Raw genomic sequence first — 44697 nt, forward strand, 5'->3', positions numbered from 1 at the left:
GGGCCTTCACCTCTTCGCGAACGGAAGGTCCGGGGCGATGCCGGCCCGGAATCTCGTGGAGAAGCCCCGACATCGCGTAACTGAGCGCCAGCACCAGCAGGACAGGTTCCGAATAAAACAGGATGGCCAGAATGACCAGCCCGATAAAAATAGTCGTTACGTAAGTACGCCGGCGGCGCAGGTCAAGCGACTTGAAGCTGTAGTAGCGGACCCGGCTGACCATCAGGAAGGCCAGGCCAAGCGCCACCAGCAGCCAGACCACAGCGAATGGCCAGTAAGTGACAGGATCTTTCTGCCAATGCACTACGGCGGCGACTACGCCGGCAGCCGCCGGAATGGGAAGGCCGACAAAGTAGCGGCGGTCAACGCCGGGCTTACCGGACTCGATGTTAAACCTCGCCAGGCGGGCCGCACCGCAAATGAGGAAAGCGAACCCAATAATCCATCCCACAGCGCGCAGGTGGTGCGTCAATGGAAGCTGCGAAGCATCGATGGCCGGGCGCACTCCCCAGGAGTAAGCAAGCACGCCGGGAGCCAGGCCAAAGGCGATCACGTCAGCCAGCGAATCGAATTCACGCCCGAAGTTTGAGGTTGAGTTGGTGAGGCGCGCGATACGGCCGTCCAGCCCGTCGAACACAATCGCCCATCCGATCGCCTTGGCAGCATTGTCAAAAGCGGCGCTGGCCATCGCGCCGGCTGCGCCGGCTACTATCAATTGCGAGCCCTGCAGAGTGCTCAGAATAGCGTAATAACCACAGATCAGGGTTCCGACAGTAAACAGGCTCGGCAGAACGTACATGCCCCGCCGCACCCGGTGGTTGTTCGCCGCCGCTTCCATTGCTTCGTTTGCTCCGGGGTCCATTTCACCTGCTGGCGCCAATGATCGTGCTCCCAGCTTTCACATGATCGCCGATTTTCACGGATAAGGCCACCTCGGGAGAAAGCAGCACATCCACCCGCGATCCAAACTTGATCATACCGATGCGGTCTCCGCGCTTCACGCAGTCGCCAATTTTTTTCCAGAAGACAATCCGCCGCGCCAGCACGCCCGCAATCTGGCGGACAACGATTTCGCCGTTTTCGCCGGCCACCGTGAACGTGTTGCATTCATTATCAACCGATGCGCGAGGCCCGGAGGCCATTCGGAAGGACCCTTTCCGATAAACCACGCTCTCGATGTTCCCCGCAGCGGGTGAGCGGTTTACGTGAACGTTGAGTGGCGACATGAAAATGCTGATTCGCTGGCGGGAACGGCCGGCGTAGTCTTCTGGGCGAATCTCCACCACGCGTCCGTCTGCAGGGGAAACAATCACCCCGGGCCCCGATGGAACCAGCCGTTCGGGGTCGCGAAAGAAATTCAGTACGAATAGCGCGAGGATAAAAAAGAATGCGGCGGCAATAAAGAAAAACCTGCCCGGCCAGTAAAACCCAAAGCCTAACAGCCCGCCCGCAATTAACACCAGCGGCAGGCCGTACCAATACCCCTCTTTCACCATATCTGCTGGGTGCGCAGGCCCCCCCGGTTCAGGAAGCAAAGCCCGACATGGCCCAGCCACCCGCCACGATTGAGTACAGATATCCGCACCCTCACTCAGCCCTTCACTGGCGAGGGAAGGAATCGGTCGCTCTGCCGGCTCTCCCCGCTACGCAGCCGATTTCCCGGTTTTTAGCAACACGGTCATCTGGTCCTTGAGGCGCAGTTTCAGCTTTTTCAGCCTGACTTCCTCAAGTTTTTCATCTTCCGTCAGGAAGGATTTAGCCTCCAGCCGATCCAGTTCGGCTGCGTACCTGCCGTGCTCCTCGCAAAGGCGCTGATACTCGTTGCTGTTGGCCATCGATTTATCCCGGACGGCCTCGGTAGGGGTGCTCACGGGTGTGCCACCTCCCTCTGGAATTATTTTACTCCGTCAGGCTAGCACACACGCACAGCGGGTTCAAGCCGGAAAGATGAACTTGTCTGGGTGGATAGGTATGCAGGGAGCCAGCACTTCAGACGGTAGGCCCTGGGCGGCTTCAGGGCCCACCGGAAAAGGAAAACCCGGCCAGACGGCCGGGTTTTCGATCAAGAACGATATGATCAGGAATACAGCTTTTAATGAAGAAAGCGGCTGAAAAGCAGCTGCCGCTGGAGTAGCGCCTTACTGCCCCGTTTTCTGACCTTCTTTCGCACCCTTCTTCTTGGCATGCTTCACGTGCTTCTTGCCTTGAGTCTGGGTCGTGGCAGCGGTCTTCTTGTGCTTCTTCGCAGCGAAAGCTGGCATCGACAAGGTGGTGGTCATAGCGATCGCGGCGATGAGTGTAAAGAACTTCTTCATAGGTTGTACAACCTCCTAATTAGGGATTACTTCGTGAGCAAATCGAGCACGAGACGTTCCAAAGCCTGGGTACAACGCGGGCCGTACCGGACAACTGCAGCTGCTCCAATTCATTAGATTCTCGGGCCGGGCGTCGGCAGTCCGCGTTCCACCGGCAGGCTTCCAGCTCTTTACACCATATGGTGCGTCGCTTACACGATATCGGTTGACGCCTCTCGACTGGGGCGGTTGAATTGCGAGGTGAGACTCTGCGTCCGGGCCCGGCGTCTTCGCAACGACCAACGACCGCGAATTTCGGCGTCAAGCCTAAGATCACGGCTGAACGAGCTTATAAACAAGAACCAGAGCATCCTCTTTCGGATTCAGGTAATACTCCTTCCGGCGGCCCAGCAACTCAAAGCCCAGGGAATAATAGAGTTCCACCGCTGGCAAGTTCGATTCCCTCACCTCTAGCAAGACCCTGTGCGCGCCCGATTCGGCCAATCTCCTGCACCCTTCTCTCAGGAGCGCGCGGGCAATACCCTGGCGCCGATGAGACGGGCGGACGGCGACATTCCAGAGTTCTGATTCTCTCTCGATTCGATAGAAGGCCGAAAATCCCACGATTTCGGGCAACGTCCGGGCCTCCGACTCAGCCACCAGGATCATTCCTTGGGGATCAGCGGCCAGCCGCTCATAATCACGCCCTCGCCAGCCTGCAGTTGTTCTGATTGTATTCTGAATCTCAAGGACAGCCTCCAGATCATCCCGCCGGAACAGCCTCACTTGCATTTTGCCCGCGGCATCAAATACGGAGCTTTTCCGGAGCTTCTCAGGGGAGGAGACAGCGTTCGATTTGCTCAATCAGCTTCCTGCCTTGGCCACAGAGGGCCGCCAGTTCATTTCCGCGTCAGAACGGCGGATGTAGCAGGCGTCCAGCTCATCTGGCGTGGATTTTTCGCTCCGCTCGAAGGCGCCAAGCGCTATCCTCGCAATGGCATCAAGCAACGTTCCCGGCAGTTCAACCCTGGAGACATCCTGCCCCAGGCTTTCGCCGAGAGACCGCGCTTTCAGGTCATGGGAGCGCGTCAGAAATGCAATCGTACCGCCCCAGAAGGTGCTGCACTGGCCGCCTTGGTTGAGAGCTTCCAGCATGGCGTCAAGGCGTTTGGGATGCACAAGCTCACCCTGCGCAAGCGCTTTAAAGCCGCGGTGATCACCGGCAGCATCGGCAACTCTTCGGTAAATGCAGGCAAAGAACTCGCCGCGGCGCGCGTCAAGAATCGGAACGGCCCAGTCCGTTTCTGGATGCGCCTGCTCAACCATGGCTTCCAGCAGGTTTACTCCCTTGATGGGCCGCCCGAAGGCCTTTGCCCAGCCCTGTGCCGCCGCAAGCCCTACGCGGATTCCGGTGAATGATCCCGGCCCGTTTGACACCGCGTAAAGCTCGATATCGGGGTATCCCAAGCCGGACTGCGTCAGCGCCCGATGCACGAGGTCAAACAACGTGACCGCATAGCGCGAAGCAGGTCCCTCGTTTTGAACAAGAGCCAGGCATGTGCCCCGGTCGTAAACCGCGGCCCCTCCATGCTCACTGGTGGTGTCGATTGCCAACACTCTCATTTGAAACATTATAACTGCCTCAACCGCTCCACATTTGCAATTCCTTTGCGGGGTGGTGAATTTGGCAATCAGGAAGCTTGTTCAAACGTCGCGGAGTTCTTCTTCATTGAGTCCAAAATAGTGTCCGATTTCGTGTAGAAGGGTGTCACGAATCTGCCGCCGGACTTGTGCTTCGGTCGAGCAGACGGCCTCAATGTTCTTCTGGTAGAGAAAAATATGATTGGGGGGATCAGCGGAAAAGACGCTTTTCAGCGTCCTCGGGACCCCGGAGAAAAGTCCCAGCAGCAGACCACCACGATAGGGCTCCAGCGGCGGAGAATCTTCAACAATGATCGCGAGATTGGAAAGCCTGCTGCGAAAGGGATCGGGGAGGCTTTCCAGGACCTCATTGGCAAGTTGCTCGAAACGCTCGCGCTCCACAGAACCATTGTACATCCCTCTGGTTTTCAATTGGTCCTGGCTGAAATGCCACGGCTTCCGGCCGAAGTCGCGGGCCGGGGTAATCCGGCCGATTATGTTAGAATGGCGGATAATGCTGGCGGCCTCATTTCTCAATCCTATTCCATTCCGCTGCGCCACGCTGGGGGCGGGACATGTTCGGCTGATGCGCGGGACTGTTTGGAGATCGATGGGCGTGGAAACAGCCGGCGGTACCCGGTCGCTCGCCGATGACCTGAAGATGCTGGAGGCCGGCGCGGACCGGCTAGGAAGCACTACCTCGGCTCGAATTCTGGCGGCAGCCGCCTGTCTTACAGGATGACTGATGTCGCAAATCGTCAAATCACAAGTGCGACCCCTTGGAGCAACCGAACTGCTGGCGCTGCTGATGGAAGTTGGCGAGCAGATCACCTCCACGCTCGACCTGGAAGTGTTGATGGTGCGCATTGCGGAGCTTGTCAAGCGCGTCATCGACTACAATGTGTTCGCCATCCTTCTCCTGGATGAAAAGAGCCAGGAATTAAGAATCCGTTCGAACGTCGGCCATCCCGAAGAGCGGATCAGAAGCCTTCGGATCAAAGTAGGGGAAGGAATCGTGGGGCGGGCCGCCCTCGAACGCAAGTCAATCCTTGTGAACGATGTCCAGGCCGAGCCGTCTTACATTCAGTCCATGCCCGGCATCAGGTCCGAACTCGCTGTTCCGCTAACCCTGAAGAACCGCGTGATTGGCGTCATCGACCTGGAAGCGGATACTCCCGATTTCTTTACCGATCAGCACGTCAATCTGCTGGAACTCCTGGCTGGCCGCATGGCCATGGCCATCGAGAACGCCCGGCTCTACCGCCGCAGCGTCCGCCAGGCCCGAACACTGCAATTGCTGAATGAAATCAGCCGCGAACTGAGTTCGGTACTCGTCCTCAACGAGTTGCTTCGCAAAATCGGGACGCTGACCAAGCGCCTGGTGAACTATCACCGATTCAGCATCATGCTGGCCGACGAGCAGGCGAAGACCTTCAACGCCGTGCTGACGCTGCGCCACGACGAAAGCCTCCCGGACAAGACCACGGTCCGTTTTGGCCAGGGCATCGTGGGCGTTGCCGCCAGCTCGCTCGAGCCCGTCGTGGCCAACAACGTGAGCAAGGACCCGCGCTACATTTGCATCTATCCCGACACCCGGGCTGAAATGGCGGTCCCGCTGATCTACCGTGGCCAAGTTATCGGGGTTGTGGACCTCGAAAGCCGTACAGTGAATTCTTTTACCGATGAGCATGTCCGGATTTTTTCCACCCTCGCTCCGCAGATCGCCATTGCGATTGAAAACGCCCGGCTCTATGAGCGCGTGCTGCGAAGCGAGTCGCGGCTCGAGCGCGACCTGAAGCGCGCCCAGGAAATCCAGATGCTCTTGATGCCCGGGACTTCGCCAAACATTGCCGGGCTGGAAATCGATCTGCGGTTCCAGCCGGCGCGGCAACTGGGCGGCGACCTATATGATTTTCTGAATTACGGCAAAGACCGCCACCTGTTGGCTGTGGGCGACGTCAGCGGCAAAGGGGCCCCCGCCGCCCTGTACGGCGCGCTCGCAGGAGGAATTTTGCGAAGCCTGGCGCCGCTGCGGCTTCCCATTCCGGAACTGCTTCGCAAGCTGAATGCCACGCTGCTGGAACGCAGAGTGGAAGGCCACTTCATCACACTCGTCTGCTCGATCTGGGAACCGAAGACAATGACTTTGCGCCTTGCCAACGCCGGCATGCCCCTGCCGCTTTTGATACGCGACGGGCGCTCGCGCCCCATCCATGCCGAAGGAGTTCCGCTGGGTTTGCTGGAGCACACGGAGTATCAGGAAACTTCGCTCCAACTGAAAAAAGATGACCTGCTGGCGTTCTTCTCCGACGGCCTGGTTGAAGCCATGGATCCTGAACTCCAGGAGTTCGGCGGGCGAAGTGTGGCGCGCCTGTTGCGCGAAAACGCCAGGCGGCCGCTGCGGGAAAACATCGAGCTGCTGTTCAACGAGATTGCGCGCTTCGAAGAGGGGCGGCCTCCGCGCGATGACCAGACGCTGGTGGTGGCGCGCGTCCGGTGACGTGACGCGGCGCTTCAATCTTCCCTGCTGGAAATGCAATCTCCGCCGGGGCGTGAATGAAATCCGATAAACCACGATGGAAAACTTCCACTACTTCCAGAACCAATTGCAGTGCGAGGGCGCATCGCTGGCCGAAGTTGCCGAGCGGTTCGGCACGCCCGCTTACGTCTACAGCCGCTCGACCATCGAAGAGAACTTCCGCCAGATCGAGGGCCGGCTGGCCGGAATTCCGAACCTGGTCTGCTACTCGGTGAAGGCCAATTCCAGTCTCAAAATTCTTAACCTGCTTCGGCAGGCCGGCGCGGGTTTTGACATCGTTTCCCGGGGCGAGCTGGCCCGCGTGCTCAAAGTAGAAGCCAACCCGGACACGATTGTGTTCTCCGGAGTGGGTAAAGACGAAACGGAAATTGACGAGGCGCTTGCAGCCGGCATCCTGATGTTCAATGTAGAATCGCCGGGAGAGCTGGAGGCCATAGGGCGTCGCGCACGCCACCTGAAGAAGCAGGCCAACGTTTCGATTCGCGTCAATCCCGATGTCGAGGCGGACACGCATCCTTACATTTCCACCGGACAGTTCATCCACAAGTTCGGCGTACCCAAGGACCAGGCTGTAGACCTCTTCCGGCGCGCCGCCGCCATGCCTGAGCTGCGGCTGCGGGGCATCGCTTGCCACATCGGGTCCCAGATCCTGGATGTCGATCCTTTCGTCAAGGCGCTGGATGAAATCCTGGAGCTTGCGCAGGCGCTCGAACGCGACGGTATCCGGCTGGAGTATCTTGACCTCGGCGGCGGATACGGGATTCGTTACGTGGATGAAAATCCGCTGGAAATCGATCTCCTGACCGCGGAACTCAAGAAAAGAATAAGCGCCACGCCCTATCGGCTCATCCTTGAGCCGGGGCGCGCGCTGGTAGGCAATGCAGGGGCGCTCTTAACGCGCGTTCTTTACATCAAGAACACAGGGAAAAAACATTTTGTGGTGGTTGACGCCGGCATGAATGATCTGATGCGGCCGACGCTCTATGGTTCATTACACCAAATTCTTCCCGTCGAGCGCCGCACGGACAGAACCTTCACGGCGGACGTGGTGGGACCGCTCTGCGAGACGGGAGACTTTCTGGCGCGCGACCGCGAAATACCCTGCCTCGAACCCGGTGATCTGGTCGCTGTGATGACCGCCGGCGCCTACGGTTATGTCCTCTCTTCAAATTACAATTCGCGGCCCCGCCCGCCTGAGGTCATGGTCTCCGGCAGCGAAGTCGAATTGATTCGTCCCCGTGAAAAGCTGGAAGACTTGATGGCCGGAGAAGTTCTCTGATAATGATATTGGAGAATCCAACCACCCTTGAGAATTCATTCCGACTGAGACAGTCTAGTCCGTGGGTCTATCGGTCGGGGCAGACGCGGCGCAATGGTCGGAAAGGGAATGGAAGCGAGGAGAATTAGTCGATGTCTACCGATGCATACGACGGTCTGAAGGCCGTGCAGGTCCAGCTTTCCAGGCTTTTCGGATCGGTATCAAAGGAGGCAAGCATTCGAAAGCGAACGACCGCTCAATGGCGGAGGAGCTTCAAGGCTGTATTGCGCGAGATCGATCGCTATGTCGCTGCAAATGTCGATACTGACGAAATCCACCGACTCATGCTCTCGTCGGGGCTTGCTGCGGCCGCCGAGTCTCTGAAGCAGGAAGATTTTTGGCCCGGCTACGTCGAGGGCATCACACGTCTTGCGTTGACATTATTAGGAGACTACCCAGACCACAGGAGACGGAAGCCAGGCCGCAAACCTGAAGGCTACTACAGGCTCAACCTCGCCCGCTCAGTACTGTGGGTCCAGACGCCAGAGCAGCGATTTCGCACCCTTATTGATGCAGGAAGTTTCGGATATCCGGAGTTGTCGGCCCGCCCGCTCGATCTTCTGCGCGAGTTTAGAAGGCGGTTTGGCGCGAAGCCGGATCACAAGGACTTTCTTGAGTGGTACCGGGCGAACTTTCCGCAGGATTATGTTGCCATTTTTCGCTAGCTCGTAAACTCGTGAACTTCCGCTCGAAATATTAATTTTTATAGGTACCCGTCTCACCGCTCTCCCCACTTGAGCTTCTGGCGAAGGACATCATAGTAGTTTCGATGGGGCGGCTGGATCAGCTCGACGAAGGAATCGGACTTTCGGACCCGGATGATGTCCTCGCTGTGCGTGGCGATGCCCACCTGGCCGTCCACCGTGAGATAAGCTGCTTCGCGCTCGCTCTTCACCACGATCTCGATGGTGGCGGAATCGCGGAGCACAAGCGGGCGATTGGTAAGGGTATGCGCGCAGATGGGAGTGATCATAAAGGCTTCCACGAAAGGTGATACAACAGGCCCGCCGGCCGCCAGCGAGTAGGCCGTCGAGCCCGTCGGCGTGGCAACGATCAGTCCATCGGATTTATAGTTCGAAATGAACTCGCCGTCGGCATAAACCTCAAAGTCCTGAATGCGCGCAATGGCTCCTTTGTTGAGGACCACGTCGTTCAGCGCCCGGAAACTGGAGAGGACTTCATCGGCGCGGACCAACTCACCCTCAATCTGAACGCGCCGCTCAGATCGATAATTCCCGGACAGCACACCCTCCAGCGCCGGGTAAAGCTCATCGCGCGTGATCACAGTCAGAAAACCCAGGTCGCCCAGGTTGACGGCAAAAATGGGAACTTCGCGCCGGTAGAGAGCGCGGGCCGCTGCCAGCAGCGTTCCGTCGCCTCCCAGCACAACCAGCAGATCAACCTTCCCTGGAAGCTCATTCCGCGTGAGGCACTTTTCCGAACTCTCCAGGATAGCGCCTGTCTCCTTATCGATGGAAACTTCAATATCGCGCTCGCGAAGCCACTCCACCAGTTGAGGAACGATCTCACGTATCTCCGCCTTCCTGGGTTTTGAAACAATTCCGATCTTCTTGATCGTCATAAGAGCACTGGATTCATTGCGGATTGATCGACGGCCGCTGCCGCGGGCCATCGTTGATAAACTATTCTAGACATTTTTCGGCCAAATAGCATGCAGGAAAAATTCCCGGTTTCCGGCAGCGCCCGGCAAGACGCTTTCAACGCGGCCCATTTCCTTGAATCCCAAATCAGCGGTTTTCTGCGCGACCTTTAGAACGGCTTCCTCGTGCAGCTCGGGATCGCGCACCACGCCGCCCTTGCCCACCTGGTCCGGGCCCACTTCAAATTGCGGTTTGACCAACACCAGCAGCTCGGCACCCTGCTCAAGCAGGGGAGCAAGGACAGGAAGAATCAGCGTAGAGGAAATGAATGAAACATCCATGGTAACCAGCGCCACGAGCGCGCCGATCTGGTCGAAGTCCAGATAACGGGCGTTGGTTTTCTCCATCACCGTTACACGCAGATCGTGCCGCAATTTCCAGTCTAGCTGATGGGTCCCTGCGTCCACAGCGAAGACCCTGGCAGCCCCACGCTGAAGCAGGCAGTCAGTAAAGCCGCCGGTGGACGCGCCAATGTCCAGACAGGTCTTGCCCGTAGGATTGATGCCGAAGTGGTCGAGAGCAGCTTCAAGCTTCACTCCCGCCCGGCTGACGTAACGGAGCGTTTCACCCAGCAGGCGCAGCCCGGCTTCCAGGCTGACCATTGTTCCGCATTTCTCAATCTTCTGTTCATCCACCATCACCTGGCCGGCAAGGACCATCGCCTGGGCCTTCTGGCGGGACTCGGCAAGCCCACGCTCCACCAGAAGCCGGTCAAGCCGGATTTTTCGTGGCGAATGATGATTCATTGTTCAAAAGCTTAACGTCTGTTGCCTCGGAATGAAAGGCCGAGGGCGATTCCGGTAAATTGGGGAAGTAAAAACTCTCGCGAGATGATCCTATGCACTTTCCGGGTACCTTGCAGGAAAGTTTTGCGGTAAGATCGCTAGCGCAAAATATCGATCAGGACTTTTGGGCTTTTCGTCCCCGACGGGGACGTAACGGGCACGTCAATTTATCAACCGGCGGGGAAAGAGAGGGAGGAAGTCTATGCGTGAAGCTTGGATGACGAGACGCGATTATCTGAAGCTCATGGGAGCCGGAAGTGCAGCGGTGGCCGCGGGGGCAGCGGCTGCGTGTAATTCAGGAGTGAGGCCTGCGTCCGAAAACGGACAGGCCGAAGGCGCAGGCGAGCCTGCCTCGGTAGTCGCAGATCGAGAGCGCCGCATGAAGTGGTGGCACGAGGCCAGGTTCGGCATGTTTATTCACTGGGGTCTTTACAGCGTGATCGGCCAGCACGAATGGGCCATGGAAAAGGAAGGCATTCCGATCCCTCAGTATCAGTTGCTGGCACAACACTTCACCCCCAGGCCCAACGCCGCTCGCGACTGGGCGAAGCTGGCCCGCCGGGCCGGGCAGAAATACATGGTGATGACCACCAAGCATCACGAAGGGTTCTGTCTGTTCGATACCAAGCTTACTGACTACTGTGCTCCCAAACAGGCATGCGGGCGTGACCTGGTGAAGGAATACGTCGAGGCCGCCCGCGCCGAGGGATTGCGCGTGGGCTTCTATTATTCGCTGATGGACTGGCACCATCCAGACGGCGCTCGCTGCGCAAACAATGAGGCCGCGCGCCAGCGCTTTGTGACTTACACTCACGGCCTCATTCGCGAACTGATGACGAACTACGGCAAGATTGACATTCTCTGGTACGACGTTGACTGGCCGCTGACGCCTGCTCAATGGGAATCCAAAAAGATGAATGACATGGTGTTCAAGCTGCAACCGGACATCATCGTAAACAATCGCAATGGACTCCACGGAGATTTTTCCACCCCCGAGCAGCACATCCAGGCGTCAGAAAAAGGCCGGGCCTGGGAAACCTGCATGACCATGAACGACAGTTGGGGCTACCAGAAGGCTGACGATGATTTCAAATCCGCCAGGACCATCGTGCGCAACCTCGTCACCTGCGCCAATGGCGGAGGGAATTACCTGCTGAACATCGGCCCCAAGCCGGACGGCTCAGTGCCAGAGGAAGAAATCTCCACGCTCGAGGCAGTGGGCAAATGGATGGATAAGAACGGCCCCACCATCTATCAAGCTGAGCGCTGCGAAGCGCGCGCGACAACCAACGCGAATTTTACGCGAAAGGGAAACACACTGTACATCCACGTCCATTTCTGGCCGGGTGATACGCCGGCGGGGAACTGGCTCTCGTTCTTTCAGCCGCAGTCGGCGGTGGCCGTTGGAGGATTGCGGGCCAAGGTAAAATCGGCCCGGCTGTTCGCCTCAGGCAAAAAGGTAAACTTCCGGCAGGATGATATTTCGGTCCAGTTCACGGGGCTGCCGGTTAAAGCTCCTGACGACCCCGTAACCGTGATTGAGGCGGAGTGCGAGTCGGAACCGACAGTGGATGGCCTCTACGTACGTGAAAATCGAAAGCGCTACAACGTCGGAGTCTGACCCGTTGTAACTTCACCGTTAGGCCAGGATTCGATGAAGCGAGCTTGGCCGCCAGGAGCGCAGTTCCTGGACCAGGCTCTTCCGGACAGGTCTGAACGTCGATCACAGGTTGAACAGAATTTTGAGGCTGCTGTCGGGGTCGTGCATCTTGCGGAGGCCTTCTTCAATCTCTCTGAGAGGCAGGCGGTCCGTAACCACGCTCTTGACGTCGATGGCGCAGCGTTCGAGCAGCGAGATGGCCACCAGAAAATCCTTCGGGGTGTAAACACGCGCGCCGGAGGTGCGAATCTCCTTGAAAACCAGGCTGAGCACATCCAATTCCGGCGGCAGCTTGGGAAGTCCGACGAAGGTGATGTGGCCGCGCACCTTGCAGGACTGAATGGCGTCGTGGTAAGCAGCTTTTGCGCCCGTCGCTTCGAACACATGGTCGGCAAAGCTTTCGCCGGTCAGCCGCCGAACCGCCTCAAGGGGCTTTGTCTCTAGCGGATTGACGACGGCAAATCCCATTCGTTCCGCCAGGTTCCGCCGGAACGGTTTCGCCTCTGACACCAGCACCCTCCGCGCGCCGACAGCCCTTAGCACCTGGGCAATCAGGTTTCCAATGGGGCCTGCGCCTGTAACGAGTGCGGTGTCACCCGCGGTGAACCCGGAGGTCCGCACCACGTGGACCGCCACGGAAAGCGGCTCGACCAACGCTGCCTGTTCATCGTCAACGCCAGGTGGCACAGGGATCAACTGCTCTGGGGCCGCTTTCACGTATTCCGCAAATCCGCCGTCGGTGTCGATCCCGATCAGGCCAAGCTTCTCGCAGACGTGGGCATTGCCTTCGCGGCAGGGAGCGCAGCGGCCGCAGGAAATCAGGGGAAACACTGCCACACGGTCCCCTTCTTTGACTTTGGAATCGTCAGCGGCGCGTGTCTCGGCTACCGTGCCAAAAATTTCGTGGCCCAGCACCCGCGGAGGCGCCACCCTCGGGTGCTTACCGGCGTGGATCATCATGTCCGTACCGCAAATGCCTGCATAGCGCACCTTTACGAGCACTTCACCAGCGCCCGGTTCAGGTTTTGGCCATTCCTGCAACTTCAGTTTTTCGACTCCGCTGTAAACACCTGCTTGCATCAGAACTGTCCTTCCATCAAGAACCCGCCGTCGGACTCAATACCTCGGAGCGGCCGGAGCCCGCCTCTCGTCTATCCGCAACAAAACGGTCATGAAATATGTTATTTCCAGTCGCGCGCAAACACAACTCGATTAAGGCGCGCACTGCGGCCCGGGTGACTGACGAAAAAGGTGTGCCCCGCTAAAAATTCAGCCGGACGCTCCAGTGTAATAGAATCTTTTATAGAGCGTTTTCCTGGCGGGGCGCTTCAAATGCTATGAGGAGGAAATTATGGCCACACAGACAAAGCATGAAAGCAGCTCGCCGCGGACGGTTTCAACCGAGCCACTCTCCTCCGAAGAGCTCCGCAAGATGAACGCCTATTGGCGTGCTGCCAATTACCTTTCGGTCGGGCAAATCTATCTTTACGATAATCCCTTGCTGCGCGAGCCGCTCAAGCCGGAACACGTGAAGCCGCGCCTGCTGGGGCACTGGGGCACCACGCCCGGATTGAATTTTATTTACGTCCACTTCAATCGAATCATCAAGAAGTTCGGCCTGAACGTCATCTACATCACCGGGCCCGGGCATGGCGGACCGGGGCTGGTGGCAAACACCTATCTGGAAGGGACCTACAGCGAAATCTATACCAACATCCCGCAGAACGCCCAGGGTATGAAGCGGCTTTTTAAGCAGTTTTCGTTTCCAGGAGGCATTCCCAGCCACGTGGCTCCTGAAACGCCGGGTTCGATCCACGAAGGCGGTGAACTCGGCTATTCAATAGCCCATGCCTATGGCGCCGCATTCGACAACCCGGATTTACTGGTTTGCTGCGTGGTCGGCGACGGCGAGGCGGAGACAGGGCCGCTGGCCGCAAGCTGGCATTCCAACAAGTTTCTGAACCCGGCGCGGGACGGCGCCGTCCTCCCCATACTTCATTTGAACGGCTACAAGATCAACAATCCTACCGTCCTTGGCCGCATGAGCGATGAGGAATTGGTGGCCCTGTTCAGGGGGTACGGTCACAAGCCCTACTTTGTTGAGGGTGACCAGCCTGAAGCCATGCACCAGCAAATGGCCGGAACCTTGGACGCAATCGTGAACGAGATCCAGCAAATCCAGCAAACCGCGCGAGGCGAGGCAGGAAAGCTCCTGCCATTCTGGCCGATGATCATCCTGCGATCGCCCAAAGGCTGGACGGGTCCCAAGGTTGTGGATGGGCAACAGGTGGAGGGCACTTGGCGGGCGCACCAGGTCCCACTGGCCGAGATAGCCACTAATCCCGAGCACCTGGCAATGCTCGAACAATGGATGAAAAACTACAAGCCTGACGAACTTTTCGACGAGGATGGACGGTTCATCCCCGAGCTGGCAGAGCTGGCGCCAAAGGGCGACCGGCGAATGGGCGCCAACCCACACGCCAATGGCGGTTTGCTGCTCAAGGACCTTGCGATACCGGATTTCCGCGACTACGCAATTCCCGTACCCTCGCCTGGAAAGTCGGTGGCGGAAGCCACCCGGGAGATGGGCAAGTTCCTTCGCGACGTAATGAGGCTCAACGAGGAATCAAGGAATTTCCGCGTGATGGGCCCCGACGAAACAAATTCCAATCGACTGACCGCGCTGTTCGAGGCGACGGGCAAGACCTTCATGCAGGAGATATTGCCCACCGACGATCATCTCTCACCGAGGGGGCGCGTGATGGAAGTCCTGAGCGAACACATGTGCCAGGGGTGGCTGGAGGGCTATTTGCTCACCGGCCGTCACGGGTTCTTCTCCTGCTACGAAGCCTTTATCCACATTGTGGATTCCATGTTCAACCAGCACGCAAAGTGGCTGAAGGTGACGCGGATACTCCCCTGGCGGCGGCGCATCGCCTCGCTCAACTATCTGCTGACCTCGCACGTGTGGCGGCAGGACCACAACGGTTTCTCTCACCAGGACCCGGGTTTCATCGACCATGTGGTCAACAAGAAAGCGGACATCGTCCGGGTCTACCTGCCGCCCGATGCCAACTCCCTGCTTTCCGTAACCGACCACTGCCTGCGCAGCCGCCATTACGTGAATGTAATTGTGGTCGGCAAGCAGCCCGCATTGCAGTGGCTCGACATGGATGCAGCCGTGAAGCACTGCACGGCGGGCATCGGCATCTGGAGCTGGGCCAGCAATGACCAGGGCGATGAGCCCGATGTCGTGATGGCGTGCTGCGGCGACGTGCCGACCCTGGAGACGCTCGCGGCAGTGGACATTCTGCGGCACGCCTTTGAAGACATCAAGATTCGGCTGATCAACGTCGTGGATCTGATGACGCTTCAGCCCTCGAGCGAGCATCCCCACGGCCTGAGCGATCGCGACTTCGACATTCTCTTCACCACCGACAAGCCCATCATCTTTAATTTCCACGGCTACCCCTCGCTGATTCACCGCCTGACCTACCGCCGTACCAATCACAGCAACCTTCATGTGCGCGGCTACAAGGAGGAAGGCACCACAACCACGCACTTTGACATGGCGGTGCTGAATGACATCGATCGCTTCCACCTGGCGGGCGATGTAGTGGACCGCGTGCCCCGCCTGGCCCGAATCGGGGCCCATTTCAAGCAGGCGTTGCGGGATAAGCTGATCGAACACAAGAACTACATCGGGATTTACGGCCAGGATATGCCTGAGATCAGAAACTGGAAGTGGCCTTATTGAGCTTCCGCTGCCCTCGATCGAGATCATGGAGGAACCGCTCCCTTGGGGAGCAGCTCTCCTCCCAAGGCTTGTTGTAGCGCCGGGCTTCAGCCCGGCATTTCGGGAGCCGCAAAGGTTCGCAAAAAAATCGATAAGTTCCGCCCCTGTTGCTTTGCGCCTGGCGGCTTTACGGGAGGCCGCCGTTCTTGAGGCGCCGATAGCTCTCGCTTCTGCATCCATATTAGACTGGTGAATTACCCATGTCCGGGTATTCAAACTCATATGAGCGACCACCGCGGGCAACTGATCCTCTTCATCCTCTTTCGCATGTCGCGCAGCGTCGCGGCCGGAATGATTACGATTGCCTTTCCCTACCTGGTGCTGACCAACCGGCATTACAGTCCCCTGCAACTCGGGCTTCTTTATACTTCGGCCGCACTTGCGACAGCGGCGCTGGGCCTGCTCTTCGGATTTCTGACGGACATCTGGGGGAGAGTGAAAACACTTTTTCTGGTGGGCTTGCTGCTTCCGGTTAGCTCTACCATCGTGTTCCTTTCACACGGCCTGCTCCCTCTATTCGTCGCCACCACTCTGGGAGGCTATTCGGCTACGGGATCGCTGATGGAGGGCGGCGTTGGGGGGGCCGCCCAGCCCATCCAGACCGCCGTCATCACCGGCCTGACGACTTCCGATAACCGGACCCTCTGGTTTTCGATTCTGACTTTTCTGAGCGGCATGTTCGGGTCGCTCGGAGCCCTGCTGGCCAGGCATGGCCATGTCCGAAATGTGTTTCTCTACGCCACGCTGATCTCTGGCTCGGGGCTGGTGTTCATTGCCTTCATTAAGCCCGTCGAAGTGCGGGGCAACCTGAGGCGGCTTCACAGCAAGGTCGTGATTGGCAAGTTCACCATCACTGGTATTCTGAATGGATTCACACAGGGTCTGGTGGTCCCGTTCCTCATCCCTTTCTTCGTGATTGTTTATCGCGTTCCGAAATCGGAGATGGCAGTTTACGCGTTTGCCAGTGGGACGCTGGCGTCGTTCGCGCTCCTGGCAGCGCCGCGCCTCGAGCGGACGCTGGGCTTCGTCAAGAGTATTGCCGTCACGCGCGGCATGGGATCGGCATTGCTGCTGTTCCTGCCCTTCTGGCACGTTTATGTTTTCGCGATGGCCGTTTATCTGGTGACTCCTGCGCTGCGCGTGATGGCCCTGCCGGTGCAGCGCACCGCTTTCACCGAGATGGTCAAGTACGACGAACTGGGCCGCGCCCTGGGGATCAACCAGGTAGCGCGGCTGGGGGCTTCTTCGGGAGGAATCTCGCTCACTGGTTATCTTTTCAACGTTTCTGAGATTGCGGCCCCTTTTTGCCTCTACGCTGTGATCATGGCTGCGAACATCTATCTCTATTTCCGGTTCTTCCATAACGGCCAGCCAGCAGCTCCTGAAAGCCCGTGAGTAGAAGCTGACGCCGCTTATTCGGAATCACCCGAATGGCGCCATCTGTCGCGCTCCCAACCTCCCAGGCGCCGCGTTACTCACGCTCCACAATCCAGCGCCGTGGGTCTCGCTCAATGTTAAGCTATGCATAACATGCGAAAAGGCCCGAGTCAGCACGAGGTGTTGGAAATTTTCCGCAAGCAGCCGGCGAGAACTTTCCGCATTCGCGAGCTGGTGCGCGAACTCGGCCTGCGCTCGAGCCAGGCCCATGAACTGAGGCAAGTGCTGAACGATCTTTCCAAGCGCCAGAAAATCCGTGAATCAAAGAAAAGCCATTTCATGCTGTCGCCAAACCCTCACCCCGGCAAGGCATCTGATCGGCGCGCGTGGCGCAAAGGCGAGGAATTGAATTCACCTATGGCCGCCAGGCACAAAGGCCCCCGCGAGCAACCGGCGGCTCCGCCAGCCGCGAAACCGGCCGCCAGCAATATTGTTTCGGGGCGCCTGGTGGGGCACCGCGACGGCTACGGATTCGTAGTGCCGGACAAGCCGCTTGAAGGCACCGATCAGGACATCTTCATTCCGCCGGGCGCCATGGGAACGGCGCTGCACGGCGACCGGGTAGAAGTCCAGGTGGTGCGGTCGAGGCCGGATGGACGCACTCTTTTTTCACGCGGCGCGCCGTCCAGCAATCGGGTTGAAGGGCGCATCCTGCGGGTGGCCGAGCGTGCCCAGAGGACTGTGGTGGGCGAATTCCGCATCAGAGAACGGTCCAACTTTGTGGTTCCGTTCGAGCGCCGCATCCCCCATGAAATCCTTATTCCGCCGGGCTACCAGTGGCCGCCGGACGGACCGGCCCGCCATCGGCAATTCGGCGGCGAATCCGAAGGCAAGCGAGGGCGGGGAGCGAAACAAAAATCCTCCAGCCGCGAGTTGGACGGCCTGATTGTGGATGTGGAACTCACTGAGTTTCCCCGGCCCGGCGTCCAGCCGCAGGGCCGCGTCATCGAAATCCTCGGCAGGCGGGACGAGTTCGGAGTGGACGTGGAAGTCATGGTCCGCAAGCACCACCTCCCGCATCGGTTTCCGGAGGAAGTGCTGGCGGAAGCGGAAAATGCGCCTCAATTCATTTCGGAGAGCGAACATATCGACCGGCGCGATTTCCGCTCGCTGCCCATCGTGACCATTGACGGCGAAACCGCGAAAGATTTCGACGACGCCGTTTACGTCGAGCGGCTCAGGAACGGGCATTATCTGCTTCAGGTTCACATTGCTGACGTCGCGCATTATGTCCAGCCGGCGACGGCCCTCGACCGCGAGGCGCGCCTGCGGGGCAACTCAGTCTATTTCCCGGATCGCGCCGTGCCCATGCTGCCACTCGAGCTTTCAAATGGCATCTGCAGTCTGAACCCTTACGTTGACCGGCTTGTGATGTCCGCGCTGATGGAAATCGACCATCGGGGCAATACGGTTCGATACGAAATCACGCCGGGAACCGTCCACAGCGCGGAGCGCATGACCTACACTGCGGTGCGAGACATCCTGGCCGGCGAGCCGGGCGCCTGCCAAAAGTATCAGGCGCTGGTCCCCAATTTCAAGCTGATGGAGGAGCTTGCCCAAGTCCTCATCCAGCACCGCCACGAGCGCGGCTCCATCGATTTTGATCTCCCGGAACCGGAAATTATGTTTGACGAGGCAGGGCACATGGTGGGCGTCACGCGCTCGGAGCGCAACATCGCGCACCGCCTAATCGAAGAATTCATGCTGGCGGCCAACGAAACCGTAGCGGGCTATCTGGAGCGCAAAGGCGCGCCTTCGCTCTATCGCGTGCACGAAAAGCCCGACCCGAAAAAGGTCCTGGAATTCGAGGAAATTGCCTCGACTTTCGGATATTCGCTCGGCATCAAATTGCCGGCGCGGCAAAGCCTGCGCATCCACGGCAGAGTTGAGCGCGACCAGGACCGGAGGCTGCATGAACAACTTGAAAAAATTGACCTCGAAATCTCTCCGCGGCATTACCAGCGATTAACCGGGCGCATCGAAGGCAAGCCCGAGGAGCGCATTCTTTCCTACCTCATGCTGCGCTCGCTCAAACAGGCCCGCTATTCGGAGGAAAATCTCGGCCACTTCGCCCTGGCGGCGGCAACTTATACTCACTTCACCTCACCCATCCGGCGTTATCCGGACCTGATGGTACACCGTGTCCTGAAACAGGTCCTTCACCAGGAGAAGCAGGGTTACGCCCGGGGAAAACTTGCTCCTGGCGGACCGGATCCCAACGACGCCGTGGGTAATCAGCCGGCCTCGAAGTCGAGCACGGCGGGACATCCGGCGCCCGTCAGCCCCGGTGAACTGCGGGCTGCGGCCATTGAAAGCTCCGAGGCTGAGCGCCGCGCGCAGGATGCTGAACGCGAACTAATTAACCTGAAGAAGGTCGCATTCATGGCCCAGCATGTTGGCGACGAATTCGACGCTCTGCTCATCTCGCTTACCAAGCACGGGTTCTTCGTGGAACTCGTTGACCTGTTCGTGGAAGGCTTCGTTTCGCTCGAAAGCCTGGAGGATGATCGTTACGTTTATCGCGAGAGCTTGCGCGCCGCTGTGGGACGCCACAGCAACAAGACCTACCGGCTGGGTGACAGAATTCGCGTACGCCTGGACCGTGTGGACGCCATCGAGAACCGAATGGATTTTTCGGTGGTGGCTGAGTAGCGGGAGTCGTTTGGCTCTCAGCGCGGCCTGGCGGATGCGCCGCTTGTGCCGAACGTAAATCACTGACTTCTGACTTCTGGCTCCTGCCTTCCAGCCTCTGCCGCCCGAATATGCTTGACAAACACTGGCCTAGTATGATAGCCTTCCTTCTTTGAGTGTTTGCAAGCCACGAGTTTTCCGCGACTAAAAGAGGCAAAATGGGACAAAAAACACGTTTTTTGAAAAACAAACCGGAGAAGTCACTGAAAACAAACAGGAATTTCCAAAAAACAAACCGGAACAAAGCTAAAAACAAAGCGGAGAAGTTGTTGAAGACACGTGCCTGTGGGAAAAACGAACCGGAACAAACCGGAAAACGAAGCTACCGATCTTGTTGAAAATAAAGAAGAGCTAAAAAACGGTTCGAAAACGAACCGAAGCAAACCTTGATAGTCCGTGTAGCCAGGTCTAACCTTCCCATGCGACCGTTGGATGCGCCCGCAGGCCCCCTTCTGCAACTGGTGGCGCGCCCCGTGGTTTGACTTCAGACGCGGCACGGCATAGCATTCTTCCATGGCTTCCAACCGGAGTGAACATGACGAGATGGAGCTGGAATGTCCGTGCTGTGGAGCGCGTCTGAAGATTGATGTTTCGCTCGGCAAAGTGATCTGGCACGGGCAGCCGCCCAGGAAGTCCGAGGCCCCCGACATCGACCACTCCGCGCAGTTGCTTGAAAAGGAACGGGAACGGCGCGAAGCCCTGTTCAGGAAGGGTACTGAAGACGAGAAGTCCAAGGCGCAGTTGCTGGAGAAGAAATTTGATGAAGCACTCAAACGGTCCAAGGATGAGCCGATCGTCCGGCCTGTCCGCGATTTTGACCTTGATTAGATATTAGATAGAGGAGACAACCAAGTGAATTTGTTTTGCGCCAGCCAGGCCGTGCGTCGCGCGGACCCGGGCCCTCTCCATGCGCGTTGAACCCTGCCGAAAAGCTGTGTTAGGATGCGACGTTGCTCTGAAAACCGAATAGACCAAGACGTAACGCCTTACACCTTGAGGAGTCTCGCGTGAAAATCTACGACGGTGAGAACATCCGCAACGTTGCGCTGCTGGGCCATGCCGACACAGGGAAAACGCAGCTTGCTTCCGCGATGCTTTATACCTCGGGAGTCACCACGCGGCTGGGCAAAGTGGACGACGGAACTTCAGTGACGGATTTCGACGAAGAGGAAATTGAACGCGGCTTCTCAATCAGCGCGGCCGTGGCCAACGCCGAATGGAATGGCGCCAAAGTCAATCTGATTGACACTCCCGGCTTCAACATTTTCCTTTACGAAGCTGAGGCCGCCCTGAAAGCTGCTGACGCGGCATTGATTGTTGTCCACGCGGTGAGCGGCGTGGAGGTGCAGACAGAGAAAACGTGGGGTTTCTGCCAGAAATACGATCTGCCCCGCGCCCTGGTGATGAACCAGATGGACCGCGAGCGCGCAAGCTTCAGGCGCACCCTGGACGCCCTCACCAACGCCTTTGGGCGGACGGTCGTTCCCGTGCAGCTCCCCATCGGCGAGGAAAAGGATTTTCGCGGAGTCGTCGATCTCGTCCGAATGCGCGCCGCCCTCTATGAGAGCAACGGCTCGGGCAAGGCCAAAGACAGCGAAGTTCCGGCGGAGATGCAGGAGGAAGCCACCGCGGCCCACGAAGCTCTGGTGGAGATGGTCGCGGAAGGAAACGATCAGCTTCTGGAAGAATTCTTTGAAAAGGGAACCATCCCGATTGAAGACCTGGTGCCGGGGCTTCGCCAGGCAGTGGCAGAAAAGCGGTTGACCCCCGTCGTGGTCACTTCGGCCCTTCACAATGTGGGGACCCAGAGCCTGCTGGAGTTTGTGGCTGATTATCTGCCGGCGCCTGTGGCCAGCGGGACGGCTGAGGGCATCGACCGTGAAGGCGGAGAGAAAGTCGCCCGAAAAATCTCCAACGATGGACCCGCATCGGCCTACGTTTTCAAGACCGTGGCCGATCCCTTTGCCGGGCGGCTCAGCCTGTTCAAAGTGATGTCGGGAGTCATCAAGAGCGAGGCGACATTGCAGAATTTCAACCGTGGCACGGCGGAGCGACTGGCCCACATCGCCGTGCCCCAGGGCAAGTCCCAAACTCCCGTCGCGGAACTTCGCGCCGGCGACATCGGGGTGGTGGCCAAACTCAAGGAAACTTTGACGGGCGATACGCTGGGTGACAAAAACGCGCCGATTATCTATCCGCAGGTGAAACTTGCGGAGCCCGCCATCTCATTCGCCATCGAGCCAAAATCCCGCGGCGATGAAGATAAGCTTTCCACGGCAATCCATCGCATGCTGGAAGAAGACCTGCTTCTCCGGTTTTCGCGCGATGGCCAAACCAAGGAATTTCTGCTTTCCGGCTCTGGACAGCAGCACGTGGAAGTCGCCGTCGCAAAGTTGAAGCGCCGCTACAACGTCGAGGTGACGCTGAAAGCGCCGAAAATCCCTTACCGCGAAACGGTCCGCGGCAAGGCTGATGCACAGGGGAAGTACAAGAAACAGACGGGCGGCCATGGCCAGTACGGCGACTGCAAGATCAAAATGGAACCGCTGGGGCGCGGCGACGGTTTCGATTTCGTCAACGACATTTTTGGCGGCGCAATCCCCAGAAATTACATCCCCGCCGTCGAAAAAGGGATCATCGAATCGGCCGGGCGCGGTTTTCTGGCTGGCTATCCGGTGGTGGATTTCCGGGTGATTCTTTATGACGGTTCCTACCACGATGTGGATTCTTCCGAACTGGCCTTCAAAATCGCCGGATCGATGGCCTTCAAGAAATGCATGGAGCAGGCCAAGCCCTGCCTGTTGGAGCCCATCATGGACGTTGAGGTCACCGTCCCTGAAAACTTTTCGGGAGACATCATGGGCAACATGACTAGCCGCCGCGGAAGGATCCAGGGGATGGAACCCAGGGGCCAGTCCACCATCATCAAGGCCCAGGTCCCGCTGGCAGAAATGCTGACATACGCGTCAGACCTGACGTCGATGACCCAGGGGCGCGGAACCTATTCCATGGATTTCTCCCGCTATGACGTCGTGCCACAACAGATTTCTGACAAGATTGTCGCCGAGGCCAGGGCCGCCGGCCACGGCAAGGAAGAAGAAGAATAAGCGGGATTTCGGGCACGGTCCATCGGCCGCCGGCCAGCACGGCACAGAGCTTATGAGGAAAGCGATCTGGTTGCTGTTCTGCTTCATGCTGCCAGTCGTTTTGCGCGCGGCCGCCATGAGCAAAACTCCCATTCTGCTGGACACGGATATTGGCACTGACATCGACGATGCGTTTGCCCTGGCCCTGATTGTACGCAGTCCTGAACTGGAATTGCTGGGCGTGACAACGGTCAGTGGAGATACCGAGGCGCGGGCGCGGTTGGCTGCAAAGTTCCTCTGGGAGTCAGGATTTCGCCGCGTGCCGGTTGTGGCGGGCGAACCGGGTAAGCCGCTCCCGATAGACCAGGCGCGCTGGGCCAAAGGCTTCAGAAGTCCGCAACTGCAGCCCGGGAGCGCCGTCGATTTTCTGGATGCAACTCTTCGGCGACAGGCCGGAAAAATCACGATCGTAGCCATCGGGCCGCTCAGCAACATTGCTGTCCTGCTGCAAAAAGATCCCGCGATTTCAAAAAAGATTAACCAGATCGTCCTGATGGGCGGCTCGATCCATCACGGCTACGGCGAAAGCACAACTCCTGTTGCGGAATACAATATCGCCTCTGATCCTGTAGCCGCACAGGCGGTTTTCCGCTCCGGCGTTCATATCGTGATGGCTCCGCTCGACGTGACCGCGATGCTGCAACTCCATGCGGCGGCACGCCACCGCGTTTTCACTAATGCCACGCCGATAGCGGATGCCCTGGCAATCCTCTACAAACTGTGGAATCACCGAACACCAATTCTATTTGATCCCATGGCCGTGGCAATGCTCATCGATCCCGCCCTTTGCCAGACCAAACCTTTAAATGTTGGAGTCGATTCGAACGGTTTCACCCGCGTTGTGGACAGCCAGCCGCCCAACGCAACTGTCGCGCTCGAAACCGATCCGGCAAAATTCTTCGAGTTTTACCTCGGCCGCATCGCGCCCGAGGCTGAAACATCGGTCAATCGAGAATTGAGGTTAGATGTGGCGCTCCAGGGTGCAGGTATCGCCGGCTATCGGTAAGGCCCAAGCTTTGCAGTTATCCGATCGTGGATCCAATGCGGGTCCCACCACTCAAGAGGATCTACAAAGGCTCCGTCCAGCAGAACGGAAAAGTGGAGATGGTCGCCTCCGGCAAGCCCCGTCTCTCCGCTGTGGCCGATGATCTGCCCGCGAGTTACGTGGTCGCCCGGCTTGACGGCGAACGAACTCAGATGCCCATAGAGGCTTTGCAGCCCGCACCCATGGTCGATGAGGATCGCGTTGCCGTAAATGCCGAAATAATGGGCGAAGACCACCACGCCATCATTGGCAGCGGGAACTGGCGAATGCGCGGTCGCGGCAAGATCGTATCCAAGGTGGGTCTCCTGATCCACCTCCTGGCCATCATAGTGATAGGTCCGGAAGTCGGCAAAGTGGGCCTCCACCTTCGAGTGTGGAAAGCGCAAAAAGGCCTGCGTCCACAGAAATTGGGGAGCCGTATTCTGTGAGTATGCCACCAGCAACTGTGAGTCAATCACGCGAAGGCGGCGGTTGAGCATCACGTAGTTTTTCAGCAGGCTTCCTTCGTCCTGAAGTTCGGGGGTATGGCTGAGAATCGCGGGAACAACGCGATTCATGAAGTCGTCCGACAACTTGATGGTGCCTTTGTGGAATTTTTGCGGAGTGACCTGGCAGGAGAATCCAGAGGTTGTCTCGTTTCCGACAATGTCGCGGGCGACAACCCGGGTGGGGGTTTTTGGATCAACGTCATAAGGGATGGCAAACAGACACATCCGGGTGTCAGGGAGGGACTTTTTCACCGGCCAGCTCCGGAAGAAATACTGCCCCACCTGGACGCCTGATTTCGTCGTGCCCTGAGAAACCTTAAATAGCAGCAGGTCGCAGCCTCCCTGGTTCACGTAGACCTGCCGGGTGAGAATTTCGATCGTGGGTGGATGGAAGCGGACCGGCAAGTCAAGACTCATCTGGTTCCTGCCGCCACGAAAAAACCTTCCCCAGGAATCGTTGGTGGCCACGATTTCCAGCGTCGCGCGGCCCTCCTTCAGGTCAGGAATGTGCTGGTGGCCGACCTGCGCCTTGAAAACGCCGCTGCTGGCAGGCTGCCTGGCCCAGAATTTCCACCACGGCGTGGAGGGAGCATTGTGAATTTCACTCGACAGAGGAACTGAGAAGCTGCGGTTCTCCTGGTGGAGGTCCGCAACCACGGTTCTCAGCGCGTGCTCGCTGTCGCGCACGGTGAACTCAATGGTGGTTTGATTTCCGATTCCATTAACAGGTTCGCTGACTTTGATCACCGGAGCCTCGCGGCTGAAAGCTTTCCATCCGAGAATAACCAGCCCGGCTATGAGGACGAGAAGTAATAGGACCCAGCCCTTGCCTGAGCTTGCTCGCGGTCTGTGATAAGGCGTCTTCAATATGTTTCCTCCCAATGCGTGTTCATCATTGCAACTTAAGAACTATATCATCCTCGCAAAAGATGACGTCGTACCGGAAGGGCGGAAGACGTGTCTCTGAACCTCACGAAGTAAGAGAGCTTATCAATCCTGCGGTTTCATTCCTTGAGATGCATGCAGGACAAAGGTGTCAAGTTCGTCGGGGAACCCCAATACTCGCAGTTTGTCGCCTTGATTCAGAATCGTATCCGGATCGGGATTCAGCAGCGTCTCTCCCGTTGGCCGCGTTACGGAAACTACAGCCACGTGAAAGCCTTCCCAGATTTCGGAATTACGAATCGAACGGCCTGCCAGGTCGGAGTTTGTCAGGCTGGCCTCTCGCACCTCGGCGAAGCTCCGAGATGGTCCAGCATTCTTCTCTTGCAACGAATCCATCGCCTTGCGGAATCCCCTGAGATAAGCCCTGATCTGCTTGTCAGGCACTTTGAGGTAGCTGAAGGCGTGCCGAATCAGAGTCGATGACGCTTCGAGTTCGGGTTGAATAATCTCCGTGGCCCCGGCCCTGGCCAGCACTTCGTGGTAGGCGGTTCGGTGTGCCCTGGCCAGGATAGGCGCGTCGGGGTTGAGGCGGCGGGCATTCATTACGGCCAGCCGGGCACGGTCCGGGTCGGGAATGGTCACGATGACGATGGAAGCCTTGTCCGCGCCAGCGCGCTGGAGAATGTCTCGATGGCCGGCATCTCCGAAATGCGCAGGAATTCCGCGCGTGCGAAGCGTTGCGGCCAAATCCGGATCGACCTCGACCACGAGATACGGAACTCCGAAAGTCGAAAGCGCCGTGCCGATCGCGCTGCCGATGCGGCCAAATCCGCAGAGCACGGTGTGGTTTTGCAGCCCTTCGCCGGCCGGGCTTGCCTGTGAATCTGTCACGGCATAACGTTTTCGGCGCATGCGCGCCAATACGCCTGGGGCCTGCCGGACCAGCACAGCGTTCAAAAGGATCGTCACGAGCGAGGCAGCCAGGGTGGCGTTATAAATGTCATCGCCGACGATTCCCGAACTGCGCGCCACCTGCACAAGCACATAGGAGATTTCTCCAATCTGAGTCAGCCCAATTGAGACTGTGAGGGCGGTCCAGATGGGATAACCGAAAAGGCGGACGATGCCCGTCCACACTACGAATTTGCCGAAGATGATCAGGGCGACCATGATCAGAACAACGGGCAGGTTTGAAAAAAGCATACGAGGATCAATGAGGAGCCCGATGCTTACGAAGAACAGGGCCACAAAGGCGTCCCGGAACGCGGATAACTGCGCCAGGGCCTCATGAGCATACTCCGATCCGCTGATGATCAGGCCGGCTACGAACGCGCCCAGCGCCAGCGATAACCCGACAGCGTGTGTGAGGGCCGCAGTTCCCAGGCAGATGGCTAAGACAACAATGAAAAAGATCTCGCGGTTCTGGGTCCGCGCCACGCGTTTGAGCGCCGGAGGCACCACCTTCCACGCCACCACGAAAGCGGGTGCGAGAATTGCAACCGCGCGACCGACTCCTCCAATCACCGGCCAGATTCGGCCCGGCCCAAAGCTGGCAAAGCTGGGGATCAGGATTATCAGGACGATGCCGGCCAGGTCTTCCACCAGCGTAATCGCCACCGCGATCCGGCCGGCAGTTGTGTGCATCTGGCCCCGGTCTGCCAGCAGACGCGTAAGGACCATCGTGCTGGACACGCATATAATCGCGCCGATCACGAGTCCCTGCCTGGTGGTCCAGCCAACCAGGCGCCCCGCGCCAATTCCCATGCCGATCAGAAGCAGAATTCCGATGAACCCGCCAGCAAGAGTGACCCATTTTGCCCGAAGGAGATCTTTTAATGAGTATTCCAGCCCGACGGAAAACATCAGCAGAATCACGCCGATCTCAGCCAACGACTCCAATGAGTGGACATCGCTCACGGACGGCCCGGGGGTGAGGGGGCTGATGAGAACGCCGGCAAAGACGTAGCCGAGGATCAGAGGTTGACGCAACCGCCAGGCCACGAGGCCCCCCGCGACCGCCGCCAGAAAAACGAGGGCCAGATCTCGAAGGATGCCGGGATCAGGTGTCATAGGCGCTCTACGAACTTGCCCTTCTGCCAGAGGAACGGCGAGTCTGCGGGTTTCGCCTCCGCTTCAGGTGATCCGCAAATGATTGCTGCCGAACTGATGCGCAGCGACGGAAGAGAAAAACAGATGAGATGACCCAAAGGTCGAGAGAGGGCGGAACAATCGGCCCATGAGCCTCGATCTCCAGGCAATAAGGTCTCGACATGTTTCCGCCACTTTCGTCGTCGACCGCTGCTAAGCCTCAAGGTATTTCCGGTGTAGTTCCGCGAGATAGTTGTCCGTCATCCCTGCAATGTAATCGCAAACCACGCGGTGAACCGGTCCTTCCTTCGTCTTGCCAAAATAAAAGGGAGGCAGGCTTCGAGGATGTTCCATATAGAACTTGAACATCTGCGCCACGCACCGCACGATTTTCCTGCGCTCGTCGTGGATTTCCCGGTGGGTATAAAGATTGTCGCGGAGGAACACTTTCAGCGCCTGGGCCTCACGAGACCTTCGCGGGCTGAATCCAACCACGCGCGAGGGCCCAGCCCGCACATCCTCGACCGTCCGCACCCTCATTCGTTCCAGGCGCTCGCGTGTGGCTTCGATCAGGTTCGTCACCAGGGAATCCATAAGCCCCTTGAGTGCCTCATTAAATTTCAGTTTTTCCAGGGCGTTCGGATGCTTCCGCTCAATTGGCCGCAGCAGGCGTCCAAACCGCGGCACCCCTTCCCGAATCTGGTCCAGCGTCAGCAGCTTTGCCTCATAGCCGTCGTCAAGGTCGGCGCAGTTGTAGGCGATTTCGTCGGCCACGTCGATCAACTGGGCCTCAATTGGCGGCCGCTCGTCCAGCCGGTACTCCTTCAAATCTGGATATTGGTCAGCATCGTAGTCCCGCGAATGCTTCACAATCCCTTCGCGGACTTCAAAGGTCAGATTCAAACCGGGAAAGTCAATGTACTTCTGCTCAAACTGCTCGACAATCCGCAGCGCGTGGAGATTGTGATCGAACCGGTCCCCGTGCTGCGCCATCAGACGGTCCAGTTCGGCCTCACCCGCGTGGCCGAAGGGAGGATGCCCGACGTCATGGACCAGCGCCAGCGCCTCCACCAGGTCGGAGTTCAATCGAAGCGCCTTGGCCACCGTGCGGCTGGTCTGGGTTACTTCAAGAGTGTGAGTCAGGCGGTTCCGAAAATGGTCGGAATATCGCCGCGTGAAAACCTGGGTCTTGTTTTCCAGCCGTCGGAACGCGCGGGAGTGGACGATCCGGTCGCGGTCACGCTCGTACTCGTTCCGATACGGGTGCGGTGCTTCCGGAAAGCGCCGGCCAAGACTGTTTGAGACCGACATGGCATAACTGGCCAGCACGGTTTCCTTTTCTGTGCGCATCGCGCCTGCTCCAGAACTCATGAGAATTAAATCGAGTCTACCATATCGAATTCAAGGGCAATTCTCTGGAAGGCTTGAGATGTGCGCCACCGGTGGTTCACACGCGCCGCTCGATTCGATGTGAACAGGTTCCTTTGATATAATCCAGTTTTTAAAAAGAGTACTGCAACGGCATCAAGCTTCGGGATGGCTTGCGTCAAGGCCGCCCAGGTTCCCATTCCCTCTGAGAGGAGACCCGCTCTCATGGTCAGAGACACCATCATTTGCCTGCTGGCAGGAGGCGCCGGAGAACGGCTTTACCCCCTGACCCGCGACCGCGCCAAACCCGCAGTGACCTTCGGAGGCATCTATCGCATCATCGACATTACTCTGTCTAACTGCATCAACTCTGACCTGCGCCGGATTTTTGTTCTTACCCAGTACAAAGCTCTGTCGCTCAACCGCCACATTCGAGAGGGCTGGAGCATGCTGGCCGGCGAACTGGGCGAGTTCATCCAAATCCTTCCTCCCATGATGCGCGTGGGTGACTCCTGGTACCGGGGCACCGCGGACGCGATTTTCCAGAACATCTATTCCATTGGCAGCGAACCGTGCAAATACGTTCTGATCCTTTCCGGCGACCACGTTTACAAGATGAATTATCAGTTGATGATCCAGCGGCACATCGACGCCGGGGCGGAAGCGACAGTGGGAGTAATTGAGGTGGATGTCGCGGATGCTTCGCGCTTCGGCGTGGTTGAGCTCGACTCGCAGCACCGCATTGTCGGCTGGCAGGAGAAGCCCCCGAACCCCAGGCCCTCGCCGCAAAACCCCAACAAGTGTTATGCCTCGATGGGCATTTACTGCTTCAACCGTGACGTGCTGCTCCAGTGCACCATGGACGATGCTGAAGATGCCGACTCCAACCACGATTTTGGCAAGGACATCATCCCCAAGCTGCTTGAACGGGCCAGCGTCTACGCCTACGACTTCGTGGATGAGAACAAGAAAGAGGCCAAATACTGGCGGGACATCGGAACGCTGGGAGCTTACTACGACGCCAACATGGACCTGGTAGACATTTCCCCTGTCTTCAACCTTTACGATTCCAGTTGGCCCGTCCGAACCTACCAGCGGCAGTATCCGCCCCCTAAGTTTGTGTTTGCCCAGGAAGGGCGGCGGATGGGGATTGCGGTGGACTCACTGGTTTCCTCCGGCTCCATCATCTCCGGCGGCCGCGTCACGCATTCCATTATTTCTCCAAACGTCCGCGTGAACAGCTACACAGACATTGAAGGCTCCATCCTTTTCTCGCACGTCAATGTGGGAAGATACTCCCGCATCCGCCGGGCCATTATTGACCGGCACATCAGCCTGCCGGAACGCACCGAAATCGGCTATAACCTGGAAGAAGACCGCAAGAAGTACCATGTGACGGATGAGGGCATCGTCGTGGTGGTCCCGGAACGGCGTATGTTCGAAGAACCGGAGTAGCCACTGCGGCCCTGCCGGGCCCAGGGGTCCGCTGAATTCTGCGCTCGGGTCTGGATTGCCGGACAACAATTCCTTCCGTCTGGTAATCTAAGAGAAAAGGTGCCGTTGCCCATGGGCGGCTAAAGGAGGCGATATGAGTCAGTCAAGAAACAGGATGGCGGGTCTGGTCCTGGCTTTCTTTGCGGCGGCAGCGCTCCTTTGCGGGTCCGAATTGCCAACTCCTGAGCTTCCGGTCGGGACGCAGGTCAGCGTGACGTTGATTTCAACGCTGAGTTCTTCCGCCGACCACGCTGGAGACCTGTTCACGGCGCAGGTCCAGGACCCGATCTTCGCCAGGGGCATGGAAGTGGTCCCGGTGGGCAGCACGCTGCGCGGGCACGTCACGTTCGTCAAGCCGCCCGGCCGCGTGAAGGGCAAGGCAGAAATGCGGCTTGTGGCTGACGCCATTGTGCTGAAAAACGGGCATGAATATACCTTCGCCGGCCAGTTGTCCGACGGCAACGACCCTTCAGTCAAGGTGAACGGCAACGAAGGAACCATCCAGGGAAAGGGCAAGAGCAAGACCCAGGCGGCTAAAGAGACCGGCATTGGCGCCGCCGCTGGAGCAGGTGTGGGTGGTTTGTCCGCCGGAGGCACCGGGGCGCTTTACGGTGCGGGCATCGGCGCGGTTGCGGGCCTCATCCACACGCTTGCCAAGCATCACAAAGACGTGGTGCTCCAACCCGGCACGCCGTTGACGTTTGTGCTCACTTCAGCCGGGAAGATGGCCAGTGCCAGCCAGACGAAGGGCACGCCGGTACCCTTCGTCTGCCAGAACTGCGATTGATCCGGCCCGTATCGTCAGACATTCCGCGCCCGGAATCAGCAGGCGTTTTCCTTCCCGCATTCCGGGTAATAATTGTTCTGCCACTGTTCAAAAAGCAAGTCGCTGGATATCCTCCAAATCTCTCCCCACGGCTGCATTGACAACCCCTTCCCCGGCAAGTAGTATCGAGGCCCGGCCGAGAGCCAGCCATGCGGTGAATTCAACTTGCTTGCGCCCAGCGAGGTGACCTATGAATCGGAGGCGATTTCTACAATCCGGCAGCCTGGCGGCGATGGGAGCGCTCGCATCGCGCTCGGAAGCCGAGGCGGGCGCGGCGATTCCGGCTGCTCGCTCAGACTCCGGCCGCGCGCATCTGACGGTTGTGGCCAATGAGCCGCTGGGGACCATCAGCCGCAACATTTACGGGCAGTTCACCGAGCACCTGGGAAGTTGCATCTACGATGCAATGTGGGTGGGTGCAGGCTCGTCCATTCCCAATCACGATGGCCTGCGCAGCGATACCGCTGACGCCTTCAGGCGCATCCAGGCGCCCATCGTCCGCTGGCCGGGCGGCTGCTTTGCCGACACTTACCACTGGCAGGACGGAATCGGTCCGCGCGAGAAGCGCCCAAAAACCTGGAACATCTTCTGGGACCGCGATGAGTCCAATCAGTTCGGGACGGATGAATTCCTGGGCTACTGCCGGCTCTCGGGCGCCTCGCCTTACATCTGCGTGAATGTAGGTTCCGGGACGGTCCGCGAGGCCCTGGGATGGCTCGAGTACTGCAATGGCAACCAGTCCACCATCCTTGCCCAGACGCGCGCCGCCAACGGCCACGCCGCTCCCTACAACGTCAAATACTGGAGTGTGGGCAATGAAAACTGGGGCTGCGGAGGCCGCTTTGATGCAGTGGATTATGCCCGCCACTACGCGCGTTTCGTGAATTACCTGGGCACGGCAGCGCGCCGTTCAAAAGTGGAGTTCGTTGCCTGCGGAGATTTCGAAGGCGACTGGAACCAGAAATTTTTCGAGACGCTGCTCGAACGGCCGGGAGCGCGGCGCGTGGAAGGCGTTCAGCACCTTTCCGTCCACCATTACTTCCACGATGGCCCGGCCGTGAAGTTCAGCGATCAGGACTATTACACCCTGTTGGCCGCCGTGGGGGATCTCGAAGACATGCTGAGCAAGACCATCGGCATCATCGATAACTACACCACGCCCGGCGGGCCCACCATCGGAATCTCGCTTGATGAATGGGGCGTGTGGCACCACACGGATAGCACTGGCAATCAGGCCCTGATGCAGCCCAACACGCTGCGTGACGCGCTGCTGGCCGCCGTGGTCCTCAGCAGCCTCAACAATTTGGGCAATCGCGTCTCCATCGCCTGTATCGCCCAGGCCTTCAACGTTCTGCAGTGCATGGCCTTTACGCGCGGCGCGCAGATGGTCCTCACTCCAACCTACTACGCCTTTGACCTCTTCCAGCCCCATATGGACGCAACGGCGCTAAGAACCCTGGTCGATTCCCCCACCTTCAGCGCGAAGCAGGCGGGAAGCCATGAAAGCGAGCGCGAGATCACCCGCCCCTATCTCAGCGCGTCTGTTTCCCACAACGAATCGAAGGGAGAACTCTGCCTGACGCTCGTGAACCAGCACCTGAGGGAAGCGCTGGAGGTGGAAATCCAGATTACGGGCGCGCAGTTTTGCGGCGCACTCCGCGGCACGCGGCGGCAGTTGACCTCGGCGAACGTTCGCGATGAAAACACTTTCAACCAGCCCGATGTGGTAAAGGCCGGCCCGGAAACACCGGTCTCCGTAAAGGGCGGTTCCTTCGTGCATCAGCTTGCGCCGCACTCGGTGGAAACGCTGGTGCTGCGCGTGCCTTCCCGCACGGCATGAAATCACACTTCGCGATATGATAGTGGGTCATGCTTGCGGTGGGGTGGAGGATATACCGCAGCCTTTGCGATGTGCCGGCCGACTCTCCGCGTTGGGGTGTTCTCCGTGCGCTGTGTGCTACGAAGACTTTCAACACAGAGGGCACAGAGGCTCTCAGCGTACTCAGCGGTCAAAGCTTTTGGAGCACAGAGAACACAAAGGGACGCCCCCGGTTAACTTAACTGCGGTTTGAGAGTGCGTCCGAGCTGCATCGAGGCGTCAAGCTGGGAGTAGCGGCTAGCTCCATGAACATTCGAGTCCTTGGAATTCCTCTCGATCTGGGTCAGGCGCGGCGCGGCGTGGACATGGGTCCGTCGGCGGTGCGGGCGGCGGGTTTGAACTCCGCGCTCAGGTCCCTCGGCCACCACGTGGAAGACGCCGGCAACATCCACGTGCGCATTGCCGAAGAGCAGCACTTTGGCGAGAAACGCGCCAAGTATTTGAAAGAAATTGCGCAGACGTGCCGCGAGGCCGCCGATCGCATCTACCAGACGGTTAAAGATGGCTGGTTCCCGATTTCGCTGGGCGGCGACCATTCGATTGCCGTGGGGACGCACGCCGGTGTCTCCAAATTTTTCCGCGAGCGCCGCCAGCCGATTGGCTGCATCTGGATTGACGCGCACGCCGACATGAACACGCCGGAAACCAGCCCCAGCGGCAACATCCATGGCATGCCCTTTGCCGCGTCGCTCGGGTTCGGGCCGAAGGAATTGACCCGCATCTTTAACTTCTCGCCCAAGCTGCGGGCCCCAAACTGCGCCCTGATTGGATTGCGCGACCTCGACAGCCGCGAGCGCCGCACCTTGAGGGATTCCGGCGTGCACGCCTTCACCATGCGCGATATTGATGAACACGGACTGCGCGCGGTGATGGAAAAAAGCATTGCGGCCGCCACCAACGGCACGGCTGGCTTTGTGGTATCACTGGATATGGACGTGGTCGATCCTCACGAGGCTCCCGGCGTGGGCACGCCGGTGCGCGGCGGGATTACCTACCGGGAAGCCCATTTGATCATGGAGATGATTTCGGATACGAAGAAGATGCTGGCGCTCGAGATCGTGGAAGTGAATCCCATCATCGACGTCCTCAATCGGACGGCGGCCCTGGCGGTAGGCCTGGCAGCATCGGCTCTGGGAAAGAAAATCCTGTGAAAAGACGAATTCGAGTGGGTGTCCTGTTTGGCGGGCGCTCCGGCGAGCATGAGGTTTCGCTCGTCTCTGCCGCTTCCGTCATCCGGGCGCTCGACCCGGCAAAATACCAGGTCGTGCCCATCGGTATCAACCGCGAAGGGCAATGGCGCCTCGGCTCCCAAGCCCTTAAGCTGCTGCCCGATGTTCTCGACAAGGGCACGGCGGTGATCCCTTCGATTGATCCGCAGGGACCGAAACTTGTTCCATTGGATGAAGCTCGGCACCCCAGGGCCCGGCCGCAGCTCGACGTCGTTTTCCCCGTCCTGCACGGAACGTTTGGCGAAGACGGCACCATCCAGGGCCTGCTGGAGCTTGCCGGAATTCCCTACGTAGGCGCGGGAGTGCTGGGCTCCGCCGCCGGCATGGACAAAGACGTGATGAAGCGGCTGTTCCGCGACGCCGGCCTTCCCGTGGTGGAATGGCTGATGGTTTTGCGTGGAGAGTGGAAACACAATCCAGCACGGCTGCGCAAGATGATTGAAACCAAGCTCGGCTATCCGCTGTTCGTGAAGCCGGCAAACCTGGGATCTTCAGTGGGCATCAGCAAGGTTCGCGGCCGCGCGGAACTGGCCGCAGCGCTCAACCTGGCAGCCGCCTACGACCGCAAGGTGATTGTGGAAAAAGGCCTCGACGCGCGCGAGATTGAATGCTCGGTGCTGGGGAACGACCAGCCGGAAGCCTCCGTGCCGGGAGAAATCATTCCGGTGAACGAGTTCTACGATTACGAAGCGAAGTACGTGAAGGAAGGCTCGGAGATCGTCATCCCGGCAAAGCTCGCGCGCGCCGAGGCGAGCTGGGTGCAACATCTCGCGCTGGGCGCGTTCCGCGCCGTGGATTGCGCCGGCATGGCGCGCGTGGATTTTCTGCTCGACCGCTCGAGCGGCAAATTGTTTGTGAATGAGATCAACACCATTCCGGGGTTCACGCCCATCAGCATGTATCCCAAGATGTGGGAGGCCAGCGGCCTGCCCTATCGGGAGCTGCTCGACCGGCTCATCCAGCTTGCCTTTGAACGCCAGCGCGAAAAAGAACAGACGCGCTACGATTACGGCAGTTAGCCCGTCCAATGATGGCCCGGCCGAAATCGCGGGGACCCTGCCAGGGCCGAAGGCAAAAACGCAGGGCTTACAAAAAGCGCGTGAAATCCAAATGAAGCTGATTGGAATTTCCGTCGTGGTCGGCGCACTCATTTGCGCTTCGGCCTGGCAATTCTCACATCAGAAAATTGCCTGGCGTTTCATACAACTCATTGGGGCCGCGTTCCTGGGCGTGGTCGTGCTCACGCACGCTGCTGAAAGATTCAGCTTATTCCCAGGAATGGGATGGGGACGGCCAAATACGGTTGGCCATTATCTTGACCTTGCGAGTGCAGTGCTCGGACTGGTCATGCTTCCGCTTGGGTACATCGGTTCCGCTGTTTCAGGGATTCGACATTCAAACTGAGCCACTACCACGGACGGGACCTTCTTGACAGATATGCTGCCGGTATGCTATTAACTAACCATATAGTTAATTGGCAGATGCATGCGGAAAAGAGCAGCACTTCGGAGCACGGCCAGCACGCCGGAATCCCGCACCATCATCCTGCGCGCCGCAGAGCACATCTTCGCCGAGCGGGGACTGGCCGGCGCGCGCATGGACGCCATCGCCAGCGCCGCCGGCGTCAACAAGGCCCTCATTTATTACTACTTCAAAAGCAAGGACGCGCTCTACCTGGCCGTCGTCGAGCAACACTTGAAGGAATTTCACCGCCAGGCGCTGCAGCTCCTGACCAGCCAGCGAAGCGTAAAGGACAAGGTCCTTGACTACGTGAGCATGCACTTTGATTTCATCGCCGCACGCACAGATTATCCCAGGATTTTCCACCGGTTCATGATGGCCGACTCGCGGCCCTTTATGCGAATCAGGAAAAAATACTTTTCGCCGGTGGTAAGGAAGTTTCAGTCGGTGATCGCCCAGGGCATCCGCAGCGGCGAACTTGCCGCGGCCGACAGCGCGCACACGGCCATCTCGCTGGTGGCGCTGACAGTCTTCTATTTTTCGGCGGCGCCGGTGCTGAAAGCCGCCGGAATCATCGAAGATCCTTACCGTAAATCCCAACTGGCCAGAAGAAAAGAAGAGGTGCTCAATTTCGTCCGGCGGGCGGTATTCGCGAATCGAGGGGCAGGTCCCAAATGACGCGGAAGCTTTTTCTTGTGATTCTCGGCCTGGTGGTCGCGGCCAGCATCGCCGTTTATGTCATCACGCGCCCGTCGTCACAGGGCCTGGTCCTCACCGGCCTGGTGGATGTGGACGCGGTCACCGTCAGCTCGCAGATTTCCGGGCGGCTGCAGCAGGTGCTGGTGAATGAAGGCGACAGTGTGACCCAGGGGCAGTTGCTGGCAACCATCGTGCCCAAAGAGTTGCAGGCGGACCAGTCTTATTACGCCTCCACGATGAAGAGCGCAAACGCGCAGGTGGGCGCGGCGCGCGCCTCGCTGCAATTTCAGGAACTTCAGACGCGCGACCAGATTCGCCAGGCTGAGGCCAATCTCTCCGCGACCGAAGCGCAATTGAAGCAGGCCCAGGCCAATCTGGACCTCGCGCGGCAGAATTCTACGCGCACGGAAGGACTGTTCAAACAGCAGATCGTTTCGCAGCAGCAGCAGGACCAGGCCGAGGCCACCCTGCACACGGCGCAGGCGAACGTGGAATCGCTCGAGAAGCAGGTGCAGGCGGCGCGCGCAGCGGTGGCCCTGGCCCGTTCCAACGCCGAGCAGGTCACCATGCGCGAACGCCAGCTTGCCAGCAATCAGCACCAGTTTCGGGCGGCGCAGGCGCAGGACCAGGCCGCCCAGGCGCGCCTGGATTACACGGAAATCCGCTCGCCCATCCGCGGGCTGGTGACGCTGCGGGCGGCGCTGACGGGCGAAGTGGTGAATCCTGCCCAGCCCATCGTGGTGCTTTATGATCCGGACAAACTCTGGGTGCGCGCGGACGTGCCGGAGACGGACATCCATCTCATCCGCATCGGCGAGCGGCTGCCGGTACGCTTCCCCGGCGGGTTCGAGCGCACAGGGACCGTCTATTTGCGCGGGGTAGACGCCGAATATGCCACGCAGCGCGACGTCAGCCGCACCAAACGCGACATCAAGACCTTCGAGGTCCGGTTGCGCGTGGATAACAGCGACCGCCGGCTCGCGCCCGGACTCACGGCCTTTGTCACCGTGCCCATCAACGGCGGGCAGTAGGACGCCGCGGCCCGCGTTCGGCCGGGAAAGCGCAGCTAAGGAAATTGCGAAATGGCGGCAATTGAAGTGGAAAAGCTGACCAAGCGATTCAACGGATTCACGGCCGTTGACTCGCTCAGCTTCAGCGTCGAGGAAGGCGAGATTTTCGGCCTGCTGGGCCCGAACGGCGCCGGCAAGTCCACGCTGATCCGCATGCTCACCACGCTGATTCCGCCCACTGGCGGCACGGCGCTGGTGAACGGCTTCGACGTGGTGCACCAGCAGACCGAGGTGCGGAACTGTATTGGCGTGATTCCCCAGGCGATGACTTCCGATCTCGACCTGAGCGCGGAGGAAAACCTGTCGATCTTCGCCAGGCTCTATGGCGTGCCGCGCGCCCGCCGCTCGCAAATCATCCGGGAGCTGCTGCGCGCGGTGGAACTGGAAAGATGGGCAAAGCATCCCGTCAAGCACCTGTCGGGCGGCATGCGTCGCCGGCTTGAGATTGCGCGCGGGCTGGTACACGAACCCAAAATTTTCTTCCTCGATGAACCGACCACAGGCCTCGATCCGACCTCGCGCATCGCCGTGTGGGAGATGCTGGTGAACATCAAGAAGCAGCGCGACCTGACCGTCCTGCTGACCACGCACTACATGGACGAAGCCGACCGCCTCTGCGACCGCATCGCCATTGTCGATCACGGCAGGCTGATGGCGCTGGATTCGCCGATGAAACTCAAGGCGTCGATTCCGGCGGCAAGTTTTCTGGAAGTCAGTTTCTCAGCGGTCCCCGAAGGCTGGCTTGAAACCTTGCAGCATCTGCCGCACGTTGAAAGCGTGGTCGAGCACGACCGCATTTTTCGCATTGCTTCGCACAACGGCCCCCGGACCACGGTCGAGCTGATGGAAGCGGCGCGCGGCGCGGGGATCGAGATCTCGTCGCTTTCGGTGCAGAGCACCACGCTGGACGACGTGTTCACGCATTACACCGGCAGGCAGCTTCGCGACGAGTTGCAGGAACACTCCTACGAAACGAGCCTGATGCCTCCGCGGGGCTGACGCAATATCCAGCGTCGCGCTTGGCGGCGGGACGGGAAAACAATGAATCGCATTGCGGCCATCATCCAGCGCGACCTGTTGAAGTTCTTCCGCAGTCCTGCGTTGATGATGGCCTCGCTGATTTTTCCGTTGGTGCAACTGGTGGTGCTGGGCTACGCCTTCGGCGGCAAGATCAAAAATCTGAAGGTGGGAGTCGTCAACCAGGACCACGGCATCGAGACTGTCCGCCTGCGCGAGATGTTCGGAGCGATTGCCGCCAACGCGTTAACGTTCACCACGGTGAATTACAACGATCCCAGGCAGGCAATCGTCGATCTGAAAGAAGGCCGCATCGACGCCGTGGTGGAAATCCCGCCCAACTTTTCCCGCAATGTTCTTGAGCAGCACGCTCCGCAGATCGCGCTGGTCGAAGACAACACGGACAATTTTGTCACCAGCGCGCTGGAGGGCGTCTTCACGGGACTGGTGAGCGCCTACAACCAGCCGGCCGTCGAGCCTCGCGTGCCCGGCGGCGCCAGCTTGCAGGTGGTGGAGCTTTATCCTTACGTTCCCTACATCCAATATCTGCTGGCGGGCTCGGTGGTGCTGGCCATTTTTGTTTCCGCCATGATCGGCGGCGGCATCATCTTTATTGATGATAAAGCTCGCGGTTTGCACGAAGGCTACCTGGTGACGCCCATTACGAAGTTTGAACTGATTATGGGCTTCACGCTTTCGGGCGCCAGCAAAGCCATCCTGGCGGGCCTGCTGCTGAGCACGCTGGGGGCCTTGCTGGCCGGCATTCCTCATCCTTTCGATCCACTGCGACTGCTGCGCCTGATTGTGGTGATCGTGGTCAGCTCGATGGCGCTGATCAGCATGATGTTCCTGATGATGGTGCGCATCAGCGACCCGCTGGTGCCGCGCGCCATCTTTGGCGTGCTCAACACGCTGCTCTTCTTTCCCTCGGGGGCCGTCTACCCCATCAACGCCTTCCCCGCGTGGATGAAGGTCATCACGGTGGTCGATCCCTTCACCTACGCCGTACACGCCTTCAAGACGCTGTTTCTTAAAAACACAGGATTTGCCGCCATCTCCTTCGACCTCGCATTTCTCACCGTCTTCACCATCATCATGATGACCAGCGCCACACTGCTCTTCCGCCGCACACTGTAACTCAGGCCTTCTTGATTCTGACTCCTGACTTCTGGCTCCTTGCTTCTGCCTCCTTGCTTCTTGCTTCTGGCCTTCACCGGCATTTGGCGTGTACAATGCAGCCACTGCATCTGCCAGCGAGGAGCAGCATGGGGACGGACTACGACCTGATCGCCGAGCAATACAAGCAATCCAAACTTTCGCCGTGGCGCACCTACATCGAGCAGCACACGATGCTGGAGTTGCTGGGAGACGTGCGCGGGAAGTCGGTGCTCGACCTGGCCTGCGGCGAGGGTTACTACTCGCGGATCTACAAACGCATTGGGGCCGGGCGCGTGGTGGGCGTTGACCTCTCGCATAAGATGATCGAGCTGGCGCGCGCCAGTGAAAGCCAGTCGCCATTGGGCGTTGAATATGTTGTTGGTGACGCCATCGATTATCAGCCCGACGAACCCTTCGACATCGTTTCCGCCGGCTACCTGTTGAATTATGCGAACACCCCGGAGAAGTTGCTCGCCATGTGCCAGGCCGTCAGCCGCTCACTGCGATCGGGCGGCCGATTTGTTACCGTCAACAACAATCCTGCCCAGTCGCCTGAGAGGTTCGCGGCCACGCGAGAGTACGGCTTCATCAAGAGCGCCGGCGAACAGCTTCGACCCGGCACGCCGATTACTTATACAATTTTTCAGGATGGCGGCACGTTTACTTTTGACAATTATTACCTGAGCGTCGATGCCCACGAAGCAGCCCTGCAGGCGGTTGGCCTGCGCGATGTCGAGTGGGTCGCGCCGCGCCTCTCTCCCCAGTGGAGCGAAGACCCGGCCTTCTGGGACGACTTCTTCGACGACCCGTCCGTCATTTTCCTCCAGTGCAAAAAGTAGCGCCTTGCAGTGTGGCACGGGCGTCCCGCCCGTGCTTGAACACGGTGGGTGGCGCAGAGTCCGCCGGTTTCAGACTCTGCGGTTCGTTCTTTGAAGAAAAAGCCGCAGAGTTTCTGGACCACGAAACTCTGCGCAACTTTCCTTCTCGTCTGGTCGACTAAACCGTCAGGAAAATGATCGAACCCGGGCTCGGCACGGGAGTGTATTGATCATTAAACGTGATGGCCCCGGTCTCGCGATTGAGGCGAAATGTGGTGATGGCGTCGGCAAACTGGTTGCAGACGTAGAAAAACTTTCCCGTGGGGTCCCAGTTGAAGGCCCGTGGATGATTCCCGCGGGTCCATTCTTCGCCGCGCCAGGCGAGCGTTCCGCTGGCGCTGATGGCAAACCACGCAATCGTATCGTGCAGGCGGTTGGATGCGTAGAGAAACTTGCCGTCGGGCGAAACCAGGATTTCAGCGGGGAAATTTGAGCCCGCAAATCCAGCCGGCAGGCTGGATACTGTTTGTTTGGCGGTGAGCCTGCCTCGCGCCGGGTCGTAATCGAAAACGGCCACGGTGGAACCCTCTTCCTGCAGCGAATAAAACCAGCGGCCGCTGGGATGAAACGCGAAGTGGCGCGGTCCGTCGCCTGGCGGTAACGCGACAAAGGGAGGATCGTTCGGAGCCAGCTTTCCTTTCTCAGCGTCGAACTTCCAGACAAAGATGCGGTCGAGCGCCAGGTCGGCTGCAAAGACGAAGCGACCCGCCGCATCGGCCTCGACCATGTGCGCGTGCGGATGGTCATGTCCGCTGATGGCAAAACTTCCCGGCGGCGCGCTGGCGGCGCGCTCCGGTCCCACTTTGCCCTGATCGCGTGAAACGTCGGTGGCGTCGCCCAGTTTGCCGCCCTCGAGAATGGGAAGCACGGCCACCGTCCCTCCAAAATAACTCGCCACCAGCACGAATTTGCCGGAAGGATGAACGCTGAGGTGAGTGGGGTTGGCGCCCTCGGAACTCACGGTGTTCAGCAGCGTCAGGTGCCCGCTCGGTCGCTCGATGCGGTAGGCGCTCACTGAGCCGGATTTTGTGCCCTTATATGTCGGCGTCCAGTCGACGCAGTACATGTATCGGGCCGCGGCATCATAGGCCATGAACGACGGATTGGTGTTTCGCTTGATCAGTTCGCGCTGCTTAAGAATTCCGGTGGCGGGATCCATTTCAAGAATGTAGATGCCCTCGCCGCGCCCGATCATGCCGTCAGGCCCTGCCGGCAAAGTGTAACTACCAACGTAGGCCAGAATCGTTCCGCCGGGCCGGCCCGCCGGGCCCTGCGCGGCTTGCGAGAAGTCCGCCGCCTCCGCGCCCAATGGCGCGGCGCTCTTCAAAAGGCTGCGCCCCGAAGTCTTTTCAACGCGCGCGCCTCCCTCACCCGTTTGTGACATGCGGCCCCTCCTCAGAGCTTTGTGTGAATGCCTGCGATTGCCGGACGCAGGATTATGGCCCGGTTCGCACCAGAAAACAAGCCGGGTAGCGCAGAGTCTGTGGGTTTCAGACTCTGCGGTTTGCCCTTTGGCGGGTCGCGTCCCGCACTGCGGGATCGCGGCGTGTGCGATGTATGCAGATCCCGGGTGCTGCATACGCCGCGGTATTTGCGATGGATGTCGATCCAGGCCCGGAGAGCCAAGCTCCGAAGGAGCGAAAGACTTTAGCCCATCCCGTCTTGCGGGATGGGAAGGGACGCGGAAAATCCAAACCAGCACCTGATGGGGCGATAGAAACAGTCCTTTGGCGAAACGGCCGCAGAATTTCTGCACGCGCAATCGGCGCCGCCGCCCGGCGGTAACTTCCGGCGAACGCGCCCGGGCAGTATAATGAACTCGGCCGTCCTAACTAAGCCGACTACGCCAAGGTGGATGGTTTCTGTCGCTTCCCCATCCTTTGAGCCCTGCGAAGGCGAGCGACTGTCAGCCGGGCTACTTGGCTCCCAACCCGCGGCGGCAAAACACCATGCAGCGGGTAGCGAAGAGTCTCGAATTCCAGAGACCCTTCGGCGCCACCGTGCTGCGGTTCCTCCTTTGCAAAAAGGCCGCAGACTTTCTGAAGTGCGAAAGTCTGCGCAGCCGCTACTTACCGGCCGGCCTGCGCCGCCGCGATGAACGCCTCCATGCGACGCGTGAGGTGCGGAGTGATGCCGAGCATGCGCTCGACCACCATCAACTGGCCGCGATGATGCATCTCGTGCTCCTTGGCTGCGATCAGCATTTCGAAGCGCGACTTGATTCGCGGCTCCATGCCTTCGGGGTACTCCACCGGCTCGCCCAGGAACGCGTCTGCCGCTCCGTCCAGCGCCTTGGCGAACTTCTCGCCTTCGCTGCGCAACAGCTCGATCGCCTGTGATTTCGTGCGGGGCCTTTGCGTCTCCCCTTGCAGCTTGCCCATGAGGCCGAAGAAATCGAAACCCTCCAGCGAGCTGCGGCGCTCGACAAAATGGATCTGCTCCGGGACGCGCGTCACCACCGCGATGTGCGCCAGCGTCTCCGCCACGCTCCGGCAGCCCGCCGCCGGGCGAAAAGCGTAATTGTCCTCGGGGATTTCTTCGGCGATCTGGATGGTGTTTCCGCGGACCGTGCGGAATGAGCGCGCCAAATCCTTTGCTCCGTAATAAGTCATTCTGATTCGCCTCCTAAGTGGATTAGAGACCAGTCTATCATGCCGCGTGGCCGCCGATGAGCACAGCAGCCCCATCCGCTTGTAGGGGGAGGGCTTGCCCTCCCCGCGCGGCGTCACCTTGGGTGGGGCAAGCCCCACCCCTACGGTCCTCGTGGGCAGGGCAAGCCCTGCCCCCTATCCATCCACAACCCGAAAACCGCAGAGCGGGTAGCGAAAAGTCTCGAATCCCACAGACTCTTCGCTTGTATCTTGATGCCGGGCTGGTAAAAATCTCTGAGGCCAAGGGCTTGTTCTGGCGGGAAGGCCGATCTGCGCTGAGGCCCGGCGATGTGCCGCGAGCCTGTTGGGTAGATAGGCCCCCCGCCCTCTTCTCCCAAGCCGAGGAGAATTTGAGGCCCCGTGGAAACGGGCAGCCTGCATTGGCAAGCTCGACTGGAGAGGGCTCAGGGTCGGGGAGCCAGAACCACAGCCTAACGCCAGGAGGTGGTTATGGACAAGCATGATTTTTCGGGCATCGAAGTGAGCGCCCAGGAACTGATCGTGGCGGTGGAGCGTGAAGGGCGGACGATCCCCCTCCAGTGTTTTGCCAACGACGCCCAAGGCCATCAAGCCGTACTTCGCTTCTTGCGGGGTGCGGGTCATCGGGTTCGCGTGTGTATGGAATCCACGGGGTCTACGGCCTGGATCTGGCGCTGGCCCTGGCTCGATCGGGGATCGAAGTGATGGTTGCCAATCCGCGCGCAGCGCGTCATTTCGCCACGGCCCTGATGCAACGCAGCAAGAATGATCGGTTGGATGCGCGGGTGCTGCTGGAGTTTGCCAAGCGCATGCCCTTTCAAGCCTGGACGCCGCCGCGCCCCCTTGTCCTTCAATTGCACGCTCTGTCGCGCCGCCTGGAGGCCCTGAAAGACACGCAGGCCGCAGAGCAGAAGCGGCTCCACGCCGCCCAGGCCACCGACACCACGCCCGCCGCCGTGCGCCGCGACCTGGAGCGCAGCCTTCGTTCGCTGCGCCGCGCCGTCGCGCGGCTCACCGTCGAGGCGGTCAAAATCATCCGGCAGGACCCGGACCTCAAGCTGCGCTTCGATCTGCTCACGAGCGCCAAGGGCATCGGCGAGACCAGCGCCATTGCCTTGCTGGCCGAGTTGGCCGTGGCGCCGCAAGGTCTCGACGTCCGGCAACTGGTGGCCTATGCCGGCCTGGATCCCCGCGAGCATTCCTCGGGCAGCTCCGTGCATAAAAAACCGCGCATCAGCAAACACGGCAATGTCCACCTGCGCCGCGCCCTCTACATGCCCGCCTTGGTCGCCATCCGGCATCAGCCCAACCTGCGCGCCTTCTATGAGCATCTGCGAACCCGCGGCAAAGCCAGGATGGTCGCCTTGGTCGCCGTTATGCGTAAACTGCTTCACGCCATCTTCGGCATGTTCAAACACCAAGCCGCCTTCGACGGCCACAAGCTGTACCCGCTCCCCGCAGCGCAAATTTCCACAGCAGAGGCCGCCGCCTAATGCAAAAAAGAAAAGATTCCT

38 protein-coding genes (1 of these 38 cut by a window edge) are annotated in these 44697 nt (G+C 59.2%); 23 read left to right on the forward strand and 15 right to left on the reverse strand.

Annotated features, from left to right (window positions below; translation table 11 throughout):
• The 7 genes from pssA to VFQ24_15545 all read right to left on the reverse strand — a co-directional run.
• Window positions 1–862, reverse strand: partial view of a CDP-diacylglycerol--serine O-phosphatidyltransferase gene (gene pssA / locus VFQ24_15515; protein ID HET9179763.1) — the 5' portion only. It extends 5 nt beyond the left edge of the window; only the first 862 of its 867 coding nucleotides appear in the window; its start codon is at window positions 860–862; the stop codon falls past the left edge of the window.
• Window position 863: 1 nt separating this feature from the next.
• Window positions 864–1496 carry a phosphatidylserine decarboxylase gene (locus tag VFQ24_15520; protein ID HET9179764.1) on the reverse strand — a complete coding sequence of 211 codons (633 nt, stop codon included), beginning with the start codon at window positions 1494–1496 and terminating at the stop codon, window positions 864–866.
• 147 nt (window positions 1497–1643) lie between these two features.
• Window positions 1644–1871 carry a DUF465 domain-containing protein gene (locus VFQ24_15525; GenBank protein HET9179765.1) on the reverse strand — a complete coding sequence of 76 codons (228 nt, stop codon included), beginning with the start codon at window positions 1869–1871 and terminating at the stop codon, window positions 1644–1646.
• A gap of 267 nt (window positions 1872–2138) precedes the next feature.
• Complete coding sequence (locus VFQ24_15530) at window positions 2139–2315, reverse strand: hypothetical protein (protein ID HET9179766.1); 177 nt, start codon at window positions 2313–2315, stop codon at window positions 2139–2141.
• A 312-nt stretch (window positions 2316–2627) separates the two neighbouring features.
• On the reverse strand, window positions 2628–3158 hold the full coding sequence (gene rimI / locus VFQ24_15535) for a ribosomal protein S18-alanine N-acetyltransferase (protein ID HET9179767.1): 531 nt from the start codon (window positions 3156–3158) through the stop codon (window positions 2628–2630).
• Window positions 3159–3926 (reverse strand): tRNA (adenosine(37)-N6)-threonylcarbamoyltransferase complex dimerization subunit type 1 TsaB, encoded by a 768-nt coding sequence (gene tsaB / locus VFQ24_15540; GenBank protein ID HET9179768.1) that lies wholly within the window; start codon window positions 3924–3926, stop codon window positions 3159–3161.
• Between the two features lie 72 nt (window positions 3927–3998).
• Window positions 3999–4367 carry a metallopeptidase family protein gene (locus tag VFQ24_15545; protein ID HET9179769.1) on the reverse strand — a complete coding sequence of 123 codons (369 nt, stop codon included), beginning with the start codon at window positions 4365–4367 and terminating at the stop codon, window positions 3999–4001.
• An 82-nt stretch (window positions 4368–4449) separates the two neighbouring features.
• Here VFQ24_15545 and VFQ24_15550 point away from each other — a divergent pair, with 82 nt between their 5' ends.
• The 4 genes from VFQ24_15550 (at window position 4450) to VFQ24_15565 (ending at window position 8457) form a co-directional block, all read left to right on the forward strand.
• Complete coding sequence (locus tag VFQ24_15550; GenBank protein ID HET9179770.1) at window positions 4450–4677, forward strand: hypothetical protein; 228 nt, start codon at window positions 4450–4452, stop codon at window positions 4675–4677.
• Between the two features lie 3 nt (window positions 4678–4680).
• Entirely contained in the window at window positions 4681–6435 is a 1755-nt protein-coding gene (locus tag VFQ24_15555; protein ID HET9179771.1) for a SpoIIE family protein phosphatase, read from the forward strand.
• A gap of 76 nt (window positions 6436–6511) precedes the next feature.
• Entirely contained in the window at window positions 6512–7753 is a 1242-nt protein-coding gene (gene lysA / locus VFQ24_15560) for a diaminopimelate decarboxylase (GenBank protein ID HET9179772.1), read from the forward strand.
• 131 nt (window positions 7754–7884) lie between these two features.
• Window positions 7885–8457 (forward strand): hypothetical protein, encoded by a 573-nt coding sequence (locus tag VFQ24_15565; GenBank protein HET9179773.1) that lies wholly within the window; start codon window positions 7885–7887, stop codon window positions 8455–8457.
• 53 nt (window positions 8458–8510) lie between these two features.
• Here VFQ24_15565 and VFQ24_15570 read toward each other — a convergent pair whose 3' ends face one another.
• Together VFQ24_15570 and VFQ24_15575 are read right to left on the reverse strand one after the other, a co-directional pair.
• The gene (locus tag VFQ24_15570) at window positions 8511–9374 is read right to left on the reverse strand and encodes an NAD(+)/NADH kinase (protein HET9179774.1); all 864 of its coding nucleotides are present in this window, start codon (window positions 9372–9374) and stop codon (window positions 8511–8513) included.
• 66 nt (window positions 9375–9440) lie between these two features.
• Window positions 9441–10199 carry a TlyA family RNA methyltransferase gene (locus VFQ24_15575; protein ID HET9179775.1) on the reverse strand — a complete coding sequence of 253 codons (759 nt, stop codon included), beginning with the start codon at window positions 10197–10199 and terminating at the stop codon, window positions 9441–9443.
• Window positions 10200–10440: 241 nt separating this feature from the next.
• On the opposite strand from VFQ24_15575, the gene VFQ24_15580 reads away from it, so the two are divergent.
• The gene (locus tag VFQ24_15580; protein ID HET9179776.1) at window positions 10441–11859 is read left to right on the forward strand and encodes an alpha-L-fucosidase; all 1419 of its coding nucleotides are present in this window, start codon (window positions 10441–10443) and stop codon (window positions 11857–11859) included.
• A 102-nt stretch (window positions 11860–11961) separates the two neighbouring features.
• On the opposite strand, the gene VFQ24_15585 is transcribed toward VFQ24_15580, so the two are convergent.
• Window positions 11962–12978 (reverse strand): alcohol dehydrogenase catalytic domain-containing protein, encoded by a 1017-nt coding sequence (locus tag VFQ24_15585; protein ID HET9179777.1) that lies wholly within the window; start codon window positions 12976–12978, stop codon window positions 11962–11964.
• 271 nt (window positions 12979–13249) lie between these two features.
• Here VFQ24_15585 and VFQ24_15590 point away from each other — a divergent pair, with 271 nt between their 5' ends.
• From VFQ24_15590 to VFQ24_15615, 6 genes are all read left to right on the forward strand, one after another.
• Entirely contained in the window at window positions 13250–15655 is a 2406-nt protein-coding gene (locus VFQ24_15590) for a phosphoketolase family protein (protein ID HET9179778.1), read from the forward strand.
• A 261-nt stretch (window positions 15656–15916) separates the two neighbouring features.
• Window positions 15917–17089 carry an MFS transporter gene (locus VFQ24_15595; protein ID HET9179779.1) on the forward strand — a complete coding sequence of 391 codons (1173 nt, stop codon included), beginning with the start codon at window positions 15917–15919 and terminating at the stop codon, window positions 17087–17089.
• A 135-nt stretch (window positions 17090–17224) separates the two neighbouring features.
• A complete protein-coding gene (locus VFQ24_15600) occupies window positions 17225–19783 on the forward strand; it encodes a VacB/RNase II family 3'-5' exoribonuclease (GenBank protein ID HET9179780.1) in 2559 nt (852 codons plus the stop codon).
• Window positions 19784–20335: 552 nt separating this feature from the next.
• On the forward strand, window positions 20336–20650 hold the full coding sequence (locus tag VFQ24_15605) for a hypothetical protein (protein ID HET9179781.1): 315 nt from the start codon (window positions 20336–20338) through the stop codon (window positions 20648–20650).
• Between the two features lie 179 nt (window positions 20651–20829).
• The gene (gene fusA / locus VFQ24_15610; GenBank protein ID HET9179782.1) at window positions 20830–22929 is read left to right on the forward strand and encodes an elongation factor G; all 2100 of its coding nucleotides are present in this window, start codon (window positions 20830–20832) and stop codon (window positions 22927–22929) included.
• A gap of 52 nt (window positions 22930–22981) precedes the next feature.
• The gene (locus VFQ24_15615) at window positions 22982–23974 is read left to right on the forward strand and encodes a nucleoside hydrolase (protein HET9179783.1); all 993 of its coding nucleotides are present in this window, start codon (window positions 22982–22984) and stop codon (window positions 23972–23974) included.
• Here the strand turns inward: VFQ24_15615 and VFQ24_15620 are convergent.
• The 3 genes from VFQ24_15620 to VFQ24_15630 all read right to left on the reverse strand — a co-directional run bounded on the left by VFQ24_15620 (window position 23965) and on the right by VFQ24_15630 (window position 28824).
• Complete coding sequence (locus tag VFQ24_15620; GenBank protein HET9179784.1) at window positions 23965–25368, reverse strand: M23 family metallopeptidase; 1404 nt, start codon at window positions 25366–25368, stop codon at window positions 23965–23967. The genes VFQ24_15615 and VFQ24_15620 overlap by 10 nt on opposite strands.
• Before the next feature lie 123 nt (window positions 25369–25491).
• Window positions 25492–27456, reverse strand: coding sequence for a cation:proton antiporter (locus tag VFQ24_15625; GenBank protein ID HET9179785.1), 1965 nt, complete (start codon window positions 27454–27456; stop codon window positions 25492–25494).
• Between the two features lie 231 nt (window positions 27457–27687).
• Complete coding sequence (locus VFQ24_15630; protein ID HET9179786.1) at window positions 27688–28824, reverse strand: deoxyguanosinetriphosphate triphosphohydrolase; 1137 nt, start codon at window positions 28822–28824, stop codon at window positions 27688–27690.
• Between the two features lie 243 nt (window positions 28825–29067).
• Here VFQ24_15630 and glgC point away from each other — a divergent pair, with 243 nt between their 5' ends.
• The 10 genes from glgC (at window position 29068) to VFQ24_15680 (ending at window position 40514) form a co-directional block, all read left to right on the forward strand.
• Window positions 29068–30297: a glucose-1-phosphate adenylyltransferase gene (gene glgC / locus VFQ24_15635; GenBank protein ID HET9179787.1), complete on the forward strand. Its 1230-nt coding sequence runs from the start codon at window positions 29068–29070 to the stop codon at window positions 30295–30297.
• 133 nt (window positions 30298–30430) lie between these two features.
• Window positions 30431–31123, forward strand: coding sequence for a hypothetical protein (locus tag VFQ24_15640; GenBank protein HET9179788.1), 693 nt, complete (start codon window positions 30431–30433; stop codon window positions 31121–31123).
• Between the two features lie 229 nt (window positions 31124–31352).
• Window positions 31353–33002: an alpha-L-arabinofuranosidase C-terminal domain-containing protein gene (locus VFQ24_15645; protein HET9179789.1), complete on the forward strand. Its 1650-nt coding sequence runs from the start codon at window positions 31353–31355 to the stop codon at window positions 33000–33002.
• Window positions 33003–33286: 284 nt separating this feature from the next.
• Complete coding sequence (gene rocF, locus VFQ24_15650) at window positions 33287–34192, forward strand: arginase (protein ID HET9179790.1); 906 nt, start codon at window positions 33287–33289, stop codon at window positions 34190–34192.
• Window positions 34189–35289: a D-alanine--D-alanine ligase family protein gene (locus VFQ24_15655; protein ID HET9179791.1), complete on the forward strand. Its 1101-nt coding sequence runs from the start codon at window positions 34189–34191 to the stop codon at window positions 35287–35289. The genes rocF and VFQ24_15655 overlap by 4 nt, the downstream gene beginning before the upstream one ends.
• 466 nt (window positions 35290–35755) lie before the next feature.
• Window positions 35756–36409 carry a TetR/AcrR family transcriptional regulator gene (locus tag VFQ24_15660; GenBank protein HET9179792.1) on the forward strand — a complete coding sequence of 218 codons (654 nt, stop codon included), beginning with the start codon at window positions 35756–35758 and terminating at the stop codon, window positions 36407–36409.
• Window positions 36406–37461, forward strand: a complete 1056-nt coding sequence (locus VFQ24_15665; protein ID HET9179793.1) for an efflux RND transporter periplasmic adaptor subunit — start codon at window positions 36406–36408, stop codon at window positions 37459–37461. Before VFQ24_15660 ends, VFQ24_15665 begins: the two co-directional genes overlap by 4 nt.
• A 51-nt stretch (window positions 37462–37512) precedes the next feature.
• The gene (locus VFQ24_15670; GenBank protein HET9179794.1) at window positions 37513–38499 is read left to right on the forward strand and encodes an ATP-binding cassette domain-containing protein; all 987 of its coding nucleotides are present in this window, start codon (window positions 37513–37515) and stop codon (window positions 38497–38499) included.
• A gap of 42 nt (window positions 38500–38541) precedes the next feature.
• Window positions 38542–39654 carry an ABC transporter permease gene (locus tag VFQ24_15675; protein ID HET9179795.1) on the forward strand — a complete coding sequence of 371 codons (1113 nt, stop codon included), beginning with the start codon at window positions 38542–38544 and terminating at the stop codon, window positions 39652–39654.
• A gap of 128 nt (window positions 39655–39782) precedes the next feature.
• Entirely contained in the window at window positions 39783–40514 is a 732-nt protein-coding gene (locus VFQ24_15680; protein ID HET9179796.1) for a class I SAM-dependent methyltransferase, read from the forward strand.
• A 157-nt stretch (window positions 40515–40671) separates the two neighbouring features.
• Here the strand turns inward: VFQ24_15680 and VFQ24_15685 are convergent, their stop codons facing one another.
• On the reverse strand, window positions 40672–41937 hold the full coding sequence (locus VFQ24_15685) for a lactonase family protein (protein HET9179797.1): 1266 nt from the start codon (window positions 41935–41937) through the stop codon (window positions 40672–40674).
• Between the two features lie 685 nt (window positions 41938–42622).
• On the reverse strand, window positions 42623–43141 hold the full coding sequence (locus tag VFQ24_15690) for a DinB family protein (protein HET9179798.1): 519 nt from the start codon (window positions 43139–43141) through the stop codon (window positions 42623–42625).
• A gap of 513 nt (window positions 43142–43654) precedes the next feature.
• Here VFQ24_15690 and VFQ24_15695 point away from each other — a divergent pair.
• Entirely contained in the window at window positions 43655–43888 is a 234-nt protein-coding gene (locus VFQ24_15695) for a hypothetical protein (GenBank protein HET9179799.1), read from the forward strand.
• Entirely contained in the window at window positions 43819–44676 is an 858-nt protein-coding gene (locus VFQ24_15700) for an IS110 family transposase (protein ID HET9179800.1), read from the forward strand. Before VFQ24_15695 ends, VFQ24_15700 begins: the two co-directional genes overlap by 70 nt.
• The last annotated feature ends 21 nt before the right edge of the window (window positions 44677–44697 follow it).

The sequence above is a fragment of the Terriglobia bacterium genome, from assembly GCA_035712365.1.
GTDB lineage: Bacteria > Acidobacteriota > Terriglobia > UBA7540 > UBA7540 > SCRD01.

What these genes read in the sequence shown, in the direction of transcription:
- VFQ24_15520 (HET9179764.1), bottom strand. Translation starts at nt 1,496, where the DNA reads ATGGTGAAAGAGGGGTATTGGTACGGCCTGCCGCTGGTGTTAATTGCG.
- VFQ24_15530 (HET9179766.1), bottom strand. Translation starts at nt 2,315, where the DNA reads ATGAAGAAGTTCTTTACACTCATCGCCGCGATCGCTATGACCACCACC.
- tsaB (HET9179768.1), bottom strand. Translation starts at nt 3,926, where the DNA reads ATGTTTCAAATGAGAGTGTTGGCAATCGACACCACCAGTGAGCATGGA.
- VFQ24_15550 (HET9179770.1), top strand. Translation starts at nt 4,450, where the DNA reads ATGCTGGCGGCCTCATTTCTCAATCCTATTCCATTCCGCTGCGCCACG.
- VFQ24_15555 (HET9179771.1), top strand. Translation starts at nt 4,681, where the DNA reads ATGTCGCAAATCGTCAAATCACAAGTGCGACCCCTTGGAGCAACCGAA.
- lysA (HET9179772.1), top strand. Translation starts at nt 6,512, where the DNA reads ATGGAAAACTTCCACTACTTCCAGAACCAATTGCAGTGCGAGGGCGCA.
- VFQ24_15565 (HET9179773.1), top strand. Translation starts at nt 7,885, where the DNA reads ATGTCTACCGATGCATACGACGGTCTGAAGGCCGTGCAGGTCCAGCTT.
- VFQ24_15570 (HET9179774.1), bottom strand. Translation starts at nt 9,374, where the DNA reads ATGACGATCAAGAAGATCGGAATTGTTTCAAAACCCAGGAAGGCGGAG.
- VFQ24_15575 (HET9179775.1), bottom strand. Translation starts at nt 10,199, where the DNA reads ATGAATCATCATTCGCCACGAAAAATCCGGCTTGACCGGCTTCTGGTG.
- VFQ24_15580 (HET9179776.1), top strand. Translation starts at nt 10,441, where the DNA reads ATGCGTGAAGCTTGGATGACGAGACGCGATTATCTGAAGCTCATGGGA.
- VFQ24_15585 (HET9179777.1), bottom strand. Translation starts at nt 12,978, where the DNA reads ATGCAAGCAGGTGTTTACAGCGGAGTCGAAAAACTGAAGTTGCAGGAA.
- VFQ24_15590 (HET9179778.1), top strand. Translation starts at nt 13,250, where the DNA reads ATGGCCACACAGACAAAGCATGAAAGCAGCTCGCCGCGGACGGTTTCA.
- VFQ24_15595 (HET9179779.1), top strand. Translation starts at nt 15,917, where the DNA reads ATGAGCGACCACCGCGGGCAACTGATCCTCTTCATCCTCTTTCGCATG.
- VFQ24_15600 (HET9179780.1), top strand. Translation starts at nt 17,225, where the DNA reads ATGCGAAAAGGCCCGAGTCAGCACGAGGTGTTGGAAATTTTCCGCAAG.
- VFQ24_15605 (HET9179781.1), top strand. Translation starts at nt 20,336, where the DNA reads ATGGCTTCCAACCGGAGTGAACATGACGAGATGGAGCTGGAATGTCCG.
- VFQ24_15615 (HET9179783.1), top strand. Translation starts at nt 22,982, where the DNA reads ATGAGGAAAGCGATCTGGTTGCTGTTCTGCTTCATGCTGCCAGTCGTT.
- VFQ24_15625 (HET9179785.1), bottom strand. Translation starts at nt 27,456, where the DNA reads ATGACACCTGATCCCGGCATCCTTCGAGATCTGGCCCTCGTTTTTCTG.
- VFQ24_15630 (HET9179786.1), bottom strand. Translation starts at nt 28,824, where the DNA reads ATGCGCACAGAAAAGGAAACCGTGCTGGCCAGTTATGCCATGTCGGTC.
- glgC (HET9179787.1), top strand. Translation starts at nt 29,068, where the DNA reads ATGGTCAGAGACACCATCATTTGCCTGCTGGCAGGAGGCGCCGGAGAA.
- VFQ24_15640 (HET9179788.1), top strand. Translation starts at nt 30,431, where the DNA reads ATGAGTCAGTCAAGAAACAGGATGGCGGGTCTGGTCCTGGCTTTCTTT.
- VFQ24_15645 (HET9179789.1), top strand. Translation starts at nt 31,353, where the DNA reads ATGAATCGGAGGCGATTTCTACAATCCGGCAGCCTGGCGGCGATGGGA.
- rocF (HET9179790.1), top strand. Translation starts at nt 33,287, where the DNA reads ATGAACATTCGAGTCCTTGGAATTCCTCTCGATCTGGGTCAGGCGCGG.
- VFQ24_15660 (HET9179792.1), top strand. Translation starts at nt 35,756, where the DNA reads ATGCGGAAAAGAGCAGCACTTCGGAGCACGGCCAGCACGCCGGAATCC.
- VFQ24_15665 (HET9179793.1), top strand. Translation starts at nt 36,406, where the DNA reads ATGACGCGGAAGCTTTTTCTTGTGATTCTCGGCCTGGTGGTCGCGGCC.
- VFQ24_15670 (HET9179794.1), top strand. Translation starts at nt 37,513, where the DNA reads ATGGCGGCAATTGAAGTGGAAAAGCTGACCAAGCGATTCAACGGATTC.
- VFQ24_15675 (HET9179795.1), top strand. Translation starts at nt 38,542, where the DNA reads ATGAATCGCATTGCGGCCATCATCCAGCGCGACCTGTTGAAGTTCTTC.
- VFQ24_15680 (HET9179796.1), top strand. Translation starts at nt 39,783, where the DNA reads ATGGGGACGGACTACGACCTGATCGCCGAGCAATACAAGCAATCCAAA.
- VFQ24_15685 (HET9179797.1), bottom strand. Translation starts at nt 41,937, where the DNA reads ATGTCACAAACGGGTGAGGGAGGCGCGCGCGTTGAAAAGACTTCGGGG.
- VFQ24_15695 (HET9179799.1), top strand. Translation starts at nt 43,655, where the DNA reads ATGGACAAGCATGATTTTTCGGGCATCGAAGTGAGCGCCCAGGAACTG.